The following is a 57,671-nucleotide window of genomic DNA, read 5'->3' on the forward strand; positions in this document are numbered from 1 at the left end:
GAGAGGTGACGCGGATCTTCTGGCAATGGGTAGAGGCTTGATTGCAGAACCGAACTGGGTGCTTAAAGTGCAAAACGGCTACGAACATTTGCTTAGAAAATGTATCTCTTGCAACATTGGTTGTGCCGATCATCGTATCTCCAAAAGTAAACCGATTTGCTGTACGGTAAATCCGGATCTGTTCAAGGAAGCTGAATACCGGAAACAACGTGTTAAAAACAATGTTCAGGTTGTTGTGATCGGTGGGGGTACCGCTGGGATGGAAGCAGCATGTACGGCAGCCGAAGTAGGCTGCAAAGTAACCCTCTTTGAGGAGAAACCAGAGTTGGGCGGTTTGGCCCGTGATATTGCCCGCTTGCCAGACAAAACACGCATCAATGATTTCCCTGATTATCTGATTCAACGCACCAAACAGTTAACCAATCTGAACATTGTAACAGGGAGCCGAGCCGATTTGGCGATGATTAGTGCCCTGAATCCTGATATTATTGTCAATGCGACGGGGGCCATACCACTTCTTCCGCCTATTGCAGGTTTGCATGAGCAACTGGGCAAACCGGGGACAAAAGTGTTCTCCATCTTTGATCTTTTGCACAACATGGAGAAATTCCAGGAGTTTGAAGGTAAACGCATTGCTGTAGTTGGTGGCGGGGCTGTGGGACTGGATGTCGTCGAATATTACGCAGAGCGTGGAGCACAAGAGGTTTCCATTATTGAGATGATGCCGCTACTCGGTAAAGATCTGGATATGATTACCCGAATCTCCATGATGAAAATGGTAGAGGAGCGGGAAGTGAACGTCCATACGGAAACAGCTTTGACAGAAGTGTGTAGCGACCGTTTCAAAGTAAAGCATGGAGAACAGGAGTTTGAGATTCCTTTTGATCTTGGATTCGTATGCTTGGGTATGCGTTCATACAGTCCGCTGATGGACAGCTTGCTCGAATATGGTAAAAAACATCAAGTAGAAGTTATTAATATTGGGGATAGTAAACAAGCTCGTCGTATTATTGATGGTACACGTGAAGGTCGCAATATTCTCAAAACCATTCAACGGGTAGACGAATTTAAACATGAGTTTTCGTATTCTTACTGATTTTATAATATAAGTGATGGGTGTTCACGATGGCAACTCAGTGAATATTGAGGTTGAAGAGACAGCTTGTCTTTTCAGCCTTTTTTATTTGAGTTTTTTCTGGAAGAAGATTGATTCCTCTGTCATTTCAAAGGTAAACTATGGAAAGCATATAGTAAGTTAGTAAGTAAGGCTATTTTAACGTGGGGGGATGAGCGTGACTCAACTCTTTAGTGAAATACCGGGTGCCAGCAAGTGGAGCAACGTGGAAGAGATTCATAGAGGCTGGTCCAGTGACAAAAAATATTATATTCGAACCACTGATGGTAGAGACTTGCTGCTAAGAATGGCGGATATGGTTCATTATGATAAAAAGAAACGCGAGTTTGAAGCTGTAAAAAAGCTGAATCACGTGGAGAATCTGTTCATGTCCCGGCCGCTTGAATTTGGGTTTTGTAATGAGGGTCAATCTGTATATTCCTTGTTCACCTGGATCGAAGGGAAAGATGCTGAAGAGATGATCCCCACGTTAGCTGCAGCACAACAGTATCAACTTGGAGTTCAAGCGGGAGATGCATTGAAAAAAATGCATGAGATTCATGCAGAGCCAGATCGAGCCCCATGGGCTGAGCATTATAATGGCAAAATCAACAGGTATATTACAAACTATAAGTCATGCGGTATTTTCTTAAAGGGAGCAGATCAAGCCATAAGCTTTATTGAGCAAAACCGTCATCTATTAGAAAATCGTCCTCAAACATTTCAGCATGGGGATTATCATGTGGGCAATATGGTGGTTACCCCATCTGGTGAACTGGGTATCATCGATTTTAATAGAATGGACTATGGTGATCCTTGGGAAGAATTCAATAGAATTACCTGGTGTGCAGCATTAAGTCCTTTATTCGCTTCGGGCCGAATCCACGGTTATTTTAATAACAATGTACCTGATTTATTTTTTAGATTAATGGCTCTGTATATTGCAAGCAATCAGCTTTCATCGATCCACTGGGCCATTCCATTTGGCAAAGAAGAGGTAGACGATATGGTGCAACGAGCTGAAGAGGTATTGGAGGCATATGATGACTTTCAATCCTATATACCGAAATGGTACCTGCCCAGTTACCGCGACTTGTAAATATGAAGACCGCTGCTCCTGGGAGTGACGGTCTATTTTTAGCATTCTATTATCGTCACTTTTAGCTTAACGGTAGAACCTTTGGCAGAAACGGAGGAGGCCTTTACGCTGTTACCTTCACTAATGGATTGACCTGCCACCTGGACAGCAATGGCCTAATCGTGCCTACGTGATCGTTGTATACCAAGGTTGCGTGTTGAAACGTAACGATAAACGTTGATGTTGCTGAAGCTGCGAGCGCGTACGTTCCATTGAACATCAGGGATACCACTACCCATAGAATAGCCGATGCTTTCGTCCATATGACTTGAATTTATTTAGTAGAGAGAGGGAAGGGAAAATCTGATGAAAAAAATATATAGCGAACAAGAACTCATAGATATGACGATTAAACTGCTTGAACAAACTTCAATATATGAAGAGCAGTATGAGCAATATGTAAGACGACCTTTCTGTACGGATTTTTATGATGATCTGAGTCCGTATGTGCAAGTGAGCAAGCGGGGTTATACGCTCCAAATGTATGAAAGAGGCATACAGATGCTGAACAAGCTTACGAAAGAGGAAGAGGATGTGATTTATTGGATCATCGAAGATACAATTCACATCATTGCCCATCTGAATCTGCTTCGCAAATATAAAGTGGATAACATAAATACTCATTTAAAATATACAAAGGAGATCATGAAGGAGCTGACAACTTCAATGAACAAAGCATTTTATGAAATTGGAGGAATCTATCAGGAATGGCATGAAGCGAATAGAAGAGCCACACTGGAGAACCCATTAAAGTAAAACAAAACAAGAAACAGTTGACAATCAGTGAGGTAAAATTTACAATTTTATATTAGTGATAATGATTATCAATATCATTATTATTAATTTTAAGTATGCTTTGCACTTACTATATTTCAAAGGAGATTTACAACATGCATCGTATGATGAACAAGAAGTTTCACATGATTTTATGTGCACTATTCGTAGTGATTTTCGTTATTTCAGGTTGTGGGAATGCTGGCAGCTCCTCTGATTCATCTGCTAAATCCGCGTCGTCCACGAAGGAAGAGGTAAGCAGTGATTCTGATACACGTACAGTCTCTACGGTAAAAGGAGATGTGAAGGTGCCCGCTAATCCTCAACGGGTAGTCGTGAACTGGTATGTTGGCGATGTATTTACACTAGGGATTAAGCCGGCCGCAGTCATGGGGTGGAAACAAGAAACGATGCCTTTTTACGATAAGTTTAACGACGTCCCCAATATTGAAAAGTGGGAAACTGAGGAAATTATGAAGTATGATCCTGATCTCATCATTACATATGATACAAAGGATTATGATAAGCTGTCTAAAATTGCGCCTGTTCTTGTGATACCTGAGGATAAAATGACCTCCCTAGAACGTTTGAAATTTCTTGGTCAGGCCACAGGACATGAAGCAGAAGCGGACAAAGTGATTTCACTGTTTGAAAGCAAGCTGAGTCAGGCCAAAGAAAAACTAAATTCCGACATATTCAAGGACAAAACGTTTAGCATTTTCGAGGACTGGGGCAGTGGCTCCTACGGAATTTATTATGAAACAGGCTCACGCGGAGGAACGTTGCTTTACAATTATCTTGGACTTCACAAACCGGAAAAGCTCAACACATTGGTTAAAAACTCCGGAGAGAATCGTGGTTCTTTATCCTACGAGGTAGCTGCTGAATACTTTGGAGATTATGTCCTTTGGTTTAAGCAGGAAGGCAAGGAATCCGAATATGCGAAGACAAAAATCTGGAGCAGCATTCCAGCCGTTAAAAACGGACATATCATCGAAATTCCAGCGAAATATGCAGGACTGTTCTATTATTCGGACGTTGCTAGTATGACGGGACAGCTAGATTATATGATTAGCAAATTGCTGGAACAGACGAAGTAACGATGCATAATTGACCAACTAAGGGTGTAATCGATGTCTACTCACAAAGAACCAAATAAAAAAGGAATATTTCATTTTATAGGCTGCATGATCGTGGGCGTGTTCCTGCTTCTGGTGGTTACCGCAGCATCCATTACCTTTGGTGCTGCTGAAATGAGCTTGAAGCTGGCGTGGGGGGCTATATTTCAGTTTGATCCCAACATTACGGAACATCAGATTATTCACACCTTGCGGTTTCCACGCACCGTGGCAGATATCATTGTAGGGTGTAGCTTGGCTGTGTGTGGGGCGATTATGCAGGGAACCACTCGTAATCCACTAGCGGATTCGGGACTCATTGGCATAAGCTCAGGCTCGACATTTGCTATTGCGTTATGTATGGCCTTTTTGCCTGGTCGCACCTACGGAGAAACCATGCTGTATTCTTGCCTAGGTGCAGCAATCACTACGGGCATTACGTATTACATCGCATCTATAGGCAAGCGAGGCATGACGCCTCAGCGACTGGTACTGGCAGGAATGTCCATCTCCATGCTTTTTGGTGCATTTAGTACGTTTATCGCTATTAAGTATGAGATTGGCCAAGCCCTTGATTACTGGTCTGCTGGTGGTACAGCCAGTGCCAAGTGGGGTGAATTAGCTTTCATTGCGCCACTGTTTGTAGTGGGTTTGGTCTGTGCCATCGCGCTTTCTCCCTCAATTACGATTTTGAGCTTCGGGGAGGATGTAGCATCAGGCTTGGGTATTCGTGCCAATAGGATTAAGTTGTTTTCAACCCTAATTGTATTAATTCTGACGGGGTTATCGGTTATTGTCGTCGGTCCTGTTGGCTTCGTGGGTTTGATCGTGCCACACATTATGCGCCATCTGGTCGGAACGGATTATCGGTATATTATCCCGGCCTCAGCTTTGTATGGAGCAGTCTTTCTGTTGGGGGCGGATTTACTTGGACGACTGATCAATCGCCCTCATGAAACACCCCTTGGCATTATTTTTGCCTTGGTGGGCGTACCCTATTTTCTCTACCTTGTGCGCAAGCAAAGGAGGGAGTTTAGTTGAAGCTGTCCCGCAATAGCAGGGGTATTAGCATTATTTTACTGTTAGTAGTGCTGACGCTGTTAGTGGCTATACTCAGTATGAACGTTGGGAAAATGAACCTTTCTCCACTCGAAGTTTTCAAGGTCATCATGGGCGAAGGAACGAGCAAACAGAACCTGATCGTGTTTGACTTTCGACTGCCACGTATTGTGCTTTCTATATTGGTAGGTATTGGCATGGGGATATCAGGCTGTATCATGCAAAGCTTGCTCAAAAACGACATGGCCAGTCCGGGGACACTCGGCATCAGCTCAGGCTCGGGGCTATTTGTACTTATGTATATTACGTTGTTCGCTAGTGAAGGATTGCTATCGCCGATTCTTCTTCCAGGGTTAGCTTTTGCAGGCGGCCTCACGGCAGCTTTCTTGATTTTTATGTTTGCTTTCAGGCGGGGAAGAGACATCTCGCCTACAGGTCTAATTTTAACCGGTGTCGCTATGGGGAGTGGCTACAGCGCATTATCTCTGATGTTGACACTCCGGCTAGACAAGCAACAGTATGACTTTGCTCTGAGATGGCAGGCTGGAGACCTGTGGGGGGACGACTGGAGCTATATTATGGTGCTGCTCCCGTGGGTGTTTATCATCTGTTTTTACGTTTTTTACAGGTCTAACACACTCAATACGTTGAATTTGGGGAATCAGACAGCATCGGGCCTCGGTGTAGCAATTAAAAGGGAGTTTATCGGCTTGACGATTGCTGCCGTTGCGCTCGCTTCTGGTAGCGTGGCACTTGGAGGGAATTTCTTTTTTGTAGGCATGGTCAGTCCCCATCTAGCGCGCAAGCTAGTAGGGCCCAATCATAAGCTATTGCTACCTACGACAGCATTAGTTGGTGCACTCGTCATTTTGATTGCTGACACACTTACTCGGACGATCAGCTTTGGTGCAGATATTCCAACCGGAATTATTATCACCATACTGGTTACCCCTTATTTCCTTTACTTGCTGTCGAAAGCTAGTTAAATGCAGAATAATGAAAAGACGCTAACCCATGTCCATGCAAAATATGGCTGGGTTAACGTCTTTTTTCGCGTTACTACTTAGGTCTCCTTGCGGAAAGATAATTCTTTCTCGCATTCTGTTAGGATTTCCGGCCTTCGTGTCGGAGGGGATTGTAAATAAAGCCTAATCCTTGCCATAATTCAAACCAAAGTGATAAGCTTGGTCCAGCAGCATTACAAAATGACCGGAATTTGAACTCAGGGTCTCATCTAAGAATTCAACCCTGGAATTGGAAACTCCGCAATAATCTGCAATTCCCACATTCAGCAAATGAGTAATCATTTCATCATAGTTACGCTTTTTCAACTGTTCTTTCGAAACGCCGGCCAAGCCAAGCCACAAGATATGCTGATGATGCAGGTGATTCGAACCGTACGCAAACCCATTGTTCCATACACGGTCAATATAACCCTTCAGCATAGCTGGCAAATTCCACCACCAAAGTGGAAAAATAAATGCCAATGCATCATGCTCCTTCATCCGCCTTATTTCCATTTCTACTTCAGGGGAAAAGGACTGTTCCGCAACTGTCAAATCCGGTTCATCTACTCCTTTTAAAATAGGATCAAAACCAATCCCATGCAAATCTAATATCTCATAATCGTGGCCTGCATCGGCAAGACCCTGTACGAAACGATCAGCAACCTTAAAGGTCAAGGAATCTTTTCTCGGGTGTGAAACAACGGTTAATACTTTCATGCTTCTTCACTACCTTTCTCAATAGCTTACTTCTAGGAATGCTCAATGCTTGATGCTATTATATACAGTAGAAAAATAATCTGGAAGTACGCACTTCTAAGTTCTATAGGATGATACAGGTGCCATAGGAACATGGAAGTGCCCTAGGTAGATTCCCTAGAAACTGATCTGAGTAATGAATTGAAGTGATGGGTTGTTCTGAGCAAACGAAGCCTTCTAAAGGAGGATTAAGAAATGACTGAACAGACAAAAAATAGGGTTCAAAAGAAGTATCAAGTTGGAGTGGAAGCCGCTTTAGAGGTGATGGGAGGGAAATGGAAGCCTTTAATTATCTACCATCTGATGACAGGACGGAAACGAACGTCTGAGTTTCGTCGGTTAATACCCGGCATTACACAAAAAATGCTGACCACTCAGCTCAGAGGCCTAGAAAAGGATGAGATCGTTACACGAAAGGTTTATAATGAAATCCCTCCTAAAGTAGAGTATGAGTTAACGGACTACGGCTGGGGATTAAAACCCGCGCTAGACCATTTATGCTACTGGGGAGAGGATCACCTGGATAAGATTCATGGAGACAAATTCAAGGTTTTGGAAGAATTCTAAGGCTGCTGTATAGAGTAACTTTAAGCTGATATTAAGCCCTCACAAAGTATTAGCTTGCGAGGGCTTCACTATCGCAGGGTAATATAACAGACTAACTGTCGGTCATTCCGTTGTCATAGCTCAATTGCCACTCAATTCCAAACTTATCTTTAAGGCTACCGTAACATTTGCTCCAGAATGTTTCTTGAAGTTCCATGTTTACGGTTCCTCCTTCTTTTAATTTATGAAAGTACGATCGAATTTTCTCTTCGTCCTTATTGACGATGGCGAGGCTGATGTTGTTTCCGGCTACGAATGGCATACCAGGAAAAACGTCTGAAAACATGACATTACTACCATCAATTTGAAGCCGCGTGTGCATGACCAGATTTTTGGCTTCTTCTGGTAGAGGATAATCGGGATTGGGCGGTGCTTCACCGAACGTCATAATTTGTGGTTTCTCAGTCCCAAATGCCTCTGCGTAAAACTCCGCTGCTTCACGACAGTTTCCATTAAAGTTAAGATAAACATCAACAGACATGTGTTTCACTCCTTTAAGGATCATTATTTTTCCATACTATATGGCCTTATTTCATTATTAACCTGCAAACTAACAAAAATACAGTAAGATCCGTTTTGCGAAAGTATTTGCGGCTTAACATGTTCAATTTTTAAAACAAATGGGCATTATATTCAAAGTAATGGTATGATAGCTTAGTTAAATCTGAACGACTAGTAATGGAGTGATCATATGGGTGGAAAAAGCAAGGGCGGCGGGACCGGTAGAGGCACAGGTAGTAAGGGATGGACACGCTGGAACAAAACTGCGAAGCCAGTAAGGACAAAAAGCGCTTCTACAAGCGCACCGGGAAGCAAAGCGGCAGGTGGCACAAAAGGCGGCACTGCCAAACCAACAAGGAATAAAAACGGCGGCAACAGTAGCAAATAAGCCGGGAAAGTATAAGTTGTCGTAAACGGCGAACATCTGATTAAGCAAGAACAATCAGGTGTTTTTTTAATTATTTTATTTAAACTCACATATTATAATCAGAAGCAGGTGAATCGTGAGAATTAACAAGTACATCAGTGAGACAGGATTCTGCTCACGTCGGGAAACCAACAGACTGATTGCAGCAGGACGAATTACGATTAATGGCATTGTCTGTAAAGCGGGCGCGGAAGTAGAGCCACAGGATATCGTGCTGATTGATGGGGAAGTTATTCCGTATAATTCCAGTGAACCTGTATATTTGGCTCTGAATAAGCCTATAGGCATTGTTTGTACCGCAGCAGAACAGGTTGCTGGTAATATTATTAGTTATGTTAACTACCCTTCGCGGATTTTTGCCATTGGCAGGCTGGACAAAGCGTCAGAGGGACTCATTCTATTAACCAACGATGGAAGCATTGTCAATCAAATGATGCGTTCCGAGCATGGTCATGAAAAGGAATATGTAGTAACTGTAGACAAACCTGTTACAAACGAGTTTACGCAGGCTATGTCTTGTGGCGTTGAAATATTGAACGTTATTACCAAACCGTGCAAGGTTGATCGTACAAGCAAATACGAGTTCCGCATTATTTTGACGCAGGGTCTGAACTTGCAAATTCGCAGAATGTGTAAGGCCTTGGGGTACAGGGTGCTCAAGTTGGAACGTGTTCGAATTATGAATATTAGCTTAGATCATCTGGAGCGTGGGCAATGGAGACATCTTGAGAGGGAGGAACTGGAGTTGCTTCTTGCTAAATTGCAATAATGAGTAAGTACAACAAAAGTTTATTTGAAGGACAGTATGTTCATACGGCCAACGCAACTTTAGTGATACTTTTTACGAAATTTTAGCGAGCCGCCTCTTACCCACCAGCCATAGCACAATAGGAAACACGATACCGAAAATCATGGCGTAAAAAGGCCATACTGAAAAAAACTTGATTAAAAATTGCATATTTGGCCAAATAGAGTGAACCATTGCCAATGCGATTAGGATCAGAGGAACTAAGAGAGAGTTAGCGCTTCGAAGACGAAAAGCATCTGCAAGCCCTTGCGCTGAAACATATAAAAGTAGTGTGAGTCGAAAAAATATGGTGACAAACCAGAACACTGCAACAACAATTTCAAACCGTTGAAGAAACTCGCCGTTACTGATTGTTCGGCTAATAAAATAAGTGGGAAATGTCAAATTAGATACAACACCTTCACTCATCACGGCGATTATTTGTAGAACCATGAAAAAATACATGCCGCCGCTAATCAATGCAGAGGTAATCACTGTCTTTCTCCACTTTTTTGGATCGGGGATGTACTGTGCAAAAAAAAGATACAGAATTGCTTCAAGGTAGGGAAAGGCAAACAAATTGAACGAAGCGAGAACGATAGGGTTCAAACCATACTCGAAAATAGGGAGCACATTATCTATGTTGGTATCAGGAAGGAGGGTAATCCTGACCAAAAGATACAGAGCAAGAAGGAAGAAAAACAGGATTTCCGCGCAACGGCCAATTACAGCAGGGCCTGATCGAACGGCGAAATAAATGACTATTAGCATGATGAAATATATCGCTTCGGAGGGAGTTTCCGGCATAATAGCTATCGTGATAAAGTCGCCCAGATTTCGAAGTGTCATAATGAACACAAGAAAGGGAAAGAAAAAAATGAAAACGATGCTGATCGTCCCGCCCAAGGGACCGAAGAGGCAACGGAGATGCTCTACAAAAGATTTCCCCTGTATTTGCCTAGCGATGGAGGCATATAAAGGTATCAATAACAGATGGAAACCTAAGGAGACTGGAATGGAGAGCCAGGCATCTTGTTTAGCGACAGCGGTAATTGCCGCTGGGAGTACCAGATATGCGCTTCCTATTTGATATAATGCAAACCACATAATAGCTTGTCGAACGGTCAAGTTGGAATTCATCCCAATGCCTCCTTAAGATAATATTTCAGTAAGTAACCGGCTTATCGGTTGAAATAGGATTTGGATGCCCGTCAGTGGAGTCGGCAGTTTAATATTGGCGATCCGTAGGATAATCAATATAACGCCTATAATCAACAATATCGAGCTGAATACAATTTCACGCACATATTGTTTCGCCTTAAATTTTTTAAACTCATACAACGATGTTAAAATGGAAGTTACGAGAATCACATAAAGCATATGCATTCACTCCTGATTGTGTATTCCCATATCAATTGGACTGGTAATGTCTCCGAACCGGACTAAACGATAGTTGAGCTGAATATCCACTTTAAGCGTTTGAAATTTTTGTGGCCAATCCTCTTTCCATCTATGCCATTCACGTGGGAACTTGCGGTGAAAAGCTTCTCCAAACCCGAATATATCGGAACCGATTTGTTGTGCGTGCGAAATGCCTTTCTTCAAAGACTGTTGCAGATGCTCTTTAGCTGATTCTTGAAGATCTCTAAATGTCTCTTCATTCTTAGGGTTGGCATTGCACGAGATCGTTCCGATATTGGATTCTGTATCCACAATAAGAGAAATGTGCGGCTCATGGTCTATTATTTCTGGATGCATCTTTACTTTGGAACGGATTACTTCAACAACAAATTTCCCTTTGGAATTCGGACAATCGATGGAAGCTACGGTGCTGGAAACACGGTTGGATATATATGTAAAGGCTTTACTTTGTGAATCATCCATCCAATTGATAAGTCGGTCGCCCTTGAAAACACCAACTCCAGTAAAAAAATATTTAACATGTTGGGGCGACTTTGTCACATTATCAATAGTTAGACCTTTTTCTACGTTTGTCAGTCGAATACCGGTGAGAACCGGTTCAATGCCATCCTCTGTAAATTTCTCTAAAATATCTTTCACATTGACCGCGGAAGTTGGAGCCCATGCTTTTTCAGAAAGCCTTAATGCCTTATACATATCCATTGCAGGCAAGATCTCGGTTGGAGCTACAAAAGTAACGGCCTCCTTTGCCGAGTTTCCTCTGACAACGGCCAAATAGAAATCAGGTCGAACTTCATGATCACGGAACAGAAAGTCCAGCGGCTCCTTGATTCCTTTTTTTGCCGTTTTCTCATCAAAAATGACAAACTTTAAGTGAGACATATACATTTTTCGGGACGATTCCGTTGTTAATTTTCGAATAGCTTCAAATATGGTATCGGCGCGCTTGGAAAAAACGATCGTTGGCGTCCGTTCCATGGGGGAATTCTGCGACATTTTCGATGGGTCAACCACTTGTAAACTGACTTCATATTGGTCATCAACGGCATCAATGCCCAGAGCCATCACGACGGAAATTGCACTCAATTCCTTACTGTTCCAGCAACCCGTAAGAAACACCATTAGCCAGATGCACATAAACAGTAATAAAATGGTGGATCGATACGAGTTCATGATGGTTTACTCCTTTAGTTTTTACGATGTTTTTTAGTTCTATATGGAAAACGCAATATGGCGTCCCTCTGCTCCGACGATTTGTAATTGGCAAAGGGGCTCAAATACGGTACACCGAATGAATGAAGCCCATTCAGATGTACAAAGAGCATGAGAATACCAACAGTCAATCCGTACACACCAAACATAGCGGCTATGCCTATGAAAGCGAAACGTAATATCCGGATTGGAATAGCAAAAGTGTACGAGGGAATGACAAAGCTCGAAATGGCAGTTATTGCAACAACAATGACCATAACAGCCGAAACGATGTTTGCTTCTACAGCTGCTTGGCCGATCACTATTGACCCGACAATAGAAACGGCTTGACCGACCGTCCGTGGCATACGAAGACCTGCCTCCCTCAGAATTTCAAAAACCACTTCCATGATCATCGCCTCAATAAATGCTGGAAACGGTACTCCTTCACGTTGCGCGGATAAGCTTAATAACAAAACGGTTGGAATCATATCCTGATGGAATGTCGTTAATGCGACATAAATGGCCGGAGCCAACATACAGATTGCCAGGCAAATGTACCTTAATATTCGAATGATACTACTGTAAACAAAGGATTGATAATAGTCTTCTGCGGATTGAAGGAAATCTGCAAACACCGCAGGTGCAAGGATGGCGAAGGGAGATCCATCCACAAATATCGCTATTTTCCCCTCCATAATTCCTGCTGCAATAGAGTCTGGGCGATCAGAATTATAAAAGAGCGGAAATATCGTGAATTGTTTATCTTCATGGAGACATTCTTCCAAATATTCGCTTTCAAGCACGCCTTCCACATGCATGTTCTTTAACTTGGATATCATGTCCTGCACCTTTTTTGGGTCAGCGATCCCATGTAAATACATGATCGATATATCGGTCTTAGTTTTTTTGCCAACTTTTAGGGTAGTTAGACGTACTCTTGTATCCTTCACCCTTCGACGAACCATAGTCGTATTCGTACGTAAAGTTTCTGTAAACGCTTCTTGCGGACCTCTGACCACTGGCTGTGTCTTTGAGTCCGAAATGCTGCGTTCTTCCCATCCAGGCAAAGAAATGACCAATCCTTCATCCATATCGTCCAGGAGTAGGAGAAGACCACCGGAGAGGATCTGTTCCAAGGCATCTTCAAAGTTTTGAGTGAAGCTTGCTTCACCAATGTCCAAAATTGCGTTTTTCAATAACGGTAAAGTGATCTCGTCAGAGGAGACACGATCATGCAACGGACGGATCACGTTATCCTGTACCTTTTGCATGTCAGTCATGCCGTCCAAATAAAAAAGAGCAGCGTGTTTATGGCCAGTCGTGATCTCACGAACAACAAAATCCGAACTGTTTCCCATGAAGTCACAAATGAGATCAATATTCTGGCATAATTGTCTTGAAAATTTGGTATGTAACTTCATTTTCACCCTCCTCAGATACGTAGTATTAACAATAATCATAAATAATACCACAATAATCCATAATTTCGTTTGTTGTCGGTAAGGTCAATGACATCTTCAACGGTGGAGGGTAAAGGCTATTCTCTTTCTTTGAAGGCTTGGTATGATGAGTAAAAGCAAAAATGGAGGGAGAAGGTGACTACGAAGGATACAATACCTGCAATAACATACTATATGCTATTTATCTTAAGATGTAATATTTCATGAGAATACGCTAAAAGGAGTTTTCCTTATGAATATTACATCAGTTTTAATTTTAATTTATTGTTTTATTGCTACCTTCACACCAGGCCCTACGAATATCGTTATATTATCGCCAGTGCATCATTTTGGAGCAAAAAAGGCAATGAAATATACGTTTGGAGCATTTGAGTATATGTCACATCTAAAGTGAGGAGGAGGGAGTATGTTTAAATAGGCTACAGATGACTATCCTTTTTTGGAATAGTTTACTTGTGTAGTATAATACTTTTGAAGGATATTCTTTTCTATCAATTCATTTAAACATCCAAATAGAGAGGTATTTGATCATGCTATTTATTACAAAAAAAACAATCAATAAGCTAGCAGAACCTTATAGAGAATCTGACATGCTTATCTGCTATTCAACTCCACAGAGCTTTTCGGCTTATACAAGTCGAGCCATATTACTCTTAAATAATGATAGGATTATTATCCTTTTCCTCAATCTATTTTCCACAAAAGTAGTACAAAAAGTTGAATATGAAGTTGCTGATTTACAAGAACAAAAATATCATTCTGGACACCTGTCTTCTGCAATATGGTCATTTAAAATCAAAGGCCAGCATTGTAGGTTTAGGATAATCAAAAAAATTCTTACTCTTGGCTCTATGCAAAGAGATTTTCTGAATTTCTTGCAACAAAATAATTTAAACTAGCGACCGAGTAGATCGGTAATTTCTGTCTGCCTAAGGCGGGGCACCGTAAGTACTTTATGGGGATAAGTGATGAAGGTAATATTCGGTGTTTTTTTGTTATATATCATTGAGGGGAGGAATTCTACATGAACGAACAACTCATAAAAAGCGATGGAATAGAAATCTGTAGTGAGAGTTTCGGCGAGCAAGTTAACCCGGCAATATTACTGATTATGGGGGCTCAATCCTCATTGGTCTGGTGGGAGCAAGAATTTTGTCAGCGTTTAGCTGAGACAGGTCGCTTTGTCATTCGCTATGATAACCGAGATGTTGGACGTTCTACAACCTATGAACCTGGTCAACCGGACTATACCTTCGAAGACATGGCAGATGATGCGATTCGAGTATTAGATGCTTATAAGATTGAGCAAGCGCATATCGTAGGGATGTCTATGGGCGGTATGCTGACTCAGTTGATAGCTCTACGACATCCAGACAGAGTATTAACCGTGACTCTTTTAGCAACGTCAAATTTTGCTTCCGATCTTCCACCGATGGAGAAAAAGGTTATGGACTATTTCTCGAATATGGGAGCAATAGATTGGTCGAACGAACAATCGGTGGTCGATTTTGTGGTGGGTAGATCAAGAATTTTAGTCGGTTCAAAGCATCCTTTCAATGAGAAAAAGGTTTATCAATTAGCAAAAGAAGAATGGAAAAGAAGCAACAATATGGCCAGTATGAATAATCACGCTATGCTGTCAGGCGGAGAATCCTATTTGGCTAGAACAGGGGAAATAAACGTTCCTACACTGGTTATACACGGTACTGAAGATTCGATTATCCCTTATGAACACGGAATAAATCTTGCTAACGCAATTCCGCGTGCGGTTTTACTGACATTGGAAGGTGCCGGGCATGAGCTTCACTATGACGACTGGGATTTAATAATCGATTCTATCTCAAAACACACTTCGATACTCAATTAGGTCAGCTGATGTGTAGGATAGCTGAATAAAGCCGTTTACGAGAGAAACAATCTTCCTGAATAAAAAGGCAATCTCCTTTTTTAAGGGGATTGCCTTTTGCTATTTGTATGCCCTTATTTTCATGAAGACTGGGCAAGTCTCAAGTCTCAAGTCTCAAGTCTCAAGTCTCAAGTCTCAGGCACAAGTATCCCAAAGCTCCATCAATTTAGTTATGGCTGTATCAATGTTGTCTAGGGACACACCATCTCTGGCTTCCGTAGATATACCTTCCAGAAAGGTAACGAATAGTGTGGTTAACATGCTAACATTTGTGGATTCTTGAAGTTCTCCATTCTTGGTAGCTCGCTCAATACGAGCATAGAACTTGTTCCTAGTCACTGCTCTTTGCCTGATCAATAGTTCTCGAATATGAGTGTTCTCTGGGGAACATGTATTTGCAGAGAATATGACTAAACAACCCAAGGGATGGGTCTGCTCAGTCTGCATGATTGCTGAACTTCTTAAGGCTAATTCAATAGCTGTGCGCGATGAAAGTGAATAGTTTGTAAGGCTTGTCGATACTTGTCCGTATGTAGCCAAATACCGGTCCAGCGCTTCTTTGAATAATGCGTCTTTTGATTCAAAAGCTGCATAAAAGCTGGCTGAGGAGATGCCGCCCATCGCCTTTTTGAGTTGAGCCAAAGAGGTTGATTCAAATCCATGCTCCCAAAACAACATCATAGCTTGGGAGATCGCTTCGTCGCGACAGAATTTACGTGGTCTTCCGATTCTAACCATGGAGTCGCCTCCTTATATCTTGTACTTATATACTAATCGATCCAAAAGTAATTGACAAGACAGAGAGGTATCTTTAAAATGTGGATTGATCGATCCATAAGTAAAATAAAAGGAGAGCAAATCATTGGCATATATGCTTGATTTTTCGCTTGAACTTGTTTTGAAATCAATTTTAAGGAGCTGCGCTAATGTCCAGCAATAACTCTTCTACTACTGTAAAGATTGCTTCTTCCGCCTCCTCTGAGCGCTTTCCCTGGCTTGGTCTGCTTGCTTTGGCTATGACAGGATTCATCTGTATTATGACGGAAACGATTCCGGCTGGTTTGCTTCCGCAAATAAGCAAGGGACTTTATATTTCAGAGGCAATGGCGGGTCAACTGGTCACTGTCTATGCCATCGGTTCCCTAGTGGCTGCCATCCCTGTAGCTATAGTTACCCGCCAATGGCGGAGGCGTCCGCTGTTACTTCTGGCTATTTGCGGGTTCCTGGTTTTTAACAGTGTCACCGCGATTTCTTCCAGCTACATACTGACGCTGGCTGCCCGTCTACTGGCAGGAGTTTCGGCTGGAGTTCTATGGGGGATGATCGGCGGTTACGCTCTCCGCATGGTATCTGCTACATTGAAGGGGAGGGGGATGGCCGTTGCCATGGTTGGAACGCCGATCGCCTTGGCTATTGGTGTCCCAGCGGGGACGTTTCTGGGGAACCTCATGGGTTGGCGTTCTGTTTTTGGAATTATGTCACTACTGACTGTTATATTGATTGTGTGGGTGCTTTGGAAGGTGCCGGACTATCCGGGACAGTCCTCCGATAAGCAAACTTCGATCTATGCAGTCTTCCTTACACCGGGGATTCGGCCCATACTATTAGTTGTTCTGACCTGGATGACAGCCCATAATATTCTCTATACTTATATTGCTCCATTCCTTGCCTCCAATGGGATGGGTGAGAGAGTGGGTCTGGCGCTGGCTTTCTTTGGCATTGCTGCTCTCGTAGGTATATGGATAACTGGCGTATTCATCGACCGTTGGCTGCGTAAGCTTGTTTTGATTAGTCTTATTTCCTTCGTCTTAATTTCTATTGCCATGAGCTTTAGCAACTCCAATGTCCTTATGATCTATATCATTGTTACGGTATGGGGTTTAACTTTCGGTGGCGCAGCAACGCTGTTGCAAACGGCGCTTGCTCAGGCTGCAGGGGAGAGCAAAGTGGATATGGTTATGCCGATTAACACGACCGTATGGAATCTGGCTATCGCTGGCGGTGGGATGGCTGGGGGTATTTTACTTGAAACTTTTGGTGCGGGATCATTTTCATGGGCGTTATTCATACTCTTATTCCTTGCGCTTCTCGTGGCTTGGGGTGGCAAAAAGTATTCGTTCCCTCCACACTAACCTAGTAATTAGTGAAGGTTTTTTTAAAAATTTTCTTGTTATGACTTCTAACTTTAATGCACAGAAGATGCTGTCCCAAGGGCAGTTGCTATAAAATAAAGCGCATTGTCCAAGCCGATGTTGTCGACAGGGCAATGCTCCTTGTGTTTGCATTCGAACATACGATAAAAATGAAGTGCATTCCGCACCAGACTGGTAGCCTGTAAGTTCGACTTCACCATCCTTCAGAACTAGGAGCAAATGATGCTCTGTGTCTGCGAACGGCTTGTCGCCTAAGGAAAGTTGGGTAGGTACATAGATATATTATGATGGTCCCTCCGCGCTCCTTCGTAAAGCCAATAAAATGACCCATACTCTTGGTGTAAAACTGATTACGGTGGATGGGAAATCTACAATAAAAGAGAATTTTACGTTGGTTGAAAAACATTTATTGAAATAATGCACAATTAGATTAAGACTAATATTTATTTCTTAGAAATGTTATCCCGCCGGGTAGGGCTTTATTTGGTTTGTTCTATTTAGTAAATAGTCTGTGCTTGTATGGTGGAAATTAGCTAGTCTAATTAAAATCTCCGTTGGAATGTCTATTTCCCCACGTTCATAATTGCTGTATATCCGCTGGCTACAATTCAGATAATCGGCCATTTGAGTTTGAGTCAAATCCTTATCTTCACGTAAATCTCGAATCCGTTGATACATCATATTCACCTCGAACTAAGAATATCTTAGCGAAATAATCGCTATTGATTTTTAGCGAATAATTCGCTAAAATTAGTCAGAGGGTTAATAATACATATCATGAAGGAGTAGAACATGAGTATCTTGGAGAACTTTTATTACGGAAAATGTAACCCAAGTGAACGAATCAAATCGAAAGACACTGAGTTTGAACTGGTCTCTCAGAGAATAGCCGATGCTGAGGAAGCCCTCAAAACAAAATTGCCAGAACAAGATTACAAATTAATTGAAGAGCTTTCGGATTTACAAGATGTTTTAATTTCCTTATTGTCCGCTTCGGCTTATATTGAGGGTTATAAAATGGGGGCACTAATAATGATTGAAGTATTTGACGGGAAAGAAGAGTTGAAATAGGTAGTTCAGAAGATTGTAGGGGGCGATTATAAAAAAATTTGAAAGGTAGCTCCTTTATGAGGAGTTACCTTTTTTATTTCTAAAAGTAGCTAGCCTGCGGGATAAGGTTTTTTTTGTTTCGTTCTGTTTAACAAGTAGTCTGTGCTTGTGTTATGGAAATCAGCTAGTTTGATTAGAATCCTTGTAGGAATATCAACATCGCCGCGTTCGTAATTGCTATAAATTCGTTGACTACAATTCAAATATTCAGCCATTTGGGTTTGAGTCAAATCTCTATCTTCACGCAAATCTCGGATTCTTTGGTACATCTTATCACCTCCAAACCAAGAATATCCCAGCGAAATAATCGCTATTTATTATTAGCGAATATTTCGCTATTTAGTCAGAGGATTTCATTTAGGTTTAGAGCATGAAGGGAACAAACGTATGTGCATCCATTTATTGTTTGAAGTATATGATTTTGAGACTCAATATTTTTACCAAATATGCGCACCCACCGTTTCTTACTGCGCTTGCTTCTGTAGACATGATTTATGTTCCCTAATTTGGTTTGTTGAAAAATCAAAAGGCCGGCACATTGGCCGACCTGGTTCACCGAGGCTCGAAAGCGGCGGGGTGTTTGTCTTTATGTTGAACGAGTAAAAAACTTAACAACCTTTAGTGAACAGCATATTGGAAGCTCTTCATATTCTAGAATACCATCGTAGATGGAGCGAGCTATCATCATTTCTATTAACTACAGAGGATACAGACCTCAAGAATACTTTCATGGAAAGTCGCTTGTTCCAGGACTCAGCTCACAATAACCTAAAATCTCTTATCATAAATGGTGCTTACGTTCGGCTTGAGTTAAATGCACAAAAGGAACTGACTCCTGGTAGCAGCTTTGCTGTACTAAATAGATACTTTCTTCGAACCATGTCTACAGCTACGCCCCAAATAAAATTAGCCCTAAGTGAGACGACCTCTTCAGATCAGGTGCGGCTTTGTCGGTTAGCATAATTTCATGTTTGGGAAAAAGATAGAAAAATTGACTTAACTGTATACGATGAATCAGAGAAGCGACATTTAATTGAACTTTCTGATATTGAATGCTTAGATTCTCTTGACACTGGCGAATATGTAGAGGTTTATGCTTCTTGTAGCAGGGAAGAAACACACAAATTTTCTCTTTATTATTCAGCCTGATTGAAGGAGAAGGAGCGGAAATAGGATGATCATCAACTTTAAACTAATCGTAAAAGCTTGCTTTAAATGATAAAGATTTTGGCGTTTATTCATTGTTTCAATTAATTAAGACATTTCCAGAAGCCCTGACTATGGAGATTCAACACGCCAAACCTACGCACGATGACTACATTCAAGCCCGGCAGATAATTAAGAGTGATTATGTAGGTTGTGACCTGTTCCAGGCTGCATGGAGCCTCCTTCTGGTCAATCGCCTCGCTTTCTCAGGGATCTTCTAGGCCAATCCACTAGGAGGAATACGAGGGAGCCGACAGACACTGCTTTCGCGGTGGAATCCAGATGACCTGTGTAAGCGAATTAACACTATTCACGCCATGGGTGACCGCTTTACTGTTCACAACCAAGATGCTATAGAGTTTATTGAGGAATATTATTGGTACGATAATGCTACACTCCTGATCGATGCCCCTTACGTGAAACAGGGAAAGAATCTGTATTTACATTAATATGAAGAGGAGGATCACCTAAAGTTACAACTGTTACTGGAAGGACTATATCAAGAGTTTCCGTGTGCAAACCTAATTGTTACATATGATAACGATCCACTGATCGAACGAATCTATAAGTTTCCTGAGATCACTCGCGTTAAAAGAAGATTTAGTGCGTAAGTTATATATGATTGTTGATTAAAAAACAGATAAAATGCGGTAAGAAAAATAGTCAAGAAACAGTTTTGGTGGGAATATTTAGGGAACGATGAATAGCCAACACTAAATTAACAACAAAGTTGAATAATGCAACGATAGTATCATTCATTATATTAAGTCTCTTAACTTCATTGTAATTTGTTTTCTGGCACTATCTATAAATTTACGACTTATTGGTATTTCAACAATTTGTTTATCGTTTAACTTAGCGATAATTGTATTATTGCTAAGTTTTTTTACATATTTTACATTAACAATAAACGAGGTGTGGACCTGCACAAAATTATCATTAATTTTGGATAAAAGGGCTCTTGTTTGGAGAAGCGTTATATATATATCAGTGGGTGTGTGAATAAGTACTCTCCTTTTATTTTTTTCAAAGTAAATAATTTCATTAAAAGAAAGACTGTAAAAAACTTTGTTAAATGTGAACATAAATTTCGAAATATCAAATTCTAAATATTTAATAGCGCGATCCAAGGCAGGATAGAGTTTGTTCTTTGTTACTGGTTTTAAAATGTAATCAAAAGGGTTAACCTTAAAAGCCTGTTCCATATATTCTTTGAAACTCGAAATAAAGATAATTGGACAAGTATAATTATTCTTCCTAATGGTCTTGGCAATCTCAATTCCCGATAGATTAGGAAACTCAATATTTAAAATAAACAAATCATATGTATTACCTTTAAGTAATTCAATTAAACGAAATGGATTATAGAATATATCAATTTCAAATAACGAGGAGTCATATTCTAACAATAGATTCTCGATATCTTTTATAATAACAGGAACATCATCACAAATAGCAACTTTTATTACCATTGTTTCACTCCCATTATAATTTAATATTTTCTCTTATCCGCGCCTTTATAGGGTCGTTTCCAGGGATTACTTTTTTCAATGGATTTTACTTCGTGTCGTCAATTATGGCGCTGCACCTTAAACTCAACCTTCTTCGCCATCATGAGCATCCCCCCCCAGAACAACAGTACTCTCAGCCTCGAGTATCCACATTTGTAAATGCTGACCTTACCTTTTTCTTTCCCAAACTGCTCTATTTGAGAATCAGTTTGGCTAGCCGTATATTATGCTGCCCAAGCTCGTAACCGCTCGATCCCTACTGCTGCAAGGAACCCTGCCAAGATGGCCACCACATATCTTATCAGCATAAATGTCGGTTCTCTATAGCCAATTATCATACTAGAATAGAGGAAATGTCAATATATGCATTTATAATGTATTTTGTTACATGATATAAAAAAAATTCGAAAAATAGATTATTATCTAGTCAAATAGAATATTGTTTTCTATTTTGCAATCTTATGTATTTCTGTAAACATATATTGAAGGAGGTGAAATTCAATGACGAACGTTGTTTACTCTAAACCAACAATTGAGATAGTTGCTGGTTTTAAAGAATCTACCAAAGGGCTTTGGTTTGGTGAATATGTTGATGTTTGGGGTGGTAAAGCTCCCTGGCATTGGTAATTGAGAGAGAAAAGTGGTCATTGGATAATTTTGAGATGTCCAGTGATCACTTTTTGTAAAAATCGATTATTTTTGAGACTCATATGATATTAAATATATTGAAAAATAGGCGAGAGGGGAGACTACTATTATTAACATTCAGTTAAAAGAAAATTTAACGAAATCAAGTTCTGATAAAGTACCATTTCAATTACATATAGAGACAGCTTCAGTAAGTATTTTGCTTATTTCTCAACATAAGTATGTTAAGCATTCTAAGGGCGACCTAGAGATATATTGTATACCATGTGAATACACAAAAGTTGCAGACCAGATACAGGTAACTAAGGAATTTGAAATGTCAGGATTAGCGGTAACTTTTCAGGAGATTGTTTCTAAAGGAATCTTTGTTCTAGTTGATAATAACGAAGTTATTGTAGGTGGAGCGTTATTTGATGTTTCTCTATCATGGAAAATGTTAGATGATATTTTAATTATTAGTGATTCGGCCAGTGATATTGCAAGGTATTGTGGTTTAAATATATCAAAGTCAGCAGTTGCATTGAACTTGATAAGCAGCCTACCATATTATCCTTTTCAAAATATACCTTTATGGGAAGGTGTAAATAAAATCCACCCATTTTGTGTTTTGAAATACGGAAAAAATCAACAATTTGAAGAGCTCAAAATTTGGATGCTGCCAGCACTAAGTAATGATGTAGAATTAACACTGCAAAATATAAGAGAGCGTTTTTTTGAATTACCAGGGAATTATACTAGCAGATATGCTAGCATATCTGCTGATCTCTCTGGAGGTGTTGATTCAGCCGCAATTGCATATGCTTTAAAAGCACATTATGCAGACATTAAGCTATATCATGCAAAAACAGATGGTAAATGGAATAGTGATTCTAAGTGGGCCGCTATGATTGCAAATGATATGAATGAATCGCTAAATTCATTGCCATCAATCGGTATGTCTGGACGGAGATTTGAAACAGACATGTCATACTCAGGATTTACTCTTCCGGATTCCCCAGTATTTTGGGCAGATACAGAGGGCTATGTTGAAAATATCATTAATTTAAATGAGAACTATGGAGACTCAGTTCATTTCATAGGTATTGGTGGTGATGAATTGTTTACACCTATGCCAGCATATGCGTGGTCCATTGTAAGGCAGAACAGAATGCGTAGTTTATCGTTTGGATTCCAATATTGTTTACTTACGAGAACTTCACTCCTAAAAGGTGCATCAAATCTTATGAACAATACATCATTTAAAGAAGCACTAAAAACGGAAATAGATATTGGATTTGGCTATGCTAAATCACGGAAGAAAGAGTCTGCTTTGAATTGGTTTGGAAAAATTACAATTCCAGCATGGCTTGCAAAAGATTATCATGTTCCATGTTATCAGATTGCTATGAAAACTTTAAAAGAAATTTCTGGAGGTCTTGATTCTGACCGTTCTAGACATCAAGCACTAGAGTCATTGCTTTTTCAAAGGCGTGTACTAAGCCAAGTTAATGTTATTTATGGAAGTAGATTCACTTGGCTAGCTCCATTTTTAGATTCAAAGATTATTGAGTCTGCATTATCTATACCCATCCGGTATCACTTAGAATCAGGGATTACTAAACCCATGCTGTATCAAGCTACAAAAGGAATTGTTCCCCACGAAGTATTTACTCGGGGGTTTAAAGGAGATTATTCAACTTTTTTATACAACGGATATAAGGAATCTGTAAAGAAAAATGTTCATGCAGTTAGAGATTTCAAAGTGGTTGAACTGGGAATTGTTGACCCAGACATACTAGTTTCTGAATTATCTATGCCAACTGCTTTACGCGATCGAATTATAGCCTTTGAAAGACTATCTGCTGTTGAGCGATGGCTTCATAATGCAATGAGTTAACCTTCATATACATGAAAAATATTAAATTTTAGAAAAGGGGCAATGATATGAAAAAAATAAAAAGAGAACTTAAAATAATTGAACAAGATAATGGGGCAATGATTTTTGACAAAAGTAGAGGAATTTATTTTCAAGTAAACCACGTTGGAAAACTTTTAATTAAGAAGCTAGATGAAGGGAAATCTAAGAATGAATTAGTGGCTGAATTAGAAAAGACTTTCGGTTTAGAGAGTGCTAATGCAGAGAAAGATGTTAATGAATTTCTTTCCATGCTTAGAGAGGTGGGACTAACATAATGGACATACCACTATTTCCAGAAAAGCCAGAACAAGTATCAAATCAGGCAAAATGGAATGCTAGACTAGCTTTACTTCTATCAGTACCTCTGAATTGGCTCCCTCCAAGTATGATAGAAAAGATATTTTCTCGTTTAACGAGAAGATATCCAGCGGCTTCAAATGAACAAATTCAGGTTATTCGAGATGCAGTATGTACAGTAAGTATGAGATGTCGAAGTCAAGGAGGTTGTCTTAGACGTTCACTTGCGGTTGTAGTAGCTACGTGGTTAAAACGAAGATCTGTTAGTTGGTGTACTGGATACGCCCTAGAACCTTTTAGGGCACATGCATGGGTTGAATTAAACAGTATTCCAGTTGGAGAGCCGGATGAAATAAGTTTATATACTAAAGTTATAAGTGTGTCTATTTATGATGATGAAAAATTACAGAAGTAAAATGGAAACAATAATCCCAAATCTAAAGAACTTGAACAAGATGTGCAATATGAACCGTTTCACAGTAAATATTACCTTTGTGCTTCTTATTTGGTTCTAATCAGTTTCTATGATTTTAACTGCTATAAATAAACTTATTACCGAAAATAGGCGAAGGTGTTGTTTTTGAAACACGGAGCAACCTGATTAGCTAGTTGTTATGACTCCCCATTGTGTTATCGACGCCAGAATTACGTGAGAAGGTTGTCCAAAGTAAGCAGTATGTTCATATTTATATAGACGGCTTTTGAAAAAGTATTAAAGAGTTTAAAGAAAATATGGAAAACAACGAAAAACTAAAGGATAATATTGCCGTATGTGGAGTGGATATGTATTATGGGCATCCAATACCTTAATACAATTTCCGATAATAAAGGCGTTTCCGGATTGCTCTGGAAACGCCTTTTTATATAGGAGACTCTACTAAACTGAAATCGGCTTCCAAGATGGATTAGTATAAGCAAACCGTTTGGAATCCCAATCCATTGTTACTTAAGAAATCAAGTCGTGCGAAGTATTGCCGCCATTTTGTTTCGAGTACAGGTGTTGTTCGATCCAGCGAATTCCGTCTTCAGGAACAACAGGCTTCTCCCATCGCTTTTCTATAAAAATTTGATCGAAGAAAGCTATCCGGACTTTTGTTGCAATATGTTTAATATAATTCTGAACACCTGGGGGAGCATATGAAGTGACCACTACGGTAATCAACCTTCGTTCCATCCAAAATTATCCACGATTCATCCACAGAATATGTATGTATTGCCTCTGATGGTACATATTGGTTTAATAATTTTGCGATGGCCATTGAGGTAGCCAGATACAATCCCATCCTTGCGTTTACAATTCGAATACGCGGATCGGAAGGGATTTCATATCGTCGGTTCCCCGTCCGGATACCGAACTGTTTTTTTAAAGCTGGCGAAGCCGCAAGAACCACAGAGCCGGGTCTATTATCACCTACCACCGCTAAAAGTGTAGTAAGGGGGTCTAGCCCTCTGTCTACCGCTTCAATGGAAGATAATGATAGGTAAGGCTTTGATTTTATATTCATCTCTACCTTTTCCCCCATTCCACACCGTGCGTGCGACTTTCACCGCACACGGCGTTCCATCTTTTGAATTTAAATGCTTATAAGTTCCAAGTTACTCATCCGGCGATATGTGTTCACCTTTTTAAGTCTAAGATGATCCAGATCTAATTCCTCTATGAGTTGTATAATCGTATGTTGTGTGGTCGCATGCACTAGCCTATGAACGTCCTTATGGATGATTCGTAGGTTTTTAAAGCTGTCGTCTCCACCTAGACATGTGGGCAAATAGTGATGGCAATGCACCAGTTCTGCATGTAGGAAAACACCAGATATCTCACATTTTCCTTTGACCATGCTGTAGCGGCTGATTCTATTGTCCATGTATTGCACAGTGCGATCAGGCAGTGCTGATTTTAATAACTGTGCAATTTCCCATTCCACAGCGGCGTCCATTTTGGAGTGTATATACTTTCTGCCTTCCGCAGTGTAGGGAGTTTTGGTTTGCGTGAAGTTTAGATTGTTTGATGTACTCACATCTGGTAAAGGGAAGAGATATACACTTGCCACTTTGAATGTCCTATAGCTACTTGAATATAAGTCAGAGTAGGAGGGAGGCGCTTTATTAGGATACATATACCTACCAATTTTCTTCATACGGTTATAGATGAACGCTCTCAAATCATAGGCAAGACGTTTGAACTCGATGTTCACGTGAGTAGCATACCTAAAGTAATTGTGAAGACCTAATACAAAGCTGTTGTAGAGCTGAACATGATGGGCGATTGGATGCTCACGGATATTTTGAATGTGTTGTTTGACTTTCAGCTTGATATCCGATTTTTTCTTGTCACTTATGCCTGTATTCGCCACATACGTATTTCGCTTTTTAACCGCTTTGATGGTGAAACCGAGGAAGTCGGAAGCCTTTTTACGCAAGTTGACGATCCTTGATTTCTCAGACGAGATATCTAAGTCCAAACGAACTTTAAGGTATTCCTTAACGGCATAGAACCATTTCTCCGCAGATTTATAATCCCGGCAAAGGATTTTGAAGTCGTCTGCGTATCGCACGATGTAGCCTTCTTTTAAACCTGTTGTTTTGAGGGCTCTATACTTGTTGAGGAATGTGTAGTCGCGTTTAGGCTTAAATAATTCCCATTGACCAGCTACCCATTGATCTAAATCATTGAGGACAATGTTCGATAGCAAAGGGGAGAGTATACCTCCTTGTGGAGTTCCCTTGGTGGGAATACCTTCGCCTTGTATCGGGGCTTTGAGCATTTTCTGGATAATACTCAGGACTCTCCGATCTCTGATGCCCAGATTCCATAGCTGCTTCATCAGTGTCCTATGGTTGATGTTGTCGAAAAAACCTTTGATGTCGATGTCAACCACGAAGTGTAGCTTAGATTGATTAACAAGTCTCTGCACTCGTGCTACCGCGTGCTGCGTAGACCGTAGAGGGCGGAAACCATAACTATGATTGTAGAATTGGGCTTCAGCGATCGGCTCCAGTATTTGCTTAAAGCATTGTTGGATGAGTCTGTCCACGATACAAGGTATACCAAGTGGTCTTGTTTTCCCATTGGCTTTAGGGATGGTCACCCGTCTCACTAATTTGGGCTGATATCTTCTTAGTTTTTCTCTCACGAGATGAATGATCTCATCCTCTTCCAGTGATTTAAGAAACTGTATGTTCTTACCGTCAGTTCCTGGTGTGTTCGATCCTTTGTTGGATTTCATCGTCCGGAAGGCTAATAGAATATTAGCCCTGGATATCACCAGGCTGTATAAGTCCGTACAGACCTTTCCGCTTTTGAAGGATTCAAAGAGTTCGGTAAAACAATCTGTCATGCCGTAATAGTCCCAGTACCGGAGAGTCTGCATTGTAGCACCTCCATGAGGTGTACCCACATTCTTACCTGACCGATGCAGTTCACATGTTGGAAAATAATCATTGAATTCAAAAGACTCAGGACTGTTCCTCCGATCCCGTTACAGGATGTTCATCGGTCGTGTCCTTACTCTCACAAAGGTAAATGAATTTCGGCAAGAGCGCCTTATATCAACCACTAGGGTTAGCAGACCCTTAGATCAGCGTCCTTTGCTTTCCTTGTTCCTATCACTCTAGCTATCCTTTTCATCCTTAGGTGTCTCCTCTGAGCCTGTGAGCATATACCGCCATTGTTCGGTATAACGTCATTCCTATCTACGATTCGTACTAAACGTCGCACACCCCAGCAGTGCTGGTACATGAGTTTCCTCATGCCGATCCTTATAGACCCGTACATTCGGAGATTCGTCAGATTGTTAAGATCATTCTCACCATAGATGATTTTTTCAGCCGTCCGGCATATCATGAGGCATATCCAGAGGACTTAGCCCAACTTCTGCCGACTTTACCTAGCTTCACACCCTGCTTACTGCTTCGCAGCGCATGTAGGAGTATTAACGGGACTGTTTCAGAGAAACATGGCTCTCTTCATTCCAGCCCTCAAGTGATAAGTTAGACTCGCAATGGAGTCCCCTCATTTCCTGCTAGGCAGTTATAGAGGAACAAGTCGCACCATAGAAGGACTTCATATCTAAACAAGCAACCTCATTATGGGGAAGATTCGAGTAGTCAATCATAATTCAACCTCAAAAACAGAACGTATGTTCTTAATAATATACTACGTTTTTATAAAATTTATTCATGGGAATTTATTACTTTCGTAAAACCAGCCAATCATTATTTAGGCAATGCGCGTGCATACAGTTCGAGACGTGGTATATTTCATAAGGAGGGCTTTGTGTTGACTCCAGCGCATGATCGCAGAAGTAAGCTGAACAGTTTATGGACAGCTAATATCAAAGTAAAGTTATCATGCTAATCAAACTGATAAGGAGAGGACGGTGCAAAAGACAAAGGGAGTATGCAGTAATAACAATGAGATAAAAAGAATTATCCTTGACGACAATTTTCTTTTCAAAGGAGGCTAATTATATGCCTGCAAAAATAGCGATAACCGCTACGGTTAAAAAAACTACTCGAGTAAAACTAGAAAATAAAAATGTTATTTGTTTAGAAGTCGAAACCAATAGTAGCAATAATGGGCAAAGTAACTTAAAGGCAGTTATGCCAACATCAAAAACTGAGCCTATCAGCTACTCTATATTGGTTAGAGAAAAACTCTTCAATAAATTTAAAGCTGACTTAGAAATTGAAGCCGATATTACCGAAGAGCAGCTTGTTGGTTATACCATAACCGTCATTGGAATACCTACTTTAGATCTTCCGATGTCAATAATTGATGGTGATATAGGAGTGTTCGCTTATTCCTTGGAAGTAAATAGAGGTAGCAGCGAAAATAGCATTGAACTAAGATCAAAAAAAAGAGTCCAAGGCGAACGAGCAATAGAGCAGCTGAAGGAGCTCAGAGAGAAGAGTACTAGAAAAAGAAAAATATTTAATCAATTAGAAGCTAATTATATAAATAAGAAAAAAGAATACATGTCCACTATCTATCATCTATCAGCAGCTGTTTCAATACTTAACGATGCCATTGTCAAAAGCATACAAAAAGACCCCATCGAAATTATACTTCCTGTGCATGACATTCATGTTCCCTCTTACTTTTCACCACCATCATTTGATAAAGTAAAACGAGCCGCCGAATACTATGACTTGCACGGCCATTTCATGCCTATTGTTGTTTCATTTCATTATTCCAGGTGGTATGTTCGTGATGGATATACGAATTTGTTGGCTGCTAAAAGATTTGGTATAGAACAAGTCGTGGTTCAGTACAGTCAGCATTTTCATTTTACAAACGGAGGTTTACAAGAGGAAATTGCTGTTACCCAAGAGGATTTGATTTAATAATAATCCATAACACGGGGAGGACTATATGAATCCAAATGATAATCGTCATGAAAATACCCAGAATAAAGAAGACAAGAAAAGCCAAAACCAAGACCAGGATCGGGGACATACGATCATAAATACGGATAAAATTCTTGAAATTTCAAAAAAAGGAAGTCGAAAATATAGACGTACTCTTGATAAACTTTCTAATACATAAATAATCAGTCAAGTTTAAACTCAAGTAGTGCGTTTACGGTTAGTGTTGAAAGTTCTATTTCTGCAGAATAAGGGCCTTTTAATTACGTATATACACATACAACAAAGGTAGCACGATCGAGCACGCTTTATAGGGATGCATGTCCGAATCTTGGGGGCAGTAGTGGTATTACTGAACCTAAAGGGAAGCACCTCCCTGCTTATGATGATGAGTTAAAAGCAACGGTATGTAATCCAAATGCATGGAGGGTTCTTGATACGGACTACCATACCGACGGATATGTGAATGGCTGGAATTTAAAAGCGGAGTAAAGGAGGCGAAGATGATGAAAGAGAAAACATTAACTAGTATCCTTGCAGTTCCATTAGTAGTGGCGGTTGCTTCAGGTTTTTTCTATCTAAACACAGATAAAGTTGTCAGTGCACAGAATGAAACAATTGCAGCTGCTGACAAAGCCACGAATAGTCAGGTGGAGTATATCAAAATATCTGTTTCTTCAAGCACTTATTCCGATAGTTCTTATCAAATAAGAATCCGTGATCGAAAAAACCTAAGTGAAATTACTGAAGATTATGTGGGAGGAGTCCTACAAAATAAAATTATAGTTTCTGAAGAGGGGAAACGAGTAACCTCTATAGGAAGGGATCACATAAGAGGAAAGCTTGTAGGGAACACCTGGGTATTGCCTGCTAACCTGGCTAATGAAAATAAGAGAATTTTAAATATCTCTCTCATGGAAGAACAGAAAAAAGAGATGAAAAATCAACATTGGGTGAAATCTTTACGGCCGCAATCACAATCTAATGACGCATCACTTCAAGAGGTTGTTGCCGAAGACAGTCTTAAAAAAGAGACTGTAACCATTGATACTAATACAGGGCTTCCTGTAAAAAGAGAAGTCTTTGTAAAGGATAAAGAGGGGAATTGGACAGAAGACTCCGTTAGGGTTGAGGAGTATAAGTATTTAAACTCCATGCCAATGAACCTACAAAAGTTGAATGATGAAGTGGAGATCAAAGAAATTACCGCTCCTATTAAAGAAGATAAGTTATTAAAAGGGTAAATGTGAATTTAAGCGATTAAATGGATTGATAATTACCGAAAAAATCTCACAATTTAATGATGAAGTTCCAATCGTTAGAGTGGTAAAAATAAAGCTGATCCAAGAATAAACTGTACCCTCTGTAAAGGACATTTTAAAAAGGGCTTAGGCTGCTTGAAGAAGATGATCTCTGTATTGAACAGGGGTCATCTTTTTTAAATTCCATTGGTATCTGTAATGGTTGTAATAAGTCATATAGTCATCAATTTCACGTCTTAGCTCTTCCATAGTCGCACAGGGTTTGATGGAGGCCTCATCCTTAAAATGACCAAAGAAGGATTCTTGGGGGGCGTTATCCCAACAGTTTCCTCGTCTAGACATCGACTGGTTTAACCCCATTTTCTTAACCATCTTTTGAAAATCAGGATGTGTGTAATGTGTTCCCTGATCCGAATGAATAAAGGCACCCTTTGCTTTTTTAAATCTTCGATTTTTCTTCAGCTTTAGAAGAGTGTCCGTCGCAAGGTCCATAGTGATTCTCTCTGAGACATGATAAGCCAGTATTTCATTGGTTGAACTGGCCTTGATCGTTGATAAATAAGCTTTCTTGCCTGTGCCATAATATAAATAAGTGATATCTGTCAGTAACACCTTGCCGGGGATGTCCTGCTTAAATTCCCTATTCAAAAGGTTAGGAACAACCCGATGTTCCTGAGTCGCCTTTATCATCCTTTTATAGGGATTTGCCTTCCGGAAAGGACATACAATGCCGTATTTCTTCATAATTCTCCGGATCCGTTTCAAATTGTAGACAACCTTAAACTGCCCCTCTAATATCATCTTGATAGAACGGGCCCCTTTCTTGCGTCTTTTGAAACGGAAGGCCTTCAGGATCGTTTCTTTTACCTGTTCATCATCCTGTTCTCGTTGCTTCCGCTTTTCCGCTGATTCGGAAGACCAGTACTTGTAATAGCCACTCTTGGAGACCCCGGCCATTCTGCATAAATGGTTCACCATTCGATGAAGGTCGTATTTCCGGATAACGGTATGGATCAAAATATATTTCTGGCAAGGTGCCCAATCTACTTGTCTTTCAGCCCCCATTCCGCCATACGGATCTTTTTTAACAGTTCGTTCTCCGCTCTTAATAAGGCGTTTTGCGCTTCGAGCCTGGCGTTCTTTTCTTCCAGTGTCAGTTCCCTTCTAAGGGGTCTTCCAGATGATTGGCTCCTTGTATCGTGCAGACCCAAGACACCGTTTTCCCGGAAGCTCGCACGCCATCTTTTTCCCGAGGATCGTACTCGTTGAAGTCCGATTACATGTACATCAAATCCGCATTCCTCAAATATAGCCCTCGGTAGCTTGCCCTTTTTATTTTCTGAAATAAAAAGTTTCTTGAATTCATCCGTATATGTAATACCTTTTGATGTAACTGACTTAACATAAAGATTGTTAGAAAGCTGTTCGATTTCTTTCTCTGTAAATGTCTTTTTACTCATTCCAGTTCCACTTCCCATTTTTCTCAATATATAAAAAGTACCCTACGGAGAGACTTTTTTAAAGTGTCTACTCTATAGGGTACAGTTTACAGAGGGATTGCTCTAATCTTCTATGCCCCTACAGCAGCGTCTGGTGCGGCCAGTTGGCGGCCGCAGCCGGGCAGAGCCAGTCCGGACATTGCCCTGCCTCAGCTCCGCCCGGCTAAAAGCGTGAGGGCGCACTGCGCTACGCTTCGCGCACCTAGTGGCTTCGAAATGACCCGGCTCTATGCTGATGAAAACGAAAAAGGGTCGCATTAACCATTACACTCTTCGAAATCAGTTTCAATCGCTACATGCTTTAACACCCGATCACAAATACCAGCTATTTTCCAGCGGCGGAACCGGTTGTACGCCGAGGACCAAGAAGGATAATAGTCTAGAATATCCCCCATGATGTTCCTGTTCCAGGTAACCCACAACATCGCGTTTAGCACCACCCGATTGCTCTTCATCCTTCTTAATTTACCATCTTTAACTTTGTTTTGTTGTTTGAATACACATCATAAATCAAACCTCCGATTTATCTATTTAAGTGAAAAGTTAACAGAATATTCAAATTCACTACCATTATAAGGTAAATATTGAATGCAAAATAGAATAATAGTGCTATAATTAGGATGTTATTTACAACCGAGGGGGTGAATTAATGGAATATTTTACTGTTGATTTGAGTCCTTATTACAACAACATAGGATGTAGTTATCCTAATGCTCAAGGTGACTTTACAGGTTTTGGCTCTAGTTACCCAGGTGAGCAATTTCCACAGCTTGACAAACATGTTTTTGAGGTCCAAAGCTTTCCTTTTATTCTGTTTGCTAGAGAGAGGCAGCCCAACAATGTGGAATTCTTCAGTCAACGGATTGCTGTTCCTCAGCGTGTATATAATGCGATGAATGTATTGGGAGCCTCCGATAACGGGTCTTTTTATGAATACATAACCTTCTACAGACTCGGGGAAGCAACTGCGAAATATAGGCTGGGATTAAGTGACTGGATTGCGGACAGCCCACGCTTTGAAGAAAAGGAGGGGCTTCGGTGCACGGGGCTATGCAGATCCGATAAAATGATTAATACCTTGAATCCAGTGATATGGATGCAGGTGATTCGTTTTCAATCTCCGCTTGTTTTTGACGAGATTTTGCTACCGGATAACATGTGCATGCACATGTTCTCATTAACATTAGAAGGAGGGGAAGAGCTTGTTTGAGATGGAATTCCGCAAGAATCCTCTGCCCGGTGAGAATTGCTATATCATGGCCTTGAACAATATTTTGGATTATAAAGGTTTCTCCAAGTTTTTATCCTTGTGGAAGATATGTGGTTTGTTTTACGATGCCAACCCGGGCCATGCGATTGGAATTCTCAGCCCCCGCGACCTGTCCATTCAGGAGGAAATGCGTCTGATTCACGGTGTCGAGCTGTACACATTATCAAGCGATGATGTTGACGAGGTTATCAGCAACGTAATTCGGATCATCGAGGACAACGAGCCAGTACTGGTGTTTGTAGATGCTTATGAGCTGCCTTACCATCTATGCTACCATAAGAACCATGTCAAGCATTGTATTACCTTGCTGGACTACAGAAATGATGGGTTTCTGTTTCTTGACGATCATCATCAAGTCAAAAGCGAGTTAAGCCACGGGATTTTAAAAGCGGCAATGTGTCTGGATCATGAGAGCATCAACAACAAGCACGGCAGTTTCAAGGCAAGATGGATTTATTGCGAGAACGCGAGTAAAGACATGAACAGAGAAAATTTTTTACGGGTAGTCCGCCATAACACAAGCTTATTAAGTGGAAGCGACGGGGTCTTGGACTATGTACCGGATTTCCATGAACAGAGTGGGCTGGACAGCATTAGTGTCTTGCTGGAGGATTTGGATGCTATAGACCGAAGCCCGAGAGACCTTTATGCTGAGGAATTACAGGGAATTCATCATTACATTAACTTTGTGGCCAACAGCCGATATTTGTACTGCGAGTTTTTAAAAGAGGGAATCCCATATCACCATAATGTTCAGCACTTAATTGAAAAATACAGTCTTAGTGGACAAAGTTGGAAGATAATATCTAATATGGCTTTGAAAATGATCTATGCCACTGATCGAGCAGCAATGTTCAACCGATTGATGAACAAATTTCGAGAGGCGCAATCCTATGAGCAAGAGGCATTAAACGTAGGCGAATCTATTGCTGGATAGCACGACATCATGGACAAATGTCCAATTCATACTGTTGAAGGTGATTTTAGATGATCGAGGTTTCTGGACTAACCAAAGAATTCAAGGTGAAAGCGAGGTCAAAGGGCTTTCTTAATCAAACCCGTTCCTTCTTCAAACCACTTTATCATACCGTCACCGCTGTAGATCATATTGATTTCTCGATCGAAGATGGGGATGTGGTCGGATTTATCGGTCGCAACGGGGCGGGAAAGTCGACGACGATTAAAATGCTCTCCGGCATTCTATATCCTACTTCCGGCAAAGCGCTGGTGGAGCAAATCGAGCCCTACAAGAATAAAAAGCATAATGCAAAAAACATCGGCGTTGTCTTCGGCCAACGGACGCAGCTATGGTGGGATATTCCAGTTGCCGATACGTTTGAACTGTTCAAACGGTTATATAAAATCACCGACAAGGATTATAACAAAAGAGTAGCGCTTTTCCGTGAAATGTTCAGTATGGATTCTTATATTGACAAGCCTGTGAGACAGCTAAGTTTGGGGCAGCGGATGTGTGCAGATCTGTGTGCAGCAATGTTGCACAATCCTAACGTAATTTTTCTTGATGAGCCCACCATTGGTCTTGATGTAATCAATAAAGAGAACATGCGCAATTTTGTAAAATATATTAATGAGGAATTTAATACTACGTTTATTATCACCTCCCACGATCTTGTTGACATCGAGAATTTATGCAACAAGGTTATGATCATTGAACAAGGAAAGCTGATCTATCAGGGGGATCTGCAGCAATTAAAAAGTAAGTACAGCACAAGAGCCAGCATTCTGTTCACCTGTCGGAATTTGAAGCTGGATGAAGCGCGGAAGATCTTCGACGGCGCGGTGGAAATGAACTGCACTGGCGAAATGCTAACGGTGGTGTATAACCCTCTGAAGCATCAGAAGGTTGCGATAATCAGCGAAATAATAAAGCATTTCGATGTTCTAGACATCACGCTGAAGGAAACCAGCCTGGAGGAAATTATCAAGCAAATTTACACAAACTAGATCGGTTTTTAGGGAGGCGCAAAAGTGTTCTTTTATCTTACCTTTTTCGTCAACACCTTTAAGGTGACCTTCTCCTATCGTATGAACAGCTTACTCAAAATGATCAACAGACTGATTTTTATGGTTGTGCAGATCGAGATATGGAAGATTGTGTACGGATATGATTTTTCCAAAAGGATTTCAACCGATTACGGCCTCATATCACTTAAGGATATGATTGCTTATACGATTGTAAGCCATTTTATTTTTATTGCTGTACAATCGACGTCCTTGAAATCAGTCAATGAGAAGATTAACAGCGGTGATATTGCCCTTTATTTAATCAGACCCTATAGCTTTTTGACTTATACGTTCACGGAGACGGTAGCGGTAGCTTTGGTTTCGTGTATGATTCAGGGTATTCCGCTGCTTGTGTTCGGTATATTGTTTTTCAACCTGCATGCAGGTTCTTGGGCAACACTGGGCCTATTTGCTTTATCCCTCATCGGAGGTTTTATTATATTTTTCCAGCTTAGTTTTTTATGTAGTATTATTGCGTTCTGGGTCGTTCAAACCGGTCCGATCGATACCATTTTAAGCGGAATTATCAAGATTTTTTCCGGCGCATGGATTCCGCTGTGGTTTTTCTCCTCTTTTTTCCTGAAGTTGTCCAACGTTCTGCCATTCAAGACGATTTACTTTGCGCCGTTGTCCATCTTTACACATAAGCTATCTGGTCTGGAAATACGCAATACGTTTGCGGTTCAACTTTTATGGATTCTAATCTTGTTCGTCCTAGGAAGAGTAGTTTGGTATTTCGGGCAAAAGAAGCTAGTCATTCAGGGAGGATAATATGGAGGAACTCGGACTGTATTTGCAGTTTATCAAGACATATATGAAATCTAAGCTGGAGTACAAGTTTTCCATTGTGGTCGAAATCTTTGCCAATATTATCAATATCGGCGGGTTTTATGTTTTTTTGACGGTCATCTTTACACAGGTGCAAAGTATCAAAGGTTGGGAATATTATGACATTTTATTTCTTGTCAGCCTCAACTGGCTGTGCAACGCCATAAGCGGCTTTTTCTTCTGGGCTCCGAGCGTCAGGCTCGGCGAGATGATCCGAACAGGAACATTCGATACTCTGCTTGTCAGACCAATCCATCCCTTGAAATTTTATATATACCGCCAGTTCCAATACACCTTTATTGGCAGGCTCCTTATCGCTGTGTTTTTTTTGATCTATAGCCTCGCCCATTTAAGTTTAAACTGGACTTTTTTCAAGGCCGTCTTCTTTTTCATTGTCATTGTAAGCGGCGCACTCATTCACGGCGCGCTGTTAATCATCATAAGTACTACCGCCTTCTGGATTGTAAGCAATGAGGATGTCGTAAATTTTATAGCTTCATATGATGGCATACGTACGTTGATTGATTTTCCGTTGGCAGCTTTTCCTTCCTTCATCCAGGTTATTTTTACATTTATGCTGCCCTTTGCTTTTGTCAATTACTATCCTTCGATTTACTTTCTCAACAAACAGGAGAGTTATTCTCTGTTTGCTCCCTATCTGCAGTTTGGAAGTCCCGTTGTGGCTGCGCTGTTGTTCGGCGTTGCTGTCCTGTTATGGAATTGGGGACTCACCAAATATAATAGCGCCGGCGCTTAAGGCGCTCTATGCTTCAACCAAACTATCTAAGGAGTGGAGAGCATGAACCAGGCAAAGGAAGTAATCTTCTCGAACCGAGTCACGGATGTATGGGACTACCCCAAGCTGAGCATCTACAATAACGAGAAGGAGCGGGACCCGAATTATTTCGCTTTTTTGTCCACAGATAACAAATCGTTTACCCGCGATATGCGGCTATATGTCCATATCCCGTTCTGCCAATCCTTCTGCTCGTTTTGTCAGTTCTATAAAGAGCCTTGCAATAACGAGGAGATGATGAGGCAATATGTTGATGCTGTGGTAAAAGAATTGCAGTTTTATGCGGGCACACGCTATATGTCGGATGCGACGGTCAGTTCCATTTATTTTGGTGGGGGCGACCCTTCGTGCCTAAAATATGAGTACTTTGAACAGATTATGGCTGCCATCAAGCGCGATTTCCGGGTAACGTCGGACGTCTCCATTACAGTTGAAGGCAATGTCAAGTTTTTGCTGGATAGACACAGACTGGCGATGTATATGGAGCATAAAGTATCCAGAATCAGCTTCGGAGTCCAAACCTTTAATGAATCAATCCGCAAGAAACTGCTGCTAAAGCCTTCTCTGACGGATATCCACCATCTAATCGGATTATTCAAGGATTTTCATTTTTCAAATTACACCTTTGACCTCATGTACAATCTTCCAGACCAGACCATAGATGACTTGGCTTCAGACATTGAACAGGCTATTCAGCTTGATCCCCACTTTATTGACTTCTTTAATTTGAATATTTATCCAAATACCCGTTTTTATGAGACCGTGTATCAGAAGGATGTCTTCAAACTCAAACCCAGTAAAGCGAATGAATACCGGATGGTCAAGCATATTCATGAGGATATGACACGCCGCGGTTACGACAGAGTCTGTTCGGTGACGTACTCCCGGAGGGAGCGAGAGCCGCATTTCGGCTTAAAACAGTTTTTGCAAGGATCGGACATGCTCGGAATCGGAGCCTCCGCACGCAGCTTTTTGTACAACAAATCGTATCGGAATGTCTGCTCAGTTCAGCAATATATCGGATTAGTGGAAGAGAATCGTCTGCCGGTCGAGACAGGTCTGAGCTTGGGAGAGGAGGAGATCAGCACCAGAAGAATTGTCCTGTTCCCTACGCTGCTCCGGATGAAACAAGAGGACCTCCCGGACCGCACGGATTTTCTCGACAAGATCAATATACTGATTCGCTCAGGTTACCTTGAAGAAGACGAAGATTATATCAGGCTCACTGTGGAAGGGGGCAACTGGGTAGGCAATATTCAAAAATTTCTATACGAAGATAAATGGAGAGAGACGGAGTTCTCTACTTTTCTCACGTCGGTCAAAGCAGGTAAAAGCGCATACAATCAGGATTTGATGGGAGTAAGGAAATCGATCGCTCGGACGGAGAAAGAGGGGCTTTCACAATGAGCACACGACTTGGTTGCGTAGTCATTGGAAATTCGGAGTACAATGTTCCAGAACGCTTGTTGACCTCCGATCCCATCTCTCAAAGCTGCTGCAGACGGCAATATATAAGGTATAAGGGACAGATGCTATACTACAACCAGCTTTTTTCCCGGCTTCGCACGACGGAAGCGCTTGACCTTAATCCGCAAGGCTTTCGCCAAGGAGATTTTACGGTCAACGAAATCCCGTATTATCCAGCCGTCTTTCTGGCTAATTATTTATACAAGCACGGGATTCTCACGGAATACGTTAATCATTTTGATATTGAGAAGGAACGCGTGGTGGAATTGCTGGGGCAAAAACCAAAGGTGGTGGCGATCAGCATCGGACCTTCTGTAAATCCACTGCCGCTCATCAAAATTGTTAAATTTGTCCGGAGCCTCTCTCCGGAGAGCAAAATCATCGTGAATGGTCTGTATGTTTACAATAAATGGGCTACATCCGGACAGGAGGAATGGACTCGAACCATACGCGTAATCGGCGCCGACTTCTATGTCATTCATATCCCCGGGGAGCGGACAGTCTGTGAACTGGTTAAAGGCATTGAGGCCGGCGCTTTTTTAAGTGGAGTTCACAATGTGTATAGTTACGCTGACGGAGAAATATGCTGCAATGGCTTCGAGGATATCGAATCAGAGCTTGATTCATACTGCATTGACTGGGAGGGGCTTGGAGGGCAGATTGCAAGCCCGATTGTGGCCATGAGTACCAGTAAAGGCTGTCCATTTCACTGTTCCTTCTGCAATTTTCCAATCAAGAACCGCCTATTTCAAACAGCTACGGTAGACACGCTGGAGAAGCAACTGCAGCAGCTTGAGCGACAAGGAGTGCGATTCATCCTTTTTAATGATGATACGTTTAATGTTCCTCTGGGCCGTTTCAAGGCGTTGTGTCGGATGATGATAGATAAAGGGTTCTCCTTCCGCTGGTTCAGCTATTTCCGACTGAAGGAATGCGACGAAGAGGCTGTTGCGCTGATGAAGGAGAGCGGCTGTACAGGTGTTTTTCTCGGGCTCGAATCTGCAGACGACACCGTGCTTCGCAATATGAATAAGCGGGCTCGTCTTGAGAATTACCGGAAAGGGCTGGCGTTGTTGAATCAATACGGTATAACTAGCTTCGCCTTTTTCCTTGTTGGATTTCCCGGTGAAACGGAGGAAAGCGTTCGAAGAACCGCCGAATTCATAGACAACGCCGGGATCACCTTTTTTACGGCAAATCTTTGGTATGCCGATACAAGCACCTCTGTCTATCAGATGAAAGAATCGTACGGGCTGTCGGGGAAGGATTTTAACTGGAAGCACGCCACGATGGACAGCTTGCAGGCCTCGGATTGGGCTGATTACTTGTGTCTGAATGTGAAGAATGCCATCTGGATTCCTAACGAGAACTTCGGTTTTCAGGGAGTGCCGTATTTGATGAGCAAAGGGTACTCCATGGAGTCGATCAAAGTCTTGCTGAAGGATGCATCCACTCTTATGGCGGGAAATTGGGGGCACAGGGTCACAGACACGGCAATTCTTGAGCGGATGAGTCAGGTGTTGAGTTTTACAGGGCCGATGGATGAGGAGAAGAGAGCCTATGAACGTATTTGACGATATCACTGAGCTGGTCGGCAACACACCGATTGTCAGACTCCGCAAATTGGCGCAAGGACTTTCGGTAAATGTATTTTTAAAACTGGAATTTATGAACCCGGGGGGGAGCATTAAAGACCGTGCTGCACTCCACATGCTTAGGGAGGCCGAAAAGGCCGGTAAGCTGACTCCGGGTTCGCTGATTATTGAAGCGACAAGCGGCAATTTGGGTATTGCTCTTGCAACAATATGTGCAGCTCGCGGATACTCGTTGATTCTAGTTATTCCAGATACGATGAGCTCCGAGAAAATAAAGCACATCAAAGCGCTTGGAGCGGAGGTGGTATTGACCCCTGGTGTGTTTGGAATGACTAAATCTTTCCAGGAGGCCGATCGTCTACACGTGAAGCATCCCGGTTCATTTGTACCGAGGCAGATTAGCAATCCTGCCAATCCGGCCGTTCACAGAGAGACGACAGCTTTGGAGATTTGGAATGACATGGACGGGGAGGTCGATATGCTGGTAGCTGGAGCAGGAACGGGAGGGACTATCAGTGGGACAGCGGAAAAATTAAAGCAACTAAATCCTGCAATAAAGGTTGCTTGTGTTGAACCAGCTGGCTCCCCGGTGCTGTCAGGAGGGAAAGCAGGACCGCATAAATTGCAAGGAATAGGCCCCGGTTTCATTCCCGCTAATACCCGCACGGAATATTTCGACTGGATTGTTCCGGTCAGCGATGAAGCGGCGCTGGAAACGACCCGCCGGCTGGCAAGGCAGGAGGGGCTATTCGTGGGCATTTCTTCAGGAGCAGCCGTATATGCAGCGCTTGAATTGTCCAAGGAATGCTCCGGAGGCAACATTGTCGTTATAGCCCCGGATGCAGGAGAACGCTATCTAAGCACAGAGTTATTTTGTGAAGAGGAGAGATGAACAATGAGTGTATTGACAACCATTAGTGATTATTTGAGACGGGAGCTGGCCTCAGACCCAGGATTGGATTGGGATGAGCATACGAACTTGCTGGCGAGCGGTATCCTGGATTCGCTGTCCATCGTAAGATTAATTGTTTTTCTGGAGGAAGAGTATCAGATCAGTCTGGACAATTATCTGGAACTGAAAAATTTCGAGTCTGTTTCCGCTATGGCGGCAGTTATTGAGCGTGAAACCCGTGAAATTAAGTAGGGACCACAGCGTTTAAAGGAGGACGTTATGAGCCAGTTTCTAGAACCGGACCAAAAACGGATGTTTCACAACATAGTGGAGTTTGCGCGCAAGGAGTTGAGTAATGATGGCAACGAAGTTTTCAGCCGCGATAAATGGGTTAAGTGCGCAGACTTTGGCCTGTTTGCGATCAGTATTCCTGAAAGTGAAGGAGGACTAGCAGAGTCGGCGTCGGATTCACTGACAGCTCATTATGCCCTCGGTTACGGATGCGCCGATAACGGATTTTCCTTTGCGGTCAACAACCATTTGATTGTAGCGGAGGGGATTTTCCCGAGAGTGGCCGATCAAGAGCAAAAAAACATATATTCACAAAAGCTTATTGATGGTTCGCTGATCGCATCTTATGCAATTACGGAGGCTGATCACGGCAGCGATTCCTTTGGGCTGAATATGCGCGCCAAAGAAGTAAACAACGGCTTCGTGCTTGAGGGAAGCAAGCTCTACATCTCCAATGCAACCATAGCGGATGTATTTGTTGTTGTTGCCAGAACGGAGCAGGCATCAAGTCCGCTTGGGGCACTGTCCGCATTTATTGTTCATAAAGAAGATATGGGAGTTACAATTGGCAAGGAAATTACCAAAATGGGTTTAAAGGGCTGCCCAATGGGGGAACTGGTGCTGAAAGATTGCTTCCTTCCCGGCAGCCGTCTGTTGGGTGCAGTTGGCGATGGCGTGATAATTGGAAATTTGGCAATGGAATGGGAGAGAACTTATGTCTTTGCCAGCCACCTGGGGACTATGCAGAGAATAATGGAAGAGTGCGTTAAATATGTTAATTCGCGAAGACAGTTTGATAAAACAATTGGGTCTTATCAGCTGACATCCAGTAAAATAGTGCAAATGGGAGTCGCCTTGGAGTTTGGTCAGCTATTAATGGGGCAAATAGGAAAGCTGCGGGATAAAGGAAAAAATACGTACCGTGAATCATCCATGTTCAAATATCATGTTGGGGAAACCTACGCCCAAACGGCTCTCGATGCCCTTCAAATCTTCGGCGCATATGGCTATAGCGCCGAGAGCGGTGTCGAGCGACAGGTTCGCGATGCGTTGGCCGCCAAAATCTATTCAGGCACATCAGAAGTTCAAATGGATATTCTAGCTCGTCTGATGGGCGTAAAGGCCGAGGTTCCAACAGCCGATGGCCGAGAAAGGATCACGCGCTAATGAAAATATGCTCTTTGGTACGTCTGTCGACCGAAATAATGGATAAATCAAACGCAGGCCTGTTGACAAATCCTGACTATAGTCTGTACCCCGTTAAGTTCGCGAAGATGTTCAGCAGCAGCCATCCGGGTTCCAGGTTCGATTGCCTGTCGATGGCTCCGCATAAGCATGCGGATTATTTAAAGATATGCTATGAATACGGTGCAGAACAGGTTTATCTGCTAAACGACAAGCGTTTTGCAGGGGCGGATACCTATGCGACCTCACTGGCATTGGCGACGGCGATTAATCGTTGTGTCGGGGGAGCCGATCTTGTTGTTTGCTCCATGCAATCGTCTCAAGGGGAGACCGGACATATCGCGGGCTCCCTGGCGTCCCGTTTGGGGCTTCCGTTCGCTGTTGGTGTCATCGAGGTGCGTGAATGCTGCACCGATTATATGGTGCTGGTTCAAGACCACGGCGATTATGCAGAGATCATCAAGCTACCGTTTCCGGCCGTCATTTCGCTGCATCGCAACTTTTCTTTTGAGGAGCGGCTATGTCAGATTAATCTGATCGATGTCAGAAAAGCCCGCAGGAAATCCGTCTGTGAGCTTAATCATGCCGATATTGACCTGATGCCGAAGAATTGCGGATTGATTGGTTCGAATACAAGAATGCTGGCTGGTACGAAGGCCCCCTTTCAAAAGGTTAAGGAGCATCGAAGCTGCGTGGGGGACACAGAAGAACAATGCAAATTGTTGTTACAACTTTTGGATTTGTAGAAAGGGGGAGGGCATTGCCGCGTAACAAAGTATTTTTTATATACGATTGCCTTGATAATTCTGTGCATACCGAGCTTGTGTTTGCCCGCATCATCCATGAGTCAGTACCAAGGTTGGCCTTTTCCTGTCTTCCGGAGATTCATGTTGTTGGTCCGAGTACATTGGCGGAGCGTTTTCTTCTGGAAGGAGGGGGCGTGCATATTCATCAGGTTCATGCCGTTGGCCCTACTGGACTCGAAGTAATGTCGCTCCCACGATATTGCCACGAAATTTACGAAGTCATCGGGGCAATCAGGCCGGATTATATTTTTGCAGCATCAAGCACATTGGGGCGTACGATCACTTCCTGGCTGTCGGTTCAGTTGGATACCGGCGTTGTTGCCGATGCGATCGAATTCAGATATGACGAGGTTACCGAGCATTTGGTTTATACACGTTCAACGGACAATGATTCGCTGCTGTCGACGATTGCATTTAATCGTTTTCCCGAAATCGCCTCAGTTCGGCCAAAATACACCGAACTTCCGTCATTGAGTTCGTTGCTTCCGATTCCGGCCTCGCGCCTGACGGCCAATACCGTCTCAACCGGCACAACGGATGGAATTGAGGTTTTATCCAGAACATGGTTGGGACGAACCAATGCCTACAGCAAAGTTATCATTGGTGTTGGACGAGGCGTGTCTAACTGCGCGCTATCCTCCATTCGTCGATTTACAGACCATTTTGGCATCCCGTTGATGTGCTCCAGGCCGTTAGTAGAGGATCAGCGCTTCCCGCTGGATTTGCAGATCGGGCAAAGCGGACAGTCTATTCGTGCGGATTTATATATAGCGGTGGGCATCTCGGGCGCTACCCAGCATATGCTGGGTACGGCGCAATGCAAGACAGTTGTTGCAGTTAATAAAGACCCCGGGGCGCTTATCCACCACTATTCAGATATCAGTATCATCAACGATGCTGAGAAGGTTTTCTCTGCTTTGGCGGACATGGCAATTAACAGGAAGGAGGCCACCTATGAAGCAAGTGATTGTTCCCGTTGAGAAGGAGCCAGATGAGGAATTGAAACGAATGCTGGGTTTTGCCGGTGAGAAAATTGTTGATATCCAGTATGCTCACGATCGGATCGAGCTGACCCTTAAGGACGATGCGGAGCCGCACAAGCTGCTACATGGTATTAGAAAGATGATAACAGCGTATGATCGTGTAATTTCCAGCGATGAAGTACTCTTCTCCGTTAAGCGTAGGGCATTGTATTACAAGGAGGATCAACTGATGGAGGCCGGTTTAGTGCGAAGATACGGGGAAGGGTTAATAAGTCTGGCCGGATCTGCACTGAAGCTGTATGAATTTTTGGACCGTTGTTTCTTGCAGCTACTCGAAGGATATGAGACGAATCGGCGCAAATACCCTGTGCTGCTGCCTCTCACAACATATACCAGCACCAGATACCTGGCTACGTCGCCTCAGTATGCCATGTTTTGTTGCCCTGCCAAGGAATCTATGGACGATATAAGTATGCTGCAAAAGCAAGTCGGCATCGGCGATTTTGCTGATTTGTTAGATCGCCCTAAGTACGCTTTCTCGCCCTCAGCCTGCTTTCATTTGTACGAAGAACTGAGGGGAGAAACTCTTGTAGGAAACACAATCTACACGTTTCGTCAAAATGTGTTTCGAAACGAAGGTAGGTTTAATTGGGGAGAGTTGACCCGCCTGAGGGATTATACGGTCAGGGAAGTGGTTTTTATCGGAGATGATGAGTCCGTATATGAGTTCAGAGAAGATATGACGGGGAGGATCTTGCAGCTGTTGGAGCAACTGGAACTCGATTTTGAAATAAGAGTGGCCTCAGACCCTTTTATCGTTCCAGAGATGCAAAAATATAAAACTGTGCAAGCCAGAAACAGGTTAAAATATGAGTGTAAGATCGTTAAGGATGACAGTTCATCAATCGCCTGTGCTTCGCTAAATATGCATGGACCTGCTTTTTCCCAAGCGTTTCAATTCAGCGTGAACGGCAAGGAGCGCACCGCTTCCGGTTGTATCGGGTTCGGACTGGAGCGGTGGGTGATCGCTTTTCTCTTACAGCACGGATGCGATGAGGAAGCTTGGCCGGACGAAGTGCGCAAAGGAATTGCTTTGGGAGATGAATGGCATATTGCAAAGAGATGGGAGTGAGCGATGCAATGAGGATTGAGCATCACAAAGAAGCCGTTCTTCGCCTGCAGGGTGTCCTTTGTACTAATGTCTATGATTTAAGAAACAATTATGAACTCCTTACCTTGTTGGTTCCTATTAATCTGTAAAGAAAATAAGAAAGACGTCGTTTCTGTAGTGAACTGACCTCTGTCAAGTAGATAGTAATAAAAAAGCAGCACTAAGCAGCCTGAGTCCGGTACTCATACGGACTTAGTGAAACGACCACATGCCAACCAGAGATTCTGGCTAACATGATAATACGAAAACTCGACAGCCTGAGGCGGTCTAAATGACCGCCTACATGCTCACTTTATTCAAAAGAATCCATTTCATCAACCGCATTATTTTGCTCGTCGTTTCCAATATGAGTATAAAGTGTCGTTGTTTTGGGATCAGAATGACCAAGTATATCTTGAACAAGTCTTAGGTCCTTTTTAGTTTTATACAGTTGAGTTCCAAAAGTGTGTCGAAGTTTATGAACACTCAAAGGTTTTCCATAGGCATGTGAATATTTATTCACCATTTTTTGCATCGCGTTTTTCGTCATAGGTTTACCGCCTTTAGTTAGAAACAGAGCCGTTTCTGAAGCAAGTGGTTGGTATCTCGAATTGCGAATTCTCATGTACTCCTCGAGGTCCAGCTTCGAACGTATAGAGAAGGGGACGGACTGCATTTTCTCGCCCTTACGGTCCACAAGGACGCGTTTTGAATCCCAATCGATGTCTGTCAGGGTTAATGTAGCTACTTCATTTACGCGAAGTCCTGAGCCTAATATGAGACTTACAATGGCAGTGTCCCTTTCCCGGTTATCTTCGTACCAAGATAGATGCCTTTTAGTGAGTTCAGGTAGCCTGCCATAATCGTAAGCTACAAAACGACGAAATTCTTCCACTATTTAATTTTCCATGATATAAATATATCATGCTAAAAGTCTAACGAACGGCCATCATTCGGTCAAAAGTTATTTAATAAACAGTCTCTTTTCACAGGTTATAATAACCATTTATTGTCCAAATACTATGAATAGATATTATTACAGGAAAAAACAACTACTATATCCCTCTATTTTACAAGTATATATAATTCATGTTAGTATATTGATGAAAATACCAAATATATGAAGAGAGTTGCCAACACCGTAGAATCTTCTATAACTTCAGAGACTAAGATAGACTTGGAAAATGGAATTGTTGATGAAAGAGTAGAGCAAGAATTAAGACAAGTTGATTATGATGACCTTTTCAAAACTGTAGGCACTAATCTTGGAATGGTCGATACTCAACGTCCATCTGGGGAAGTAAGTACACAAGGCTGGAGATCAAAGTTCGCAAAGGAAGTAGCGTTAGAATTAATTTCTAAACTGAAAAATATTGGATCACGTGCTTGGAATGAACAGATAAAAATTTATGTAGATAAGATACCACTTTTGACCGACGGTGCAAAAGAAACTTTGAAATATTATCTTGGTTATCAAGTAATAATGCAAGCTTTGGATATCATGGTAGATTTCACAGGCACAGCAGAGGACGGTCTTGCTTACGCCTTAAAATATGTTGGGTTGCCTGCGTGGTTGGCCGAACCCGCATCCAGAGCTATTGTCTTCTTCTTGCTGTAAAATCGGAAAAAAGGGGGACTAAACGTGTACATACTCGCATTGATTATACTTATTACTACAGGTTTGGTATCCATAGCTGATATTTTGTTTGATATAAAAGATTCCGGTGAAGGAATCAGGTTGATGGTTAAAACTTCACAGGCTCTATTCTTTTTATCATTGTTGTTTTTTACAGTAAAAAGCGGTACCAAGAAAAGAGACTGAACTCGTCACACACAGAAAAAGGGTGGAGTTGATAAACTATATCAACTCCACCCTTTTTAGTTATTCGTCGTACGTGTTGATATAACCACTGCTTCTATTGGCTTAGCAAACAACTTCACTTCCATTGTTTGTTTGTTATTTAATCACTTCCAGTCTCAATGCAGCAGCTAAAATACTCAATACCTCGATCTTGATCCTCCTAAACGTGCCCTCGCTAATCCCCATTTCCCCGCAACTAATGTAATCAAACTCTCCTCATCATCCAAATAACTGCGCTGGATAACCTCTCGTTGTATACTGGACAAATTGCTCATTGCAAGCTCCAGCAGCCGATCTTTAGCCAGAAGCTTTGCCTCCCTGTTCACGTTGCATGTGGCGATGTTCTCCGTTTGCTTGGATATTTCATTTGTCGATTGATGCTCTCTATATGAATACGCCTAAGTAATTGCTGCTTCCCGACGTACAAAGCCAATCTGACGATTCTGACGAACTGTTTCCAAATATTCCTCCACCGCAAGGATGGTTGCTTTTTCGTCGACTAAGTCCTCCTGGTAACCATATTCCAATAAAAATTTTCGATAACCCTTAGTCATAGCGTGCTGCTCCTTAGGGAGATTACCTTGATGTAAATTGACTAAAATAAGATATATATTTCGAATATTCTGCTGAAGATGAGGCATTAGAAAGGTACTTCTTTATAATGAGGAGGAGCTGTATTTAATAAATATAAGTCAGAGGTCGTAGGGATTAAGTCTTCTAATTCATATAACAATTAGTAATAAAGATGGTTTTCCATAAATTTGAATAATGTTATTATGTCTTAATGAACTCAACCGAGGTAAATTATGACAACAATTAAAGTGACACCTGAACAACTTATAACTGTCTCTAAGAAATTTGAGCTTGCGCAGCAAACGGCGATGCAAATGAATAGTCAGTTATCGCAGCAAATTTCGTTTATGGAACGATTTTGGGAGGGGATAACAAAGGAGCAATTCTATTATAGTTTCCAAACATCTCAGAAGAATATGGCTGACTTTGTTACACTAACAGATTCGATTGCTAGAGAACTACGGCAGCATGCAAATAAATTTAGATTAGCAGATATGATGGAGGATGGGAATCTAGACCCAGGTTGCTTGCCACCTCCACCGAATACTTGCGCAGTTCCTGTTGCAGATACACGAAATGCGCTCCAGAAATCGGCGGATAGCTTAACGGAGCTTGGTCAGGATTTTGTAGCAGCTAATTCAGAACGATATGAGAAAAAATTTGATTCAGTATGGAGCTTCCTAGATTATATGTCGTACGGCATTCCGAAGGGAATGTATCAAGGGTACATGGAACGGGCAGCTAAACAAAACGATTCATGGAATGATATGCTCAATTTCGGTACATTTGGTGTAACGGGCATGATTCAGGGAGCATTTAATCCCACAAATGCATGGTCAAAAGAACATATGGCAAATTTGATTGGTACGGCTAGTTTGATGATAGGTTCTACGACAACTAAAGCGCTGATTAAGCCCAAGAATATTTTGGAGGGATCTGTTAAGTATGAAGGTGCTAAAAGTACAAATATTTTAAAAGAAAGCGAACAGCACCCTACTTTTAACACAGAGACAAGAGATGGAAAAGGCTTTACTGGTGCTGGCTCAAAGGATTATGATACATTTGCAGAAGCAGAGTACCAATCAATAAGAAAATTAAAGATGAAGGATATTGAGGAGGTTGCTCGTAATACAAGTCTTAGTATTGATGAAATAAGAACTATGAAAAAGCATTTATTTTTTGGTAAGCATGAAGTACCTCAACCGGGAGGAATAGAATTTAGGCTTGAACGATTTACTGCTGATGATGAGATTGCTTTTGCATGGAAAACAGCCCAAAAAGGAGAGCTATCTCCTGAACAAAAAACATGGTTCAAGCAATTGGCTGAACATGAGCTAACAGAACGTAAATTAATGGCAGAAGGGCAGAAGTACCGCACGCTTGAATCTTGGAATCAAGAAAAGGGAACCTACGAAGGTTATCCGCCCGGTGCTCACGAAAATGCCCCTTCTCAACCCAATAAATCCTTTCCAGGCTATGAAGATTATTACTTTAAAAATATGTTTAAATAAGCGAGGTTAAACCATTTGGGAAGAATACTTAATCAAGCTGTAGAGCGTTTGTCTTCAATTCATTTTGAAAGTTTAGGGGATCAGCTGTGTGATTCACACCATATTTTGGTCAGTGAATATTTCAGAAGAGTCAATGCATTTATAGAATCTGCATCTGTTTCTGTCGATAAGTATCCCATATTTAGTATCGCTAGTGTGCTTGGAAAAACAGTTAACCTTGATATATCTAAAGTGTGCCCCAAACTTGAAAAGCTAGAGAACATATATATCAAAGCTTTGAGTTACTGTTACTTGGAAATTTCCGCATTAGCTGATCAAGGAATCAAAGAAGCATTAGACCATGTAGATTTGTATGAACCGATAATTAAATTCCTTGAAAGGGGGGGGAGTTTTTATATACGTCAAGGTGAAATGCTTGTGGGTAAGTCCGCTTATCCTTTGAACTATTGGCGTAATTTAAACATTCCTATTAATGATATTAGTGATAAAGCTTTGAATAATTTAGATAGTGAATGTAAATGAAATAGATGTGAAAATATTCATTAACTGAAATAAACGAAGCCAGAACGTAAACAAAATGCGTTCTGGCTTTTTTTGTGAATCTAAGTATACCAAAGCACTTTCAAACGTATAACAAACCCATCTTTTTACCTATTGAGTAAAGCTGGTTGGGGAACCACACGTACATTTCATTGATGGAATGTTAGTGTTCTAAATTCTCATATGGTAAAAACTAAATATTCATCCCTCTTTGTTATAGGAAATTCTTCATTTCATTAAATGCTAACTCCCTGTGACCTGCTTGGCAATGTTGCTCACCACCTGTTTCTTGTAATGGAAGCAGCATTGATTAATTCTTGTTGGATTTGAGCGAGTCGGCTAATGGGTACGTATTGATCATCTTCTCCAGCTAGTAAAAGAACATCTTGATTAATGAACGCCCCAATGCCTTACATCGTGTGCTTTTCGAAATTTTTAATGAGATCAAAAGGCGTTGCTTCACCGGTGTTTTCCATCCCTTTGGTAATCTTCCAATGCAAATCAATATTGTGAGTCATCATCTGTTCGAATAATGAATTCACTTGATCTACTTCATTACAATCGACTAACTGCACTATGCTCTGGTAAGTTTCTTCTGGCATTCCCATTTTTAAGGCATCTAAACCACAATAGAAAATGTTAAAAGCAACTACTTTATCGATTCTCTTTTCGAAGGCTGCTGCACGCATAGCTAAATAACTGTACTTGCCAATAATCGCTTCAATAATTTGTAAGTTTTAAGAGCTGAAAGTATCCCTATGCAACGCTTAGCCATGTTTTAATTTGGTCTAATGTTGCCCCGCTTTTGGCTTGGTTGTAAATATAATCAATCATGTCATGCTTTTTCTGGATACGGTAGTGATGTAACCCATCGTTTAAACTTCCTTGGCTGTCATACTGGCAATACAACGCAGAAAACATGAGCAGGGTCAAGTAACGGTCAATCGCCTGAGTAGATCGAACCTGGTAACGATCCATGGCCAGTTGTACTTTCGCAGTTCGAAAATACGCTTCAATGTCCCAACGTTTGCTGTAATAGCATAGAATCTCTTCATTGCTCAGTGAAATATCCGTGCTCAGAAAGGCCTTCATCTGCTTAGGTTCAAAGCCATCTCCATCTTTCCAACATAGGAGCAGGGCGGCATTTTCCAAGAGATTGAGCTTCCCTTCATAGCGATATACTCGGTAAGCGGAGGAGCCGATCGTCACCAGAACGGTATCCGATTTCGAGATATAGGAAGCAAAGTTTTTGAGCGATTGCCGGATGCCTTGAGGGTAGAAGATACGGTTCGTTTTCAAACCACTAATCACATGAAAGCCACGTTCCGCGCTCGTTTGAAGTACTGAAGCAGACGGATACCAGGAGTCCATTAGAACATAAGTTCGGCACGTCGACATCGGAACAGACCGAATCATTTCACAAGCCAAATCGATTTTGCTTTTGCTTCCGGATCGTAACGTTCTGAGGCAAAGGGGAAAACCCGGTCACCCGAACGAAGCAAGGCTTGGACAACAACATGCCCGTAGACGGACTGACCTTTGAGATGAGAATGTTGAAACGAAGCCCCTTGAATCCTATGCGTAGCCTGTGACGAAGGCTTGGTTTTTCACATACGGTATCGTCAAGGATGACAAAAAAGGGGCCATGACCTCGTTGAGCGATTTCCCTCATCTGCTGGAAAGCGACATGTTGAATAATACGTTTCAGGTAAGACGCGTTCCAGTTTCCGTGAGTTAAGAAATGAATCAAGGTTCTGCGGTCTCGATCCTGTAAACTTTCTCGGTGAATATCCGTTAAGGTACCTGAAAATCCGGTCGAAAGCATACCGTCTACGAAGTGCTTGATGTGATGAAGCACCAGTTTTGAGAAATACAGCGGAAGTTTCCATTGTTCCGACCGATTGTTCCAATGATTTTGTTGTGATAAAGTATACGTATGAGACATATCTTGTTCTCCTCTGCGTGGAGTGGTTGGTGGTACTTCTATTTTACGCAGAGAGTCAAGGGTGTCTCTTTTTACATTTCATAGAACTGATTTTGGGCAAGTAAAGTTAATCAAGCTAAGGGGTGGGGGGTTCATGAAACAGGTAAGTAGGTTATAGTGATAGATGGAAAAATAGAGTGGAGGAGTTAAGTATGGTCAAACAACGCAAGATTTTACTAACCGCAACTTTAGTCTATACCATTATTGTACTTTATTTTATGTTCTTCGCTTTCGGCAGAGGAGAGGCTTCGGAGCAAATTTCCAGCTACACCTTTATTTTTATGCCCGAGAACTTCATTAGTTTGCCGTCTCCAGCTGATCTCCTGCATCCCAGCCTAATGAGTATGGTGGCTTTCGGGAACACTATTGCGTTTATTCCTTTCGGTATATTGATTCCATGGCTGTACCGGGTCAGCTTCGTCCGGTTCATCACCTTATTCTTCATCGCGATTCTTGTGCTGGAAACGATCCAGGCCCTTACATTCCTGGGCAGCTTCGATATCAACGACGCTCTTCAGAATTCGATTGGAGCAGTCCTCGGTTTTGGGGCGTGCAAGCTTGGTTTCCGTTACCGGAGTCTCGGGCGCAATCTGGTGGCAACGGCTATATCGGGTATGGTTCTTTTTATAGCTTTATGGGGATTAGGGGTGGCGGTAGACAAAATAACAACTAAAGTAGAAGGTCCGTTTGTGGCGATCACTGAATGGACGGACAACTCGGGCAATTCATCCACCGGAGACAAACCGGACCGTATTCAAATCAACGGACAGAAGATACCGCTCCGCTATAACCTATATAGCGCTGAAGGCGGAGATTCCAGAACGTTCACGTACAAGTCTGAGGGACAGACGATTTTCTCCTTCAATTACGGATGCCCCGAACCAACGGATTATTCCGGTAGTATCAGTGTTACTCGGGATAGCAAGGAGATCATGAGCAATTCTGGAGAACTTCAGCGTACTAATCCTGATCTGTTCCCTTCGCTATTCAAGATTCCGCTTGAGCCGGGGGATGAGCTGAAGATCACGATTAAGGGCGACATGAAAGCATGGGATGTCGGGTATACGCGGATGCAGTATTTCTGGAACTGAGTGCTTAAAGGGATTTCGCCGCCATTTTATCATGAATAACACCTAGCGCTTGGGTTTTCAAGCGTTTTTTTTGTACTTTTGAGATCGGGATTTTCAGAAACTTGGTTATAACCTAGGCTGGTTGGTTGTCCAATTGGGTATTTTAAAGGAGCTGAAGGACTGGAGAACGATCGAATCCTCATGAATTTCATCATTTTAAGCATCTCTTCCATGTAAGAATCATACCCACCAAAGACAAGTAATGTCTTCGTAGCTCCAGGCGCCAACAATTTTACAGCAGGAAGATAGGAGTCTTCATAGGGAATCTTGTAGGATTCATAATCAAAATCATGAAAGCCTTTATAGAAGGTATCTCTATATTTTCGATACATTTTTTCTTTATTGGGGTCTGTGGTTGCAAGATAAAATTCTGCAGCTTGATAGTAGACTGAGGCTAAGTGATAGTCCTTGCTGTCTTCGCGTTCCCTTGCAAAATTGAGCCAAGCTTCATACCAGCTATGGGTGTCTTTTAATTTCGGAATCATTTTTTCTAAGTCAGCTTGTGCTCGATCAATAATCATTGATAAAACGATTAATTTGAAGATTGAACTGTTCGTTATGGACATAGGATTTAAACATATATTGTCCTCCTTCAATTTGGGTATGTGCTTACTATAGAGTATAGTTACTACATAAAAAATAATTAGTATCGCATAATCTGTAAGATATCTTACACGGTATATATGAAGTGTTCGAAAACTTACACATAAGGAGCAAGTGGTTAAATGAATGAAGATATCAGAATTTATAAAACAAAAATAGCTATTGAGCGAGCTTTCATTGAATTACTCCAACAACATGATTTTAAAGATATTACGATCAAAAAAATTTGTGATCAATCCCTTATCGGACGTTCTACGTTTTATAGTCATTATTTGGATAAGTACGACTTGCTAGAAAAGATAGTTAAACAGTATGCTTCTGATTTTAAAGTTGAAATTGAGCAGCGTTTTGATTCCATGGAAGATGGCAAGGTGGCAAACGCCATAGAACTTGTAACCGATCAAATGATTAAAAATAAGATGGAAATTTCAACATTGTTAACCGTTCATGAAATATCCGCCGATTTACGTAAAGAATTTGAACAAATTTTGTTTCGGACTTGTTTAGATTATTTAAAGCAACAGAATTCTTCAACTTCGATCGCATTGGAGTATTTAGCTGAACTATATGCTGCTAACTCAATGACGTCTATTCAGTGGGTTTTGAAAAATGGCAAAGATACTAACATCATTCTTCTTTTAGATCAAATGCAAGAATACATTTTTAATCAGTTAAAGTCTGATCTATATACAAGTTAGCACGCGTGGAGTGATGTTTTTATGACTGATAAATCATCAATGGGTTGCAGAAATAAACTTTAAAGAAGGGGTTGAAGGGAGGAAACAGTAGGAGAATTGAAGCACTGGTTCAATTCTTCTACGCTAACAACATCGTTTCACGAAAAGGTAGCTTGCTGGAACTTTAACTTTATAATCCTTGGGTAAGTCCTAATATCTGATCATTCACATGTACATTACTTAATCCCCCGTGATAACAAACTACGGATGTAATGTCGAGATCTAAATACTTTTTCAATGAGAGACGAGCTGCACCCACATCCGGTGTGGTCGGGACATGAATCCCCCCCCAGAATCCCGTTTACACTATACATCGAATCCCCGGCAATAAGAGTCTTACTTTGCCTTTCGAGGGATCTCAAGGTGACTATCTTTTAAAAGGGGGATATCCCCCTGAATATACGGCTTATCTAGTTCGTGTGCATAGACTTTGATATGATTGCCACACTCCTGCAAAATCTCAGGAAGACAACCTATATGATCGACATCCTGATGCGTCAAAATCACAGCTTTTAGTTGGCCGAACGACACGTCTTAGCTGAAGCATTTTCTACTCCCTGTGAAATTTCCATAATATCGGACTTCACGAACACGAATTTTTGTCACATTGCCGTGAACTGCATCACGTACATATTCCGTATATTGTGTTTGAGTCACAGAAATTGGTTTCGAGAACACCAACAAGTAAATGCAACGTTGCATCATAGGTGTACGTTGTTGGTACACCCAACACGTCAACAGCGCTTGTGATACTACCATAGTCGTTATAAGTCTGTGATGTATTAACCACATACTTATTGGTATTTCCTGATTCATCCTTGGTTTTACGAGTCTTCCAATACCGCAAGATCGAATTACAAAATTGTTAGGTTGATGTAAGGCAAATCGATAGCTTAGGCCAGCCTGGCAGGATAAGATTAGAACAAACGAAAATAGAAATTTTTTGAAAGGAGAATCGAGATGAGGCTGTTTGAACTGTTGCTTTTATTGTCAAACATCGGCTTATTTGCATTAACCGTACTATTAAAAAAAGGACGGCGTAGAATTCCAGTATTCGTTGCAAGCGGGATTGCCACACTTTTACTGGTCATTCATTGGACGGTGGAAGGATACAGAGTTCAGCTATTTTTCCCATATTGCATAACGATCATTTTTTTAGCCATTTCAGGTTATAGCTATTTTAAAAAAAACGGTCCCAAAAAAATCCCACGATTCATGTTGGGTTCAGCTTATACCGCTATAGCAATAATGCTGGTCGCAACAGCGGGTCTCATGTATGCTTTTCCTGTATTTAAACTACCTGAACCGACAGGCGAATTTAAGGTAGGAACGCAAACTTTTCATTTCGTGGATACAAATAGGGAAGAGATTTTCGACGAAGCCAGAGAGGGTAAGAGAGAATTGATGGTTCAGGTCTGGTATCCGGCTCAAGCTAGCACCGGCAAGTACGCTCCCTTTATTCCCGATACCCAGATTTTACGTTATATGGCCGCGAACTATGGCCTTCCCGAGTTTACGTTTCAACACCTGAAGTACGTATCCAGTCATGCTTATTCGGGGGCCGAAGTCTCTTCGGCACAGACTTCATACACGCTGATCCTTGCGAATCCCGGCAACGGCTCTTCCAGGTTTCTTCACACGTCGCAAGCCGAAAATCTCGCGAGTCATGGATATATCGTGGCAGTGATCGACCATACCTACAATACATTTGCAACCGAGTTTCCGGACGGGCGAATCACGACCAGCACAACCAACGACTTATTCTCGCCCGACCATGATTACCAGACGAGTAGAGGAAATCGCGACAAGTTGGGAAAAGTTTTAACCGGCGATGTGGCGTTTGCGTTGGACCAATTCGAGCTCATCCAATCGGGGTTGATTCCAAGTCATCTAAAAGGGAGGATTGATCTCGGTCATGTCGGGACGTTCGGTCATTCCATCGGCGGAGCGACGGCCTATGACGCTTCTTATGATCCGCGAATCACGGCTGGAATAGACCTTGATGGAGGGCTTTATCGACTGCGTGACAGAGAGGGTCTACGAAAGCCGTTTTTGTTCATCAACTCGGAAAGCTATTTCGAAAAATTGAAAATGGTGATGGATAACCGGGTCTACACGGATGCAGAGCTTAACCGTATGGGATCAACAAGAGAGTGGGAGGATCAAGTAACGGAAGATAAAAAGTTGGAGCTTGAACGGATGCGCGAAACGGTCGACGAAGGAGGACAAGTCCTCTATATCGAAAATACGGAGCATTTGAATTTTACCGACGTACAGTTCATTTCTCCGATTTTCAAAATGCTGGGCATTACAGGAAAGATTGCGCCCGAAAGAGCGAACTCCGTTATCAATGCCTATATGCTGGATTTCTTCGATAGGTATCTGAAAAATCAAGGCGGAATCTTAATGAAAGGACCGGATAACCGCTTTCCGGAGGTGAAGTTCGTAACCTCGCTATTATAAATTACGGAACAGAGTACCGATTTTGATATGCTCCCCTTCAAGTAGACAGGTTTAATAAATAAACCGCTGCTTGAAGGGGAGTTTTATTTTGTCTAAGAAAAACGAATACAATGCGATTGAGAAACTAGCCATCATACAGGAGTTAAAAGCAGGACAGAGCAGCCGTGTGGAAGTAGCAAAAAAACATAACACAGCGTTACCACCTTAGTGAAGTGGCGACATCGCTATGAGTTGTACGGAATTGAGGGGGAAGGTTTCCTCCGGATAAGAAGATTTGTGGATGCTCGCCGCCACGTGTCTTCTGGTAATCGTAGATGACCGCCAGCGCTACACCGTGTCCGGTGCGATACGTGCTACTACGTTTGTTTTAATGGCTGTTAAATTTCTTATTGATTTATAAAGACCGACTTTATCTAGATGGGGAAGTGATTTTTGTGAAAAAAACTTAAATATAGGTTGAATATGGATTTTGTTTCCATTATACTCCTGCTTGAGCGGTATATTTTTTCAATCGTCTATCTACGATTCTAACTTATGAGCTGTCCAAGAAGAAAAATATAAAGAGAGGTGATCCCCGTTTCAATGGTCAATACCGCTTGAAGGCTTATTTTTCTGAAGTGTCTAAGAACCTGGATTATTATTATTGAGGAGGGAACTAATGCTAAGAAAAGGATTATGTGCGGTTGCGCTGCTCAGTCTCCTAATCGTTCTGCTTCCAGAAATGCATACAAGCGCAGCACCGAACTCGAATCTTGTGTGGAG

The 57,671-nt window shown here is 41.7% G+C and carries 57 protein-coding genes and 6 pseudogenes (2 of these 63 cut by a window edge); 41 read left to right on the forward strand and 22 right to left on the reverse strand.

The features are described 5' to 3' along the window. A protein-coding gene (locus tag G9G53_RS21435; protein WP_029515097.1) for an NAD(P)/FAD-dependent oxidoreductase crosses the window boundary here: on the forward strand, positions 1 to 1,096 show its 3' portion. The gene continues 926 nt to the left of window position 1, outside the view; 1,096 of the gene's 2,022 nt are visible here — the last part of the coding sequence; the start codon falls outside the window, past its left edge; the stop codon is at positions 1,094 to 1,096. A 196-nt stretch (positions 1,097 to 1,292) separates the two neighbouring features. Then, the gene (locus tag G9G53_RS21440) at positions 1,293 to 2,213 is read left to right on the forward strand and encodes an aminoglycoside phosphotransferase family protein (protein ID WP_069011184.1); all 921 of its coding nucleotides are present in this window, start codon (positions 1,293 to 1,295) and stop codon (positions 2,211 to 2,213) included. A gap of 103 nt (positions 2,214 to 2,316) precedes the next feature. Here G9G53_RS21440 and G9G53_RS26585 read toward each other — a convergent pair whose 3' ends face one another. Next, positions 2,317 to 2,472 (reverse strand): hypothetical protein, encoded by a 156-nt coding sequence (locus G9G53_RS26585; protein ID WP_238437982.1) that lies wholly within the window; start codon positions 2,470 to 2,472, stop codon positions 2,317 to 2,319. Between the two features lie 86 nt (positions 2,473 to 2,558). On the opposite strand from G9G53_RS26585, the gene G9G53_RS21450 reads away from it, so the two are divergent. The 4 genes from G9G53_RS21450 to G9G53_RS21465 all read left to right on the forward strand — a co-directional run bounded on the left by G9G53_RS21450 (position 2,559) and on the right by G9G53_RS21465 (position 6,189). Further along, on the forward strand, positions 2,559 to 3,008 hold the full coding sequence (locus G9G53_RS21450) for an Imm63 family immunity protein (protein WP_029515094.1): 450 nt from the start codon (positions 2,559 to 2,561) through the stop codon (positions 3,006 to 3,008). A gap of 134 nt (positions 3,009 to 3,142) precedes the next feature. After that, a complete protein-coding gene (locus tag G9G53_RS21455; protein ID WP_029515092.1) occupies positions 3,143 to 4,126 on the forward strand; it encodes an ABC transporter substrate-binding protein in 984 nt (327 codons plus the stop codon). A 33-nt stretch (positions 4,127 to 4,159) separates the two neighbouring features. After that, a complete protein-coding gene (locus tag G9G53_RS21460; protein ID WP_165150091.1) occupies positions 4,160 to 5,185 on the forward strand; it encodes a FecCD family ABC transporter permease in 1,026 nt (341 codons plus the stop codon). Beyond that, complete coding sequence (locus G9G53_RS21465; protein ID WP_029515089.1) at positions 5,182 to 6,189, forward strand: FecCD family ABC transporter permease; 1,008 nt, start codon at positions 5,182 to 5,184, stop codon at positions 6,187 to 6,189. The genes G9G53_RS21460 and G9G53_RS21465 overlap by 4 nt, the downstream gene beginning before the upstream one ends. A 162-nt stretch (positions 6,190 to 6,351) precedes the next feature. Here the strand turns inward: G9G53_RS21465 and G9G53_RS21470 are convergent, their stop codons facing one another. Then, positions 6,352 to 6,927, reverse strand: a complete 576-nt coding sequence (locus G9G53_RS21470) for an NAD(P)H oxidoreductase (protein WP_165150093.1) — start codon at positions 6,925 to 6,927, stop codon at positions 6,352 to 6,354. Between the two features lie 234 nt (positions 6,928 to 7,161). Between G9G53_RS21470 and G9G53_RS21475 the strand changes: the two genes are divergently transcribed. Further along, the gene (locus G9G53_RS21475) at positions 7,162 to 7,533 is read left to right on the forward strand and encodes a winged helix-turn-helix transcriptional regulator (RefSeq protein WP_029515086.1); all 372 of its coding nucleotides are present in this window, start codon (positions 7,162 to 7,164) and stop codon (positions 7,531 to 7,533) included. A 91-nt stretch (positions 7,534 to 7,624) separates the two neighbouring features. Here the strand turns inward: G9G53_RS21475 and G9G53_RS21480 are convergent, their stop codons facing one another. Further along, complete coding sequence (locus tag G9G53_RS21480; RefSeq protein WP_039274565.1) at positions 7,625 to 8,053, reverse strand: VOC family protein; 429 nt, start codon at positions 8,051 to 8,053, stop codon at positions 7,625 to 7,627. 210 nt (positions 8,054 to 8,263) lie between these two features. On the opposite strand from G9G53_RS21480, the gene G9G53_RS21485 reads away from it, so the two are divergent. Both G9G53_RS21485 and G9G53_RS21490 read left to right on the forward strand, forming a co-directional pair. Continuing rightward, positions 8,264 to 8,461: a DUF3934 family protein gene (locus G9G53_RS21485; protein WP_029515083.1), complete on the forward strand. Its 198-nt coding sequence runs from the start codon at positions 8,264 to 8,266 to the stop codon at positions 8,459 to 8,461. Positions 8,462 to 8,576: 115 nt separating this feature from the next. After that, complete coding sequence (locus tag G9G53_RS21490; RefSeq protein ID WP_165150095.1) at positions 8,577 to 9,269, forward strand: pseudouridine synthase; 693 nt, start codon at positions 8,577 to 8,579, stop codon at positions 9,267 to 9,269. A gap of 72 nt (positions 9,270 to 9,341) precedes the next feature. Here G9G53_RS21490 and G9G53_RS21495 read toward each other — a convergent pair whose 3' ends face one another. From G9G53_RS21495 to G9G53_RS21510, 4 genes are read right to left on the reverse strand one after another with little or no spacing between them, the layout of a single operon-like run. After that, complete coding sequence (locus G9G53_RS21495; protein WP_238437983.1) at positions 9,342 to 10,427, reverse strand: GerAB/ArcD/ProY family transporter; 1,086 nt, start codon at positions 10,425 to 10,427, stop codon at positions 9,342 to 9,344. Between the two features lie 12 nt (positions 10,428 to 10,439). Next, positions 10,440 to 10,667 (reverse strand): hypothetical protein, encoded by a 228-nt coding sequence (locus G9G53_RS21500; RefSeq protein ID WP_029515077.1) that lies wholly within the window; start codon positions 10,665 to 10,667, stop codon positions 10,440 to 10,442. 6 nt (positions 10,668 to 10,673) lie between these two features. Continuing rightward, positions 10,674 to 11,882, reverse strand: coding sequence for a Ger(x)C family spore germination protein (locus G9G53_RS21505; RefSeq protein ID WP_165150097.1), 1,209 nt, complete (start codon positions 11,880 to 11,882; stop codon positions 10,674 to 10,676). 14 nt (positions 11,883 to 11,896) lie between these two features. After that, positions 11,897 to 13,324, reverse strand: coding sequence for a spore germination protein (locus G9G53_RS21510; protein WP_165150099.1), 1,428 nt, complete (start codon positions 13,322 to 13,324; stop codon positions 11,897 to 11,899). 271 nt (positions 13,325 to 13,595) lie between these two features. Between G9G53_RS21510 and G9G53_RS21515 the strand changes: the two are divergent. From G9G53_RS21515 to G9G53_RS21525, 3 genes and pseudogenes are all read left to right on the forward strand, one after another. Beyond that, a pseudogene (locus G9G53_RS21515) lies at positions 13,596 to 13,730 on the forward strand (LysE family translocator); the annotation flags it as partial. A gap of 163 nt (positions 13,731 to 13,893) precedes the next feature. Continuing rightward, positions 13,894 to 14,262: a hypothetical protein gene (locus G9G53_RS21520; protein ID WP_165150101.1), complete on the forward strand. Its 369-nt coding sequence runs from the start codon at positions 13,894 to 13,896 to the stop codon at positions 14,260 to 14,262. Positions 14,263 to 14,387: 125 nt separating this feature from the next. After that, the gene (locus tag G9G53_RS21525) at positions 14,388 to 15,230 is read left to right on the forward strand and encodes an alpha/beta fold hydrolase (protein WP_069011176.1); all 843 of its coding nucleotides are present in this window, start codon (positions 14,388 to 14,390) and stop codon (positions 15,228 to 15,230) included. A 174-nt stretch (positions 15,231 to 15,404) separates the two neighbouring features. On the opposite strand, the gene G9G53_RS21530 is transcribed toward G9G53_RS21525, so the two are convergent. Then, entirely contained in the window at positions 15,405 to 16,007 is a 603-nt protein-coding gene (locus G9G53_RS21530) for a TetR/AcrR family transcriptional regulator (protein ID WP_165150103.1), read from the reverse strand. A 188-nt stretch (positions 16,008 to 16,195) separates the two neighbouring features. Here G9G53_RS21530 and G9G53_RS21535 point away from each other — a divergent pair, with 188 nt between their 5' ends. Next, positions 16,196 to 17,401 (forward strand): MFS transporter, encoded by a 1,206-nt coding sequence (locus G9G53_RS21535; protein WP_165150105.1) that lies wholly within the window; start codon positions 16,196 to 16,198, stop codon positions 17,399 to 17,401. 480 nt (positions 17,402 to 17,881) lie between these two features. Here the strand turns inward: G9G53_RS21535 and G9G53_RS21540 are convergent, their stop codons facing one another. Next, on the reverse strand, positions 17,882 to 18,103 hold the full coding sequence (locus G9G53_RS21540; protein ID WP_305954128.1) for a helix-turn-helix domain-containing protein: 222 nt from the start codon (positions 18,101 to 18,103) through the stop codon (positions 17,882 to 17,884). Between the two features lie 111 nt (positions 18,104 to 18,214). Between G9G53_RS21540 and G9G53_RS21545 the strand changes: the two genes are divergently transcribed. Continuing rightward, positions 18,215 to 18,493, forward strand: a complete 279-nt coding sequence (locus tag G9G53_RS21545) for a DUF6809 family protein (RefSeq protein WP_029515068.1) — start codon at positions 18,215 to 18,217, stop codon at positions 18,491 to 18,493. 89 nt (positions 18,494 to 18,582) lie between these two features. Here G9G53_RS21545 and G9G53_RS21550 read toward each other — a convergent pair whose 3' ends face one another. After that, entirely contained in the window at positions 18,583 to 18,801 is a 219-nt protein-coding gene (locus tag G9G53_RS21550) for a helix-turn-helix domain-containing protein (RefSeq protein WP_044645949.1), read from the reverse strand. A 1,695-nt stretch (positions 18,802 to 20,496) separates the two neighbouring features. Beyond that, a complete protein-coding gene (locus G9G53_RS21555) occupies positions 20,497 to 21,210 on the reverse strand; it encodes a LytR/AlgR family response regulator transcription factor (RefSeq protein WP_165150107.1) in 714 nt (237 codons plus the stop codon). 540 nt (positions 21,211 to 21,750) lie between these two features. Between G9G53_RS21555 and G9G53_RS26755 the strand changes: the two genes are divergently transcribed. The 4 genes from G9G53_RS26755 to G9G53_RS21575 all read left to right on the forward strand — a co-directional run bounded on the left by G9G53_RS26755 (position 21,751) and on the right by G9G53_RS21575 (position 24,506). Beyond that, on the forward strand, positions 21,751 to 21,876 hold the full coding sequence (locus G9G53_RS26755) for a putative RiPP precursor (RefSeq protein ID WP_165150109.1): 126 nt from the start codon (positions 21,751 to 21,753) through the stop codon (positions 21,874 to 21,876). 337 nt (positions 21,877 to 22,213) lie between these two features. Next, positions 22,214 to 23,773, forward strand: coding sequence for an asparagine synthase-related protein (locus tag G9G53_RS21565; RefSeq protein WP_165150111.1), 1,560 nt, complete (start codon positions 22,214 to 22,216; stop codon positions 23,771 to 23,773). Between the two features lie 47 nt (positions 23,774 to 23,820). Beyond that, complete coding sequence (locus G9G53_RS21570; RefSeq protein WP_165150113.1) at positions 23,821 to 24,069, forward strand: PqqD family protein; 249 nt, start codon at positions 23,821 to 23,823, stop codon at positions 24,067 to 24,069. Beyond that, positions 24,069 to 24,506, forward strand: coding sequence for a lasso peptide biosynthesis B2 protein (locus G9G53_RS21575; protein WP_165150115.1), 438 nt, complete (start codon positions 24,069 to 24,071; stop codon positions 24,504 to 24,506). The genes G9G53_RS21570 and G9G53_RS21575 overlap by 1 nt, the downstream gene beginning before the upstream one ends. A gap of 691 nt (positions 24,507 to 25,197) precedes the next feature. On the opposite strand, the gene G9G53_RS21580 is transcribed toward G9G53_RS21575, so the two are convergent. Then, positions 25,198 to 25,614 carry a Y-family DNA polymerase gene (locus G9G53_RS21580; RefSeq protein WP_338018502.1) on the reverse strand — a complete coding sequence of 139 codons (417 nt, stop codon included), beginning with the start codon at positions 25,612 to 25,614 and terminating at the stop codon, positions 25,198 to 25,200. Between the two features lie 51 nt (positions 25,615 to 25,665). Then, positions 25,666 to 27,462: a group II intron reverse transcriptase/maturase gene (gene ltrA, locus G9G53_RS21585; protein ID WP_165150117.1), complete on the reverse strand. Its 1,797-nt coding sequence runs from the start codon at positions 27,460 to 27,462 to the stop codon at positions 25,666 to 25,668. A gap of 1,099 nt (positions 27,463 to 28,561) precedes the next feature. Here ltrA and G9G53_RS21590 point away from each other — a divergent pair. The 3 genes from G9G53_RS21590 (at position 28,562) to G9G53_RS21600 (ending at position 30,702) form a co-directional block, all read left to right on the forward strand. Continuing rightward, complete coding sequence (locus tag G9G53_RS21590; RefSeq protein WP_165150119.1) at positions 28,562 to 29,437, forward strand: hypothetical protein; 876 nt, start codon at positions 28,562 to 28,564, stop codon at positions 29,435 to 29,437. A gap of 28 nt (positions 29,438 to 29,465) precedes the next feature. Beyond that, complete coding sequence (locus G9G53_RS21595) at positions 29,466 to 29,639, forward strand: hypothetical protein (protein ID WP_165150121.1); 174 nt, start codon at positions 29,466 to 29,468, stop codon at positions 29,637 to 29,639. A gap of 325 nt (positions 29,640 to 29,964) precedes the next feature. Next, the gene (locus G9G53_RS21600) at positions 29,965 to 30,702 is read left to right on the forward strand and encodes a hypothetical protein (protein ID WP_238437984.1); all 738 of its coding nucleotides are present in this window, start codon (positions 29,965 to 29,967) and stop codon (positions 30,700 to 30,702) included. Positions 30,703 to 30,846: 144 nt separating this feature from the next. Here the strand turns inward: G9G53_RS21600 and G9G53_RS21605 are convergent. Then, a protein-coding gene (locus G9G53_RS21605; RefSeq protein ID WP_238437985.1) for an IS3 family transposase occupies positions 30,847 to 32,180 on the reverse strand; the annotation gives its coding sequence in 2 pieces (ribosomal slippage) (positions 30,847 to 31,790 and positions 31,790 to 32,180; 1,335 coding nt in all). Positions 32,181 to 32,476: 296 nt separating this feature from the next. Beyond that, positions 32,477 to 32,692 (reverse strand): annotated as a pseudogene (locus tag G9G53_RS21610) (transposase); the annotation flags it as partial. A 176-nt stretch (positions 32,693 to 32,868) separates the two neighbouring features. On the opposite strand from G9G53_RS21610, the gene G9G53_RS21615 reads away from it, so the two are divergent. The 13 genes from G9G53_RS21615 to G9G53_RS21675 all read left to right on the forward strand — a co-directional run bounded on the left by G9G53_RS21615 (position 32,869) and on the right by G9G53_RS21675 (position 45,489). Then, the gene (locus G9G53_RS21615; protein ID WP_165150127.1) at positions 32,869 to 33,429 is read left to right on the forward strand and encodes a hypothetical protein; all 561 of its coding nucleotides are present in this window, start codon (positions 32,869 to 32,871) and stop codon (positions 33,427 to 33,429) included. Position 33,430: 1 nt separating this feature from the next. Further along, positions 33,431 to 34,426, forward strand: coding sequence for a BtrH N-terminal domain-containing protein (locus G9G53_RS21620; RefSeq protein ID WP_238437992.1), 996 nt, complete (start codon positions 33,431 to 33,433; stop codon positions 34,424 to 34,426). Positions 34,427 to 34,476: 50 nt separating this feature from the next. After that, a complete protein-coding gene (locus G9G53_RS21625) occupies positions 34,477 to 35,454 on the forward strand; it encodes an ABC transporter ATP-binding protein (protein ID WP_165150131.1) in 978 nt (325 codons plus the stop codon). 24 nt (positions 35,455 to 35,478) lie between these two features. Further along, complete coding sequence (locus G9G53_RS21630) at positions 35,479 to 36,285, forward strand: ABC transporter permease (RefSeq protein WP_165150133.1); 807 nt, start codon at positions 35,479 to 35,481, stop codon at positions 36,283 to 36,285. Position 36,286: 1 nt separating this feature from the next. Then, entirely contained in the window at positions 36,287 to 37,099 is an 813-nt protein-coding gene (locus G9G53_RS21635; protein ID WP_165150135.1) for an ABC transporter permease, read from the forward strand. Between the two features lie 42 nt (positions 37,100 to 37,141). Beyond that, complete coding sequence (locus G9G53_RS21640; RefSeq protein ID WP_165150137.1) at positions 37,142 to 38,545, forward strand: coproporphyrinogen-III oxidase family protein; 1,404 nt, start codon at positions 37,142 to 37,144, stop codon at positions 38,543 to 38,545. Further along, positions 38,542 to 40,179, forward strand: coding sequence for a radical SAM protein (locus tag G9G53_RS21645; RefSeq protein WP_165150139.1), 1,638 nt, complete (start codon positions 38,542 to 38,544; stop codon positions 40,177 to 40,179). Before G9G53_RS21640 ends, G9G53_RS21645 begins: the two co-directional genes overlap by 4 nt. Next, a complete protein-coding gene (gene cysK, locus G9G53_RS21650) occupies positions 40,166 to 41,092 on the forward strand; it encodes a cysteine synthase A (RefSeq protein WP_165150141.1) in 927 nt (308 codons plus the stop codon). The genes G9G53_RS21645 and cysK overlap by 14 nt, the downstream gene beginning before the upstream one ends. Before the next feature lie 3 nt (positions 41,093 to 41,095). Continuing rightward, complete coding sequence (locus G9G53_RS21655) at positions 41,096 to 41,344, forward strand: acyl carrier protein (RefSeq protein ID WP_165150143.1); 249 nt, start codon at positions 41,096 to 41,098, stop codon at positions 41,342 to 41,344. Positions 41,345 to 41,371: 27 nt separating this feature from the next. After that, positions 41,372 to 42,550 (forward strand): acyl-CoA dehydrogenase family protein, encoded by a 1,179-nt coding sequence (locus tag G9G53_RS21660; RefSeq protein ID WP_165150144.1) that lies wholly within the window; start codon positions 41,372 to 41,374, stop codon positions 42,548 to 42,550. Beyond that, a complete protein-coding gene (locus tag G9G53_RS21665; protein ID WP_165150146.1) occupies positions 42,550 to 43,314 on the forward strand; it encodes an electron transfer flavoprotein subunit beta/FixA family protein in 765 nt (254 codons plus the stop codon). Before G9G53_RS21660 ends, G9G53_RS21665 begins: the two co-directional genes overlap by 1 nt. 113 nt (positions 43,315 to 43,427) lie before the next feature. After that, on the forward strand, positions 43,428 to 44,354 hold the full coding sequence (locus tag G9G53_RS21670) for an electron transfer flavoprotein subunit alpha/FixB family protein (RefSeq protein ID WP_165181872.1): 927 nt from the start codon (positions 43,428 to 43,430) through the stop codon (positions 44,352 to 44,354). Beyond that, a complete protein-coding gene (locus G9G53_RS21675; RefSeq protein ID WP_165150150.1) occupies positions 44,329 to 45,489 on the forward strand; it encodes a hypothetical protein in 1,161 nt (386 codons plus the stop codon). Before G9G53_RS21670 ends, G9G53_RS21675 begins: the two co-directional genes overlap by 26 nt. Before the next feature lie 331 nt (positions 45,490 to 45,820). Here G9G53_RS21675 and G9G53_RS21680 read toward each other — a convergent pair whose 3' ends face one another. Continuing rightward, positions 45,821 to 46,402: a tyrosine-type recombinase/integrase gene (locus tag G9G53_RS21680; protein WP_165150152.1), complete on the reverse strand. Its 582-nt coding sequence runs from the start codon at positions 46,400 to 46,402 to the stop codon at positions 45,821 to 45,823. A gap of 282 nt (positions 46,403 to 46,684) precedes the next feature. Between G9G53_RS21680 and G9G53_RS21685 the strand changes: the two genes are divergently transcribed. Further along, positions 46,685 to 47,125, forward strand: a complete 441-nt coding sequence (locus G9G53_RS21685) for a hypothetical protein (RefSeq protein ID WP_155271725.1) — start codon at positions 46,685 to 46,687, stop codon at positions 47,123 to 47,125. 641 nt (positions 47,126 to 47,766) lie between these two features. On the opposite strand, the gene G9G53_RS26590 is transcribed toward G9G53_RS21685, so the two are convergent. Next, positions 47,767 to 47,922, reverse strand: coding sequence for a hypothetical protein (locus tag G9G53_RS26590; protein WP_238437986.1), 156 nt, complete (start codon positions 47,920 to 47,922; stop codon positions 47,767 to 47,769). 252 nt (positions 47,923 to 48,174) lie between these two features. Here G9G53_RS26590 and G9G53_RS26595 point away from each other — a divergent pair, with 252 nt between their 5' ends. Continuing rightward, positions 48,175 to 49,452, forward strand: coding sequence for a WXG100 family type VII secretion target (locus tag G9G53_RS26595; RefSeq protein ID WP_238437987.1), 1,278 nt, complete (start codon positions 48,175 to 48,177; stop codon positions 49,450 to 49,452). Between the two features lie 15 nt (positions 49,453 to 49,467). Beyond that, positions 49,468 to 49,974, forward strand: a complete 507-nt coding sequence (locus G9G53_RS21700) for a hypothetical protein (protein WP_165150154.1) — start codon at positions 49,468 to 49,470, stop codon at positions 49,972 to 49,974. A gap of 232 nt (positions 49,975 to 50,206) precedes the next feature. Here the strand turns inward: G9G53_RS21700 and G9G53_RS21705 are convergent. From G9G53_RS21705 to G9G53_RS21715, 3 genes and pseudogenes are all read right to left on the reverse strand, one after another. After that, positions 50,207 to 50,690, reverse strand: a pseudogene (locus tag G9G53_RS21705) (alpha/beta hydrolase); the annotation flags it as partial. Positions 50,691 to 50,748: 58 nt separating this feature from the next. After that, the gene (locus G9G53_RS21710; protein WP_203055981.1) at positions 50,749 to 51,408 is read right to left on the reverse strand and encodes a transposase; all 660 of its coding nucleotides are present in this window, start codon (positions 51,406 to 51,408) and stop codon (positions 50,749 to 50,751) included. Position 51,409: 1 nt separating this feature from the next. Beyond that, positions 51,410 to 51,937 (reverse strand): transposase, encoded by a 528-nt coding sequence (locus G9G53_RS21715; RefSeq protein ID WP_165150158.1) that lies wholly within the window; start codon positions 51,935 to 51,937, stop codon positions 51,410 to 51,412. Positions 51,938 to 52,128: 191 nt separating this feature from the next. Here G9G53_RS21715 and G9G53_RS21720 point away from each other — a divergent pair, with 191 nt between their 5' ends. Further along, positions 52,129 to 53,067, forward strand: a complete 939-nt coding sequence (locus G9G53_RS21720) for a VanZ family protein (RefSeq protein WP_165150160.1) — start codon at positions 52,129 to 52,131, stop codon at positions 53,065 to 53,067. 179 nt (positions 53,068 to 53,246) lie between these two features. Here G9G53_RS21720 and G9G53_RS21725 read toward each other — a convergent pair. Beyond that, a pseudogene (locus G9G53_RS21725) lies at positions 53,247 to 53,685 on the reverse strand (alpha/beta hydrolase); the annotation flags it as partial. Between the two features lie 146 nt (positions 53,686 to 53,831). Here G9G53_RS21725 and G9G53_RS21730 point away from each other — a divergent pair. Beyond that, a complete protein-coding gene (locus G9G53_RS21730; protein ID WP_069011159.1) occupies positions 53,832 to 54,407 on the forward strand; it encodes a TetR/AcrR family transcriptional regulator in 576 nt (191 codons plus the stop codon). A 169-nt stretch (positions 54,408 to 54,576) separates the two neighbouring features. On the opposite strand, the pseudogene G9G53_RS21735 reads toward G9G53_RS21730, so the two are convergent. Continuing rightward, positions 54,577 to 54,977, reverse strand: a pseudogene (locus tag G9G53_RS21735) (MBL fold metallo-hydrolase); the annotation flags it as partial. Positions 54,978 to 55,406: 429 nt separating this feature from the next. Between G9G53_RS21735 and G9G53_RS21740 the strand changes: the two are divergent. Both G9G53_RS21740 and G9G53_RS21745 read left to right on the forward strand, forming a co-directional pair. Further along, on the forward strand, positions 55,407 to 56,909 hold the full coding sequence (locus G9G53_RS21740; protein WP_165150162.1) for an alpha/beta hydrolase family protein: 1,503 nt from the start codon (positions 55,407 to 55,409) through the stop codon (positions 56,907 to 56,909). Positions 56,910 to 57,567: 658 nt separating this feature from the next. Continuing rightward, positions 57,568 to 57,671 (forward strand): annotated as a pseudogene (locus G9G53_RS21745) (glycoside hydrolase family 16 protein); its annotated part runs 676 nt beyond the window's last position; the annotation flags it as partial.

Source organism: Paenibacillus sp. EKM206P (assembly GCF_011066155.1).
GTDB classification, from domain to species: domain Bacteria; phylum Bacillota; class Bacilli; order Paenibacillales; family Paenibacillaceae; genus Paenibacillus; species Paenibacillus polymyxa_D.

Bases quoted from the DNA above. Each gene is read 5' to 3' on its own strand.
- G9G53_RS26585 (WP_238437982.1), bottom strand. From the start codon at position 2,472: ATGTTCAATGGAACGTACGCGCTCGCAGCTTCAGCAACATCAACGTTT.
- G9G53_RS21450 (WP_029515094.1), top strand. From the start codon at position 2,559: ATGAAAAAAATATATAGCGAACAAGAACTCATAGATATGACGATTAAA.
- G9G53_RS21455 (WP_029515092.1), top strand. From the start codon at position 3,143: ATGCATCGTATGATGAACAAGAAGTTTCACATGATTTTATGTGCACTA.
- G9G53_RS21460 (WP_165150091.1), top strand. From the start codon at position 4,160: ATGTCTACTCACAAAGAACCAAATAAAAAAGGAATATTTCATTTTATA.
- G9G53_RS21470 (WP_165150093.1), bottom strand. From the start codon at position 6,927: ATGAAAGTATTAACCGTTGTTTCACACCCGAGAAAAGATTCCTTGACC.
- G9G53_RS21475 (WP_029515086.1), top strand. From the start codon at position 7,162: ATGACTGAACAGACAAAAAATAGGGTTCAAAAGAAGTATCAAGTTGGA.
- G9G53_RS21480 (WP_039274565.1), bottom strand. From the start codon at position 8,053: ATGTCTGTTGATGTTTATCTTAACTTTAATGGAAACTGTCGTGAAGCA.
- G9G53_RS21485 (WP_029515083.1), top strand. From the start codon at position 8,264: ATGGGTGGAAAAAGCAAGGGCGGCGGGACCGGTAGAGGCACAGGTAGT.
- G9G53_RS21495 (WP_238437983.1), bottom strand. From the start codon at position 10,427: ATGAATTCCAACTTGACCGTTCGACAAGCTATTATGTGGTTTGCATTA.
- G9G53_RS21500 (WP_029515077.1), bottom strand. From the start codon at position 10,667: ATGCTTTATGTGATTCTCGTAACTTCCATTTTAACATCGTTGTATGAG.
- G9G53_RS21505 (WP_165150097.1), bottom strand. From the start codon at position 11,882: ATGAACTCGTATCGATCCACCATTTTATTACTGTTTATGTGCATCTGG.
- G9G53_RS21510 (WP_165150099.1), bottom strand. From the start codon at position 13,324: ATGAAGTTACATACCAAATTTTCAAGACAATTATGCCAGAATATTGAT.
- G9G53_RS21520 (WP_165150101.1), top strand. From the start codon at position 13,894: ATGCTATTTATTACAAAAAAAACAATCAATAAGCTAGCAGAACCTTAT.
- G9G53_RS21525 (WP_069011176.1), top strand. From the start codon at position 14,388: ATGAACGAACAACTCATAAAAAGCGATGGAATAGAAATCTGTAGTGAG.
- G9G53_RS21530 (WP_165150103.1), bottom strand. From the start codon at position 16,007: ATGGTTAGAATCGGAAGACCACGTAAATTCTGTCGCGACGAAGCGATC.
- G9G53_RS21535 (WP_165150105.1), top strand. From the start codon at position 16,196: ATGTCCAGCAATAACTCTTCTACTACTGTAAAGATTGCTTCTTCCGCC.
- G9G53_RS21540 (WP_305954128.1), bottom strand. From the start codon at position 18,103: ATGATGTATCAACGGATTCGAGATTTACGTGAAGATAAGGATTTGACT.
- G9G53_RS21545 (WP_029515068.1), top strand. From the start codon at position 18,215: ATGAGTATCTTGGAGAACTTTTATTACGGAAAATGTAACCCAAGTGAA.
- G9G53_RS21550 (WP_044645949.1), bottom strand. From the start codon at position 18,801: ATGTACCAAAGAATCCGAGATTTGCGTGAAGATAGAGATTTGACTCAA.
- G9G53_RS21555 (WP_165150107.1), bottom strand. From the start codon at position 21,210: ATGGTAATAAAAGTTGCTATTTGTGATGATGTTCCTGTTATTATAAAA.
- G9G53_RS26755 (WP_165150109.1), top strand. From the start codon at position 21,751: ATGACGAACGTTGTTTACTCTAAACCAACAATTGAGATAGTTGCTGGT.
- G9G53_RS21565 (WP_165150111.1), top strand. From the start codon at position 22,214: ATGTCAGGATTAGCGGTAACTTTTCAGGAGATTGTTTCTAAAGGAATC.
- G9G53_RS21570 (WP_165150113.1), top strand. From the start codon at position 23,821: ATGAAAAAAATAAAAAGAGAACTTAAAATAATTGAACAAGATAATGGG.
- G9G53_RS21575 (WP_165150115.1), top strand. From the start codon at position 24,069: ATGGACATACCACTATTTCCAGAAAAGCCAGAACAAGTATCAAATCAG.
- G9G53_RS21580 (WP_338018502.1), bottom strand. From the start codon at position 25,614: ATGGGGGAAAAGGTAGAGATGAATATAAAATCAAAGCCTTACCTATCA.
- ltrA (WP_165150117.1), bottom strand. From the start codon at position 27,462: ATGCAGACTCTCCGGTACTGGGACTATTACGGCATGACAGATTGTTTT.
- G9G53_RS21590 (WP_165150119.1), top strand. From the start codon at position 28,562: ATGCCTGCAAAAATAGCGATAACCGCTACGGTTAAAAAAACTACTCGA.
- G9G53_RS21595 (WP_165150121.1), top strand. From the start codon at position 29,466: ATGAATCCAAATGATAATCGTCATGAAAATACCCAGAATAAAGAAGAC.
- G9G53_RS21600 (WP_238437984.1), top strand. From the start codon at position 29,965: ATGAAAGAGAAAACATTAACTAGTATCCTTGCAGTTCCATTAGTAGTG.
- G9G53_RS21615 (WP_165150127.1), top strand. From the start codon at position 32,869: ATGGAATATTTTACTGTTGATTTGAGTCCTTATTACAACAACATAGGA.
- G9G53_RS21620 (WP_238437992.1), top strand. From the start codon at position 33,431: ATGGAATTCCGCAAGAATCCTCTGCCCGGTGAGAATTGCTATATCATG.
- G9G53_RS21625 (WP_165150131.1), top strand. From the start codon at position 34,477: ATGATCGAGGTTTCTGGACTAACCAAAGAATTCAAGGTGAAAGCGAGG.
- G9G53_RS21635 (WP_165150135.1), top strand. From the start codon at position 36,287: ATGGAGGAACTCGGACTGTATTTGCAGTTTATCAAGACATATATGAAA.
- G9G53_RS21640 (WP_165150137.1), top strand. From the start codon at position 37,142: ATGAACCAGGCAAAGGAAGTAATCTTCTCGAACCGAGTCACGGATGTA.
- G9G53_RS21645 (WP_165150139.1), top strand. From the start codon at position 38,542: ATGAGCACACGACTTGGTTGCGTAGTCATTGGAAATTCGGAGTACAAT.
- cysK (WP_165150141.1), top strand. From the start codon at position 40,166: ATGAACGTATTTGACGATATCACTGAGCTGGTCGGCAACACACCGATT.
- G9G53_RS21655 (WP_165150143.1), top strand. From the start codon at position 41,096: ATGAGTGTATTGACAACCATTAGTGATTATTTGAGACGGGAGCTGGCC.
- G9G53_RS21660 (WP_165150144.1), top strand. From the start codon at position 41,372: ATGAGCCAGTTTCTAGAACCGGACCAAAAACGGATGTTTCACAACATA.
- G9G53_RS21665 (WP_165150146.1), top strand. From the start codon at position 42,550: ATGAAAATATGCTCTTTGGTACGTCTGTCGACCGAAATAATGGATAAA.
- G9G53_RS21675 (WP_165150150.1), top strand. From the start codon at position 44,329: ATGAAGCAAGTGATTGTTCCCGTTGAGAAGGAGCCAGATGAGGAATTG.
- G9G53_RS26590 (WP_238437986.1), bottom strand. From the start codon at position 47,922: ATGACTAAGGGTTATCGAAAATTTTTATTGGAATATGGTTACCAGGAG.
- G9G53_RS26595 (WP_238437987.1), top strand. From the start codon at position 48,175: ATGACAACAATTAAAGTGACACCTGAACAACTTATAACTGTCTCTAAG.
- G9G53_RS21710 (WP_203055981.1), bottom strand. From the start codon at position 51,408: ATGATTCGGTCTGTTCCGATGTCGACGTGCCGAACTTATGTTCTAATG.
- G9G53_RS21715 (WP_165150158.1), bottom strand. From the start codon at position 51,937: ATGTCTCATACGTATACTTTATCACAACAAAATCATTGGAACAATCGG.
- G9G53_RS21720 (WP_165150160.1), top strand. From the start codon at position 52,129: ATGGTCAAACAACGCAAGATTTTACTAACCGCAACTTTAGTCTATACC.
- G9G53_RS21730 (WP_069011159.1), top strand. From the start codon at position 53,832: ATGAATGAAGATATCAGAATTTATAAAACAAAAATAGCTATTGAGCGA.
- G9G53_RS21740 (WP_165150162.1), top strand. From the start codon at position 55,407: ATGAGGCTGTTTGAACTGTTGCTTTTATTGTCAAACATCGGCTTATTT.